Raw genomic sequence first — 57,671 nt, 5'->3', positions numbered from 1 at the left:
TGCCGCACGTCGTGGAGGAAGAGAGCGTGGTGACGGCGAACGCGTTCTCCACGACGCTCGGCTCGGTGGTCGCGGTCATCGGTGGTGGCTGCGCGATCGGCCTGCGGGCACTGCTCGGCAGCAACGACGTCGGATCGGCGGAGACCACGGTGTTCGCCGTGCTCGGCACCCTGGTCGCGGCGTTCCTCGCGCGCGGCTTCGCCCGCGGCGTGCTCGGACCGTCGGTGGTCGACGAGCCGCCGAACGCCTTCCTGGCCGTCGCGCGCGGGCTGGCCGACGGCGCGAAGCACGCGTGGCGCGCGCCGAGTGTCACGGCCGGGTTCCTCGCGCTGTTCGCGCACCGGGCGTCGTTCGGGGTGTCGCTGCTGGTCACCGTGCTGTTGATGCGGAACTACTTCACCGACCACGGCATGTTCCGCGCCGGCCTGCCCGGTCTGGGGCAGATGGCCGCGCTCGCCGGGGCCGGGCTGCTGCTGGCCGGGCTGCTGACCGCGCGGATCATCCGTGTCTTCGGCCGGTTGCGTGCCGTGCTCGGCGCGTTGCTGCTGGCGGCGATCGCGCAGTCCGCGCTGGGCCTGCCGATGGTGCTGCCGCTGGCGCTGCTCGCGTCGTTCGTCATCACCGGCGCCGGGCAGGTGCTCAAGCTGTGTGTCGATTCATCGATCCAGCTCGACGTCGCCGACGAAGCCCGCGGCCGGGTGTTCGCGCTCTACGACACGCTCTTCAACATCACGCAGGTGGCGGCGGTTTCGCTGGGCGCGCTCGTCGTGCCGGACGACGGCCGCGCGCCGGGCCTGCTCATCGCCGCCACGGTCTGCTACCTGGTCGGCGGAGCCGGGTACCTGGTGGCCCGGCGCCGCACGATTCGCTGAGGCAAACACCCGAACCGGTCACGGCCACTGCTCCATTGGCATTAGGGTGACGGGCAGTCATTAGTAGGTTCGAGGGACACCGGGGGCACCTGTGACCACCGCGGGCGACGACCGTGCACGGCTCGAAGCACGCAACGCCGCGATGAAGGACCGGATGGACACCCTCCTGGAGAACTTCGAGCGGCAGACCGCGCAGCTGCGCGACGCCCAGGCGGCGGCCGCCGAAACCACCGCGCAGGTGAGTTCCCCCGATGGCCTGGTCCGCGCCACCATCGACGCCGGCGGCAGCCTCGTCAAGCTCGAGTTCGCCCCGAACACGTTCGAGCGCACCACTCCGGCGCAGCTCGCGAACACCGTCCAGACGCTGGTGCGGCAGGGGTCGTTGCAGGTCAAGCAGAAGATCGCGGACCTGATGGCGCCCATCACCGAGGGCCTGCCCGACCTCGCCGACCTGGTCGAAGGCGCACCGTCGCTGGCCGGGCTGGTGCCGCCGATCCCCGACTTCACCGAGGACGAAGAGGCACCGGCGCCGCGTCCCGAGTCGTTCGAAGACGCCGGTTCGATCCTGCGCAACGAGCAGGCGCCGATCCCGGCACCCAAGCCCACTCCCAAGCGCGTCCGCCCGCCGCGTGACGAGGACGAGGAGCCGCCGTCGTCCTGGATGACGAGGGGCGACTGATGCCGGACGGGACCGGCTTCACCGCCGAACCGGACGCGGTACTGCGTGCGTCGAACGGCCTGGTCACCGCGGCGGACGGGCTGGAGAACGCGCTGAAGGCGTTGCAGGGTGCGCTCGACGCCCAGGGCGAGTGCTGGGGAAACGACGACTCCGGCAAGGAGTTCGCCAAGGACTACGTGCCCGGGGCACAGGGCGCCACCGAAGGGTTCGCCAACCTCGTGCAGGGACTGCGCGGCATGCAGCAGAACGTCGCGAAGTCGATGAAGGCGCTCTCGGGCGCCGACGAAGACGTGACGTCGCAGCTCAGCAAGGGGCAATGACGCGTGGGGATGGAAATGCCCGACGCGGTCAAGTGGCTGCTGCCGATCGTCGTCGGGGAGAGCTGGCCGGAGGGCGACGAGACCAAGCTGCGTGCCCTGCGCGACGCGTGGCACACGGCGTCTTCGGCGATCGGGCCGGCCTCCGACGCGGGCAACCAGGCCGCTCAGGGCATCCACGACAACTGGACCGGAGACGGCGCGGACGCGTTCGCCGAGCAGTGGAAGAAGTTCGTCGAAGGCGACGAGGCGTACTTCAAGCAGCTGGCGGACGCGACGAAGGCGCTGGGCGATTCGTGCGACCAGACGGCGCTGGACGTCGAGTACACGAAGTACATGATCATCATTTCGCTGATCATCCTGGCGGCCCAGATAGCGGCGATGATCGCGGCGGCCGCGGTGACGTTCGGCGGCTCGACGGCGGGCATCGCACCGGCCCAGATCGCCACCCGGATGACCGTGCAGATGCTGTTCCGGCAGCTGCTCGAGAAGCTCGCCCAGCAGGGGTTCAAGCAGGTCGCGAAGGAGCTGCTGGAGCAGTTGCTCAAGCAGGGCCTCAAGAAGATCGGCATGGAGGTCCTCAAGAACGAGGCCATCAACCTCGGCATGGACGCGGGCATCCAGGGTCTGCAGATGGCCAAGGGCGACCGCAAGAGCTGGGACTGGTCCAAGACCTCCGACGCGGCGATTTCGGGCGCGGTCGGCGGGGTCGTCGGGGCGGCTTCCGGATCGATCGGGCGAGGCGCCACCGAGGGGCTGTCCCACAGCGCCGGCGGCCAGATCGCGGACGCGGCCATGCGCGCGGGGGCGCGCGGTGCGGTCGAAGGGGTCGCGCAGACGGTCGGACAGGCGGCCGTCACGGGGGACTTGGGCTCGCTGACGCCGGAGCAGCTGCTGATGGGCGCTTCGAGCGGGGCGGTCGGGGGTGCCGCCGGGGGCGCCAAGGAGCAGCTGCACTCGATCCACGAGGCGAACATCCCGCGGACCGAACCAGGTGACGCGGGGGGCTCGTCCTCGGAGGCTGGGTCTCGGGGTGAGGGGTCCTCGGAGCCGGAGTCTCGCGGGGAAGGGGCTGGTCGGGAGCCTTCTTCGGAGCCGGAGTCGCGGGGTGAGGCGGCCTCGGAGCCCGAATCGCGAGCCGCGGCTTCGCCTGAGCCCGAGTCACGGGGTGAAGAACCCCGGCACGAGGCGTCGTCCGAGCCCGAATCTCGCCGGGAACCTGAAGCGCGGCGGGAATCCCCGTCTTCGTCGGACTCACGGGTGGAGTCCGAGCCGGAGGCCCGGCAGGAGCAGCGTGCGGACAACGCGCCGAGCCACGGGCAGCCGGGCCCGGAACGGCAGTCGGTCGAGCCACGGCAAGCGCCGGAGCAACCCGGCTCCGAGCCCGCAGCTGTGCGCGCGATGGCGGAGCAGCCGGCTTCGGCGACGGGCACCGGTTCGCCGAGTGGCGGATACGGCATGGCACCGCCGCCGGGATCCGGCCCGGAGCCGGGACGGCAGACCGTCGGACGCCCGCAGGACAACGTCGGAGCGGCCGGGTTCACGGGCGGTGCGAGCCAGCCGTTCGCGGCGGATGGCGGGACGGCGGCGTTCCAGAACGGACCGTCGCCGCAGCAGGCACCGCCGCCTCCCGGCGGGTTCACGCCACCACCACCCGCGGGAATGCCGAACGGCGGTGGCCCGGGCCCGCGACCGGCCGGGCCGTCGCCGCAGCAGCCGATGCCGCCGCATGGTGGAGAACAGCCGCGACGGGTCCCGCCGCAGGATCCCCGCTGGATGCTGCAGGGTGGTCAGCCACCCCAGCCCGGCCGGCGGCAGGGAACGCCACCGCCAGGTCAACCCCACGGCGGTCCCTCGCCGCTTCAGCCAGGTGGGCATCGACCACAGCCGAGCACGGGAGGGCAATCGCCCCACGGCGCCCAAGCGCAGCCCGGCGGGCAACTACCGCACGGTGGGCAGCCGCCGGCACATCCGGGCGCACAGCCACCGCACCCCACGCAACCACTTCCCGGCGGCCAACCGCCCCCCGGGCAACCGCCGCTGCGGCCCGGCGGGCAGGCGCCGCAGGGCAGCCAGCCGCCGGTACAGCAGGGCGGGCAGCCACCACACGGTGGGCAACCGCCGCATGGTGGGCAGCCTCCGATGCGGCCGGGTGCACAGCCGCCGCATGGGGCGCAGCCATCCGTTCAGCCCGGCGGGCAGCCGCCGCAGGGTGGGCCGCAACCTCTGGGTGGGCAGCCGCACCAGCGGGGGCACTATCCGTCGGCCGGGCAGCCGCCGATGGGGGGCCAGCCGCCGCAGGGTGGGGTGCACCCGCACGATCCGCGCCGGGTGCCGCCGATGGGGGCGCCGGGTGGGCAGCGTCCGCCGATGCCCGGGTCGCAGCGTCCCGCGGGATATCCGAACCAGCCGCGTGGTCCCCAAGGGCCCGGCGGACGGCCGCCGATGCCGCCCCCGCCGGGCGGACGCCCTCCCATGTCACCGCACGACCCGCGGGTGCCCCCGCCTCGGTTCGGTCCGCCGTCGGAGCACCTGCCGCGCGGGCCGCAGAGCCCGTTCGACCCGCCGCGGCCGGTGGACCGTGCGCCGGAACAGCCACGACCTGCCGAGCAGGCACCCACCGCCCCCACGCCTGCGCAGGAACGCCCGGCGCCGCACAACGAGCAGCAGGCCGAGCACGCCCCCGCCCAAGAACACCCGGCCGAGCAGCCCGCCGCCGAGCACGCGGCCCCAGAACACGCCGCTGACCAGGAACCCGCTGCTCACGACGGCGAACCTGCTCACCTCCGGCCCGACGAGCCCTACCTCGCCGACCACGCCTTCCACACCGACGATCCCGCCGGGGTCCGGCGGATCGAGGACACCTTCATGGACTCCGGGCGGCACAGCCCGGAGTCCGGCGAGTGGCGTCACGAGCAGGTCCGGCGCGAGGCGCTCGCCAGGCGCGACGAGTTCCACCCCGGCATGTCCGACGCCGGCGCGTTCGCCGTGCACGCCTACACGCGGTACGAGATGGTCGGGCCGCTCAACCGGGCGCTGCGGATGGGTGGGCCCGAGCTCGTCGATCTCGCTCCGCAGGCCGGGGCTCTCGCTTCCGGGCTGAACGAGCTGCCGCCGCACCTCGGGACCGTTTCGCGGCGGGTCGACTTCCACGGCGATCCCGCGCGGCTGCAGGCCTTCCTCGGGCGGTTCCACGAGGGTGCGCACATCACCGAACCGTCGTTCCTCAGCTCGTCGAAGGTCGACGCGGAGCACCCGCGCAGCACCTTCCCCGGCGAGGTCGAGATGCGGATCCGGTCCAGGACCGGCCGGGACGTCGAAGCGCTGGCGAGCATCGGGCACGAACGCGAAGTCCTCTTCAAGGCCGGGACGCAGTTCCAGGTCACCGGGGTCGAGATGGGGCCGGGGCACCCCGAGCACCCGAACCACAAGCGCGGCGAGCCGCAGTGGGTGGTGCACGCCGAAGAGGTCACGCCCGGTGATCCGGGGCATCTCGGCGAGGCCGACGCCCGGACCGCCGTCGAAGAACGCCGGGCCCAGGAGCGCGCCGACGAGGAGCGCTTCCAGCGCGAGGCCGACGCCGAGCTGGAACAGTTCTACGCCGAGCACCCCCACCTCAAGCCGACCGGTGACATGTCCAAGCTGCTCGGCTTCGACCCCGTGGACGCTCCGCCGCCGCCTGTGCGGCGCGTGCCGGCCACCGGCGAACCCGAAGGTGGCTGGTCCCGGCTCGCCGAGCCGCTCACCCCGGGCGGCGTGCCCGTGCTGCACGCCGGGTCCGTCGAGACGCCGCAGCAGCACGCGCGTCTCGTCCGCGACGCCGTTCCCGAACTCGGTGCGGTCAACACCCGCAACCACTACGGCCCGGACGCCCTCGAGAACGGCTTCCGCACCAACGCCGCCGATTCGATGGTCGCCTTCGAGCGACGGATGAACGGCGAGGACGTCGTCGCCGGGCCGTCGCGGGGCGAGCGGCTCGACGGGCCGTGGAGCCACCGGGGCAGCTTCGACGACGTCGCCCGCGACCTCGGCGAACGTCCCGTCGGCGCGCGGTCCGCGGTCGCCTTCGAGCACGCCGGCGCGGAACGGCTGGTCGCCGCCGTGCACACCGAGCACGGGGTGCTGTTCGCCGATCCCGTCAGCGGACGGCTGGCCGAACTGCCGCACGACGCCGCCGGGATCCGCGAACTGCCCCTGGGCCCCCACGAAACCGGCCCCCACGAAACGCCGGCGATCGGCGACCGCCTCAGCCCGGCGCCCGAGCGGCTGCCGCACGACGAGCGTTACCTCTTCGACGGCGAGCACCGCGGCACCCCCGCCGACCACGACAGCATCCGCCGCGCGGTCGGCGACGAGGGCATCTACCAGCAGATCCACGACCGCGCCCTGGCCCGCCGGGACGCCGCCGGACTGCCCCTGACCGACGAGGGCGCTGTCGCGGTCCACGGTTACACCCGCGGCGAGTACGCCTACGACGTCAACGAGGCCCTGCGCCGTGGCCCCGGCCACCCCGGCTTCGACCTGGCGCAGGCGAACGCGCGCGCCATCACCGACGGCCTCAACCAGGTCCCGCGCACGTCCGGCAAGAGCATCCGCGCCTTCGACGTCGGCGGCGACCCGCGGCTGGCCGAGCTGGTCGCCGGGCCGTACGAGCCGGGCGCCGTCGTCGTCGAGCCGGCGTTCTCCAGCGCGTCGATCAAGACCGGCGAGTTCTCGACCAGCAAGTTCGGTGACGACGTCGAACTGCACGTCCGGTCCGACAACCTCCGCGACATCTCGAAGCTCGCCGAGAACCCGTCCGAGCGCGAGACGCTCTCGCCGCCCGGCACTCAGCTGCTGGTGCACGAGCGGCGGCTGGAGATCACGCCCGAGGGCCGCCGCAAGTGGGTGATCGAGGCCGAGGAGATCGGGCCCGGCCACCCGCGTTACCTCGACCCCGAGGCCGCGCAGCGGAAGATGGCCGAGCGGCGTGCCGAGAACGAGCACAACACGGCCGAGTTCGAACGGCGCCGGCAGGCCGCGCTGATGGAACGCCTCGGCGGCTTCGGCGAGCCGGAGCAGCTTCACCAGCCTGAGCACCCGTCGATCAGCGACGCCCTCGACGGCTCGGAACCGTCCGTGGTCCCCGAGCCGCAGCCGGACTACTCGACACTGGCGCGCGCGACGAACCCGCCGTCAGAACCGGCCATCCACGCCGACACGGCGACGCCGGCGGAGCGCGCGGCCTACGTCCAGGACCGGCACCCGCACCTGCGCGACGTCAACCCGGGCTTCCACCAGCCCGGCGCGCTGGAGAACGGGTACATGTCCAACTGCACCCGCGGGCCCGAGGCGTACATGGACCGGCTGCGCGGCGGCGACATGACGGCCGAGCCGGCCCTCTTCCACGAGATGGGCACCCGCGGCACGCTCGAGCACCTCGAGGGCCGGTTCGGCGAGACGTTCTCGGCACGCGGCAGCTACGACGACGTCATCCGCGAGATGCGGGACCGGCCGCTCGACCACCACGCTGTGGTCGCGGTGAAGTACGAAGGCCCGAACGGCGTCGTGTACGGGCACGTCGCGATGGTCGTGCACACCCGCGACGGCGTCGCGTTCATCGACCCGCAGTCCGGTGACCTCATGCACCTGCCGCAGCCGCCGAAGGGCATCAAGCTGATGCACATCGGCACGCCGGACGAGGTCCACGTCCAGCCGGAGCACGCCCCGAACGAGACGCACGGCGGCTATGGCAATGCCCCGCAGTCGCGGCTCGACGAACTGCTCGCCCAGCCTCGCGTCGCCGAGGCGCTCGCCGGTGCCACCACCGACCTCGTCGTCAAGGACCACGAAGGCAACCCGCAGAACCTCGGCCCGGTCGGCGAGTTCGTCCGGACGCGGCTTGCGGAGCACCCGGAGCTGGTCAACCTGCTCCACGACCCGGCCAACGAGTTCCTGACGCGGTCGCTGCTGCGCAAGCCGGAGACGATCGCGAGCCTGCTGGTGCACGACGAGGCCATCCCGATCCTGGCCGACGCCGTGCACGAGGTGCACCACCCGGCCCCGGACGCCGAACCGGTGAGCCCCGACGCCGAGCCGACCCCCCTGACGCCCGAACAGCACGAGGTCGCCGACCGGGTCACCGAAGAGGCCCGGCAGCACCGGCCGTCGGATCGGCTGCAGGCGCCGTTCGACCCCGCCATGCGGGGCGACGAGGCTTACACGCGCGAGTACCTCGGGCACCGCTACGAAGAGGCGGCACGCGCGCAGGAAGTGCTCAAGCGGACCTTGCCGCCACTGGCGGAGGAAACCAACGGGACCCCGGGATTCCGCCCCGGTCCCAAGTCGCTCGGCCGGGCGATGGACAAGATCGCCGACTACGGCGGAGATGCCTCGAGGCTGATCGACCTGGCCGGCGCGATGATCCAGTTCGAGCGGGTGCAGGACGCCTACGCGGCGCTCGAACGCGTTGCCGCGCACCCGGAGCTGGACATCGTGAAGTTCGAGGACCGATTCGCGAACCCCGCGGAAGCCGGTTATCGCGACTTGCAGATGAGCGTGCGCATCGACGGCCACGTCGCCGAGCTGCGCCTCCACGTCAAGGCACTCGACGACGTGGCCGCTTACGAGCACGCGCTCTACGAAGTTCGCCGGGATCTCAAGGCACTCCGGAAGGCCGAAGGCCGAGCGAACTACACGACCGAGGAACAGGCCCTGATCGACGGGCTGATCAAGCGCGAACGCGACCTGTTCTGGGACGCGCTGCAGGGGAGTCTCTAATGGTTCAGACGCCGTCCTACTTCGAGTACTACGACCACACGTACGTGGTCGAGAGCACGCCCGACGGCGGGCTGACCGGTCGCATCCTGAACTGGGAGACCGGGGCGTTCGAAGAGAAGCCGGACCACGTTCCGGACGTGCTCCTCGGCCACGAAGCCGAGATCGTGAAGCTCGACTGGGAGCGGTTCGTCATCCGGACCGAGGAGGAGCGGCACCACTACCTCCGTGGCGACGGGCCGATCTTCGCGCTCTACCAGACCATCGACGCGATCTGGGCCGGAACCGAAGAGGAGAACCGCCGGATCACCAAGGAGGAGCGCGCGTTGATCGACTCGATCTACCGGCGGACCTTCAAGATGTGGGAGGACGAGTTCGCGCGCCGCGACGCCGGCGACCCCCCGACCTTCCGCTACACCTCGACGTTGGCGCGATGATTCACGTGGAACATCGACTTTCGCCCGAAGAGCAGCGCGCCGTCCTGGTACGGTTGGGAAAGCTCGTCCGGCAGCACCGGGCCGACGCCGCCGCGCCGGCCGTCGTCGACTTCCGGCAGCTCGGGAAGCACACGGAGATCGCCGGCCACAACACGGCGACGCCCGATGAACTGGCCGACGTCTTCACCGAGCTGAGGGCCGGGATGTACGCCGAGGGCCACGGCACGTGGCTGCAGGCGCGGTTCACCCTCGACCCCGGCGGCACCTTCGACTTCGACTTCGCCCTCGACGATGATCCTTTGTGGACAGATTCGCCGGAGCCGGCGGCCTACCCGGAGGAGCTCGGGGAGTACCCGCGCGCCGACGAGCACATCCCCGACTGGTGGCGGCTGCGCGCACAGCTACCGCTGGGTGTGGTGTTCCGGCACGCCGACGTCGGGGGACCGGACGCCGACCGGCCGCCGCTGACCGACACCGAGGTGCCGCTCGTGCTGCAGTACCTCGAGCGCGAAGCCGTCGTCCACGAGGACGGCGACGAGCGCTTCCACACCGACGGCACCTGGATCTGGCACGCGGCGGTGCCGCACCTCCTGGCGGAGTACGGCGTACCGCCCGAACCGGACCTCGTCGCGCACATCCGGCGTCACCACTACCAGCCGCCGTACGTCGAGCCGCTGGTCCGCCGGACCGCCGAGGCGGACCTGCTGGGCAAGCCGCGGCCGAAGCCGGGCCGCGGCGACGTGAAGAAGACCGTCGGCGACGTCGTCGCCGAGCTGGAGACCACGCCGGATCCGAAGCTCGCCGACGACGAACTGCTGATCGTCCTGGTCCAGCGGCTCGGCGAGCACGGGGTGTGGCCGGAGGCGTACCGCGTCGGCGAGCGGGTGGACGGCACGTGGTGCCTCAACTACACGTCCGACGGCTGGGAGGTCGCCGCGTACGCCGGCGGAGAACCCCGCGAGCCGAAGTACTTCGGCCGGCTCGAGGACGCCGCGCAGCAGCTGCTCGGCGCGCTCCTGCTGCACCCCGCCCGGATGACCGCCGGGCACGAAACCCCGCTGGAAACCGCGAAGGAACTCGACGACTGGCCGGTGCACCCGGCGCCGGGTGAGCCTCCCCTCACCCTGCTCCGCAACAAGCGCATCACCAGGCTGGTGGCGGGTACGGTCGTCCTGCGCTTCGGCGAGGAACCCGGCAACCTCGTCCACCACGGGGAGGTACGGTTCGCCACGACGTCGCTGCCGCTCGAACGCGAGCGGGTGCGGCGGAGCTACCGGCTGAGACGCCCGCTGCACGTGATCACCGGCATCACGGTCCCCTGGGCGAACCTGCCGGGTGGCGCGGTGGCCTTCGTGCTGCCGAAGACGATCGCCGAGCACGAGTCCGACGGAAGCCTGGAGAGGATCGAGTAGGTGGAAGCGGCGGAAGCGATTGCCAAGGTCGGTCAGTGGCTGCGCGCGGTGCACGGCCCGGACGTCTCCGGTCCCGCCGGGCTCCGGGTGGACACCGAGAGGGTCCTGCGCATCCCCGAGGGCTGGTCGGTGCCCTACAACACCATCGCGTTCCTCGACGAGGGTCGGCCGGAGAAGGAGATCTTCCCGCCGCCGTCGGTGGTGGTCCGCGAGCCGGACGGCGAGCTGCGGCAGGCGCACCCGCACCCGGGCGGGCTGTCGGTGCCGGTGGCGTTCCCCGGCCAGGAGAACTGGCGCGAGGTCGTCGACCCCGAGTACGTGAAGGCCGGGCTCGGCGAGCTGGGCGTGCCGCTGCAGGCCGTCGCGGGCTGGGTGAAGGTCGACGCCGAGGGCAACCAGACCGGCGAAGAACGGGAGAACCCCGAGTACAAGGCAGGGCCGATCCGCCGTGGCTACCCCAAGCCCGAGAACGCGCTCGAGACGCTGCTGTCGTTCGCCAGCGTCGGCTGGCTGACCCGCGAGCTGCTGCTCATCGGGCTGATCCGCTGCGAGGTGTTCGTCCCGCTCGACCTGGAGACCGGCAAGACCGACCGGTTCTACTTCGCCGAGGAGCGCAACGAGCTCAAGGTCTTCAGCTCGACCCGGAACCTGCCCTCGCGCGAGCACGGCTGGTGGAAGGTCGACGTCGCGACGCTGGCCGAGTTCGAACACCCGCCGAACCTGGTGATCAACGGCGGCCCGACGACCATCGAGGACGTCTCCAGCGGCGAGCTCGCCGAGATCGTCCAGCGGTTCCCGCGGCACGAGCCGCGCATCGACGTGCACGGCCGCTGCCCGGAGGCCGAGGAGGACCTGCTGCGCGTGGCCGCCGAAACGGCGTCCCGGATGGGTCTGCCCGAGCCGGTCAAGCCGCCGCTCCTCGCGGCCGAGAAGGCCCGGCGGCGGGGCTTCGAGCTGACCGCCGAGGAGTGCGCGAAGACCATCCTCGGCGAGTCCTGGCTGAATCGGCTGAACATGCCGGAGCCGCCGCGCAGCAAGCCCAACGACCTGCGCGCGAACGGCTTGGCCCCGTCGTACGACAACACCGGCCGCACGGTGCCGCGGCTGGACACGTTCGGCAAGTACTTCGAGCGGGACCTGGACGGCTTCCGCTACGGCTGGCAGCGCGTGACCGGCGCGTACGTCGGCTTCGCGCTCGGGGAGGCCCTCGGTGCGGCCGTCGACCGGATGCCCCTGCACGACATCCACGCCAAGTACGGCATCGAAGGCGTCACGGACCTCGTCCCGGCGTTCGACCAGCCGGGCCGGATCGGCTCGCTGACGCAGCGGCTGCTGTTCTACACCGAGGCCGTGATCCGCAGCCCGCACCGCGAGCAGCCGGAGTCCCGCGAAGCCGAGCAGCTCTTCCCCGACGTCGTCCGCGGGGCGCTGCAGCGCTGGCTGCGCACCCAGGGCGCGCCGATGGACGCGCTGGACGGCTGGCTCGTGCAGGTCCCGGACCTGCACGCCCGGCGTGACGCCGACGACGCCGAGCTCAACGGCTACCACCAGCTCGCGACCGGCGCCGCCGGCGCGACCCCGATGACCGGGCCGGCCGCGCTGATCTCCGCGTTGCCGGCCGCGCTGACCATGGCCGGGCCCGGCAGCGGGTTCAGCGGCGGGACGCGGCAGGCGGTGCGCGGCCTGGCGGGCGTCACCCACCCCACCGAGCCCGACCTGGCCGCCGCGACCTACCTGACCTGGCTGTTCGAGCACGCGCTGACCAAGGATCCGTTCAGCTTCCCGATCTGGAACCTCAGCCGCGAGGTGCTCAACCCGGACAACCAGTTCCAGCAGGGTCCCGAGTGGACGGAGATCGGGGAGATGGTCGCCGAGTCCGTCCCCTTCTTCGGCGAGCACGGACTGCCTGACCTGCGGATGCCCGAGCTGATCGGCGACGGCAAGACCACGTTGTCGGTGCTCGGACGCGCGTTCGCCGCGTTGTCGGGCTTCGAGAACTACCCGGAGCAGGCGCTGCTTCGCGCCGTCAACCACTCCGGCCGCAGCGCGCTGACCGGCGCGATCGCCGGCGCCCTGCTCGGCGCGCGGACCGGGATCCCCGGGCTGCCGCAGAAGTGGGTCGACCAGCTGGAGCTGCGGTACCTGGTCGAGAACGTCGCGTCCGACGCCTACTGGCACTTCGACCGGCACTCGGCGTTGAGCGCGCTCGGCGACCAGTGGATCGAGCGGTACCCGCGGCATTAGCCCGAGGATGGGGAGAATGACAGAAGAGGACTTCGTCGAGTGGCGCCCAGACGTCGACCCGGAGTTCGACGAAAAGGCGTTCCCCGACCTCGGCATCCCGGTGCGTGCCATCCGCGGCTGGGCTCAGTACACGGCGTTCGGGGAGCCGACGGGCCCGCGCCGCGTCAACGACCAGTACCGTCCGGGCCCGGTGTGGCACGGCTTCCCGGTGCCCACGACCGACGCCGGGAAGCTGCTGAACTACCTGGGCGCGAACTGGATCAGCCGCGCCGAGTTCGCGCGTGCGCTGCTGGACTGCGAAGTGCTTGTTCCCCTGCCCGACGGCGAGCCGTTGCTGCGGCCGGTGCCCGGCACGGGCAGGCGCGAAGTCATCGCGTACAGCTCGTCGGCGAAGGTGCCCGGGCGGTACCCGCGCCGGTGGCGGGTGACCGTCCGCGAGCTGCTGGCCGACCAGCCGGGGACCGGGCTGACGCTCGATCCCGGCACCGGGCTCGTCCGCAGCCTCACGGCGGCCGAACTGGGCGTGGTCGAAGGTGAGCGCCGTCCGAAAGTCGAGGAGCCCGCGCCGGAAGCCGGGCCCGAGGTCGCCGAAGCACTGCCCGCGCTGGTCGCGGAGTTCGGCGTCGAGCCGCCCGACCTGCTGGAACGGCACCTGCGGTACGCGGTGGACCACGCCCGCGACCACCACTTCGAGCTGACGGCCGCCGAGTGCGTCCGGTACCTGCGCGGGTTCGCCTGGCAGTACCGCAACGGCGTCCGGCGCCGCGCGGGCCAGGACCCGGAATGGCCCACCGACCTGGGGGCGAACGGCCTGATCGCGCATGTGGACGAGGACGCGCGCCCGCGTCCGGTGCCGTGGACGTTCGGGAAGTTCTCCGCCTTCGGCACGCTCGCCGGGCGCTTCGCGTGGCACCGGGTCGTCGGCGCGTACGTCGGTTTCGCGATCGGTGACGCGCTGGGCGGCGGCGCGACCGGTCCGCTGCCGATGGGCGGCCTGACGCGGAACCTGCTGTTCCACACCGAGGCGGTCCTGCGCGGCCTGCCGCCGGTGCCGACCGGCGAGGTGCCGGCCACCCTGCCCGGGCCGGACCCGGACGGCTGGCTCGCCGTCGCGACGCGGCACTCGGGTCCCGCGCCCGCCGAGTTCTCCGCGCTGCTGGCCACGGCCTTGGCCGCGGCGCCGGCCGGTGCGGCCGCCATGGCCGACGTCGACGGCGAACAGTACGCGAAGGACGTTGCCCGGGAGCTGACCGGCAGCGCGGCCGGCGCGGAGGTCACCGAGGGCGTCGACCTGCTGGTCGCGCTGTTCCAGGCGCTGCTCACCCGGGACGCGTTCGCGTTGCCGGTGCACCTGCGGCTGCGCGAGGTGGGCGGTGACCTGGCGACGTCGACCCTGGCCTTGCGCGAGGACCGCGACGCCGACGACGTCACGCAGCTCGAAACCATCGGCGACGGCCGGAGCGTCCGGTCGGTGCTCGGCCGGGCGCTGTTCGCCGCGGCCAAGCGCGGCTACGACCCGGAAGCGGCGCTCACGCTCGCCGCGCGGTCCGGTCCGGTGGCCGGCGCGCTCGCCGGAGCCATGGTCGGCGCCCGGCTCGGCGTCCCCGGCCTGCCCGCCGAGTGGGTGGCCGCGCTGCCCGATCTCGGCCTGCTCGACGACGTCGCCAGCGACGTCTTCTGGTACTTCAACCACAACGGCCTCCAGACGGAGACCGCGGAACACGCCCGCTGGGAACGCCGCTACCCGAGCGGCCGCTTCACCCCGAAACCGAAGGGACTCCCCTTGCGATCGCGACTGCGTGGCAGCCTGCTGGCCGGGGCGATCGGCGACGCTCTGGGCGCGAAGACTGAGTTCGACTCGATCGACCGGATCCGCGAGCTCGCCGGGCCGGACGGCATCACCGACTTCATCCCCGCGTACGGCGGCGAAGGCCGGATCACCGACGACACGCAGATGACGCTGTTCACGCTCGAAGCACTGATCCGCGCGCACGCCCAGCGGCGCCGGACCGGCTCCGCCGACGTCGTCCAATCGCTGCAGATGGCCTACCAGCGCTGGCTGCACACCCAGGGCGTCACGTGGGACCGGGCGCGCGGACCGCAGTCGGGCGTCGAGGTGCCGGACGGCTGGCTGATCACGCACCAGGAGCTGTTCAGCCGTCGGGCACCGGGCCTGACCTGCTTCGGCGAGCTGGAGGCGTACGGCCGCTCCGGCGTCCGGGGCACCATCGAACGGCCGGTGAACAACTCGAAGGGCTGTGGCGGCGTCATGCGGGCGGCGCCGATCGCGCTGTGGTCGGACGACCTCGCCGAGGTGTTCCGGCTCGGGGCCGAGAGCGCGGCGCTGACCCACGGTCACCCGAGCGGGTATTTGTCGTCGGGGTGCTTCGCGGTGATCGTGCACGAGCTGCTGCACGGAAAGCCGCTGCTCGACGCGGTCGCGACGGCACGCGCCGAGCTCGTGAAGCACCCGGCGCACGAAGAGCAGAGCGGGGCGCTCGACGCGGCTCTGGCGCTGGCGGAGCAGGGGCCGCCGACGCCGGAGAAGCTGGAATCGCTGGGGCAGGGCAACGTCGGTGAGACGGCGTTGTCGATGTCGGTGTACGTCGCGCTGACCACCGCGGACGCCGGCTCGGCGTTGCTCGCGGCGGTCAACCACAGCGGCGACAGCGACTCGACCGGTTCGGTCTGCGGCAACCTCGTCGGCGCGATGTACGGCGAGGAAGCCCTGCGGAAGAGCTGGCTGGACCGGCTGGAACTCCGCGATGTCATCGTCGGCCTGGCGGACGACGCGCTCACCGAGTTCGGCCCGGATGCACCGGGTGACGACCGGTGGTTCGCTCGGTACCCGGTCGACTAGGTTTCCGGTGTCACTGGGGTCAGGGGAGGACAAACGTGCGTTACCGGGTTGAGGTGGCCGAACGCCCGGACGGCCTGTATGCGGCGTGGGGTGAGGGGACCTTCCGCGCGCAGCGGTCGACCACCGACGGCACCGTGCTGCTGTCCGTGCTGCCGGAGGAAGAGGCGCCGGAGGGCTTCGACAAGGAGTTCGACGGCCGTCCGGCGCGGGTCGTGCCGGCGAGCGAAGTGCCGTCGACGTTCACGCTGCGCACCTTCTGCGAGTACGACGGCGAGTACTTCGAAGTCGCGCCGGGCGACCGGCCCGAGCTGACCCTGCGCTGGGTCCGCGACGACGCCGCCCGCGCGGCGCAGCTGGGGTTGACCGACTTCTCGGTCACGGTGCCCGCCAAGCAGGTCAGCGCGCTCTGGCAGGCGCGGCAGGACTTCACCGAGACGCCGGAGGCGCGGCCGCGGCCGGGCACCGGCGACCAGAACGCGTTGCTGCGCGCGATCGGCCGGACGCTGCTGCACACCGTGCCGGGCGGCTGGGCGCGGGTCGGCGCGCAGTTCCGCCAGGTCGGCGACTACGCCGAGATCGAGGTCCGTGCGGTCGGCGACGAGGACGGCCCGGTGTCGGTGTCGCTGCCCGCGGTGCCCCGCCTCGGCGGCCTCTTCGCGCGGCTGCGGACGGCGATGTACCAGCCCGAAGCCGGCACCTGGTTCCAGGGCACGTTCACCCTCGACGCGCAGTCGCAGTTCGACTTCGACTTCGACGCCGACCGCGAGCCGGACTGGCGGGTGCCACCCAACGACGGGGGCCGCCCGTCGACCGCCGCCTACGAGCTGGAGCTGGCGACCTTCCCGCGGACGCCGAAGCACCTGCCGGCGTGGCTGACCGCGAAGGCCGGACTGCCGCTGGACGTCGTGTTCCGGCACGCGCGGGTCGCCGACTCGCACGTCGAGGGCGAACGCCCGGTGGTCAACCGGCCGCCAGTGCCGCCGGACCAGGTCCGCGGCGTGCTCGACTACCTGTTCCGCGCACCGGTCGCCCTGCACCGGCCCGCGCCGCTGCCGGACATCTTCGGCGCGCCGGGCGCGCCGCCGGACGTGCCGAACGCGTTCCACACCGACGGCACCTGGATCTGGCCCGCCGCCGTGCCGCACTACCTGCGCAAGTACGGGGTGCCGCCGGAACCGGAGCTGGTCGAGCAGGCACGCGCGATGAACTGGCGCCCGCCGTTCGTCGGGGAGCTCGTCCGCGCGACGGCGGAGGCGGAGGTCCTCGGCCAGCCGCGACCGCCGCAGACGACCGCCGACCTGCCGGACGACCGGGCGCTGACCCGCGTGGCCCGGGGCGAGCCGGTGCGGAACCTGCGTGGCGCGGAGACCCTGGAGCTGCTCCAGCAGCGGCTCGCCGAGCACGGCGTGCCGGCCGCGGCGTACCGGATCGGCGCCGGCGAGATCCCCGCCGAAGGCGTCTGGACGCTGCGCCGCGCGGAGAACGGCTGGGAGGTTTCCCGGCCGCCGTCCGACGAGCCGGTGGCGTTCGGCTCGCTCGCCGACGCGGCCGGGTTCCTCCTCGGCGTGCTGCTCATGCTGCCGCCGTGGCCGGCGGAGGAGTCCGACCAGCCCGCCGACTGGCCGGTCCTGCCGCTGCGCGGCGAACCGCCGTTGAACTTCTACCGCGGCAAGCGCCTGGTCGTGCTCTCGCCGGGGACGACGGTCGTCCGGTTCGGCAACGAGACCGGCAACCTGGTCCACGCCGACGGGACGCGGTTCGCCGAGACGTCGCTGGCGTTCGAGCGCGAGCGGGAGAAGCGGCTTTACCGGGTGCAGCGGTCGGTGCGGGTGCTGACCGGCGTGATGGCGCCGTGGAGCACGATGCCGGGCGGCGCGGTCGCCTACCTGCTGCCGCGGCCGCTCGCCCAGCACCTCGAAACGGGCGCCCTCAGCAGGCAGTGATCAGGACGGCGGGCGACCACCAGTAGTCGGCGAGCGGTTCGACGCCGACCTCGGTGAAGCCCGCCGTCTTCAGCTGCTCAACCCAGCCGGCGGCCGGGTGCTCCCAGTTCGTCCGCTGCTGCCCGTCGACGATCCCGAGCAGGACCGGCAGCAGGAATCCCTGCGCGACCAGCGTGGCGTCGTCTCCGTACTCGGCGACACCGCGCTCGTAGCGCTCGACGAGCGAGCGAAGGTGCTCCGGCGAGCCTTCGTCGAATTCGGGGACGTCGAACTCGGCGAGCACCAGCGTCCCGGTCCGCGGCTGAAGCGTGCGAAGCACCTCCGCCCGCTGCTCCGGCTCGATGGACTGCATCGCGAACGTCGACTGGACGAAGTCCCAGCCGAGGTCGTCCCGGGCCAGGAAGTCCTGCGCGGTCGACTGCCAGCACTGCGCCGACGGCACCCGTTCGTGGACGCCCTCGAGCAGCGCGGCCGACGGCTCGACCAGGTCGATCCGCGCGGGCGTGTGCGACGCCTGCTCCAGCGCGGGCACGACGGCGAGGCCGTCACCGCAGCCCAGGTCGAGCAGCGACTCCGGCTTCGCGGCGTCGTAGCGGGAGGCCAGCTCGGCGCTCAGCGCCCGGTACAGCTCGACGTTGCCGCCGCCGCGGATGAACGCCGTGAACGCACTCGGCTGGTCGTACACCGGCGCCGAGCCGTCCCCGGCCAGGTAGGTCCGCAGTTCGACGGCCAGCGAGGAGCCGGCGAGGCCGGCCTGGGCAGCGAGTTCGGCGGCCTGATCGCGGTCACCCACGCGATGGGCGGCGAGAGCGTCGGCGAGCAGCTCGATCGAGGTCATGTTCAGGAGATATCAGAACGGCACCCAGAGCGTCACCCGAGTGCCCCCGCCGGGCAGTCCCGACTCCACCAGCGACGTCCCGCCGACCTCGGCGAGCCGCGCGGTGATCGACTCGCTGATGCCGAACCCGGCCGGGTGCTCGGCCTTGTCGAACCCCGCGCCGTGGTCGCGGGTGATCACGGCGATCCCGCCTTCGCGCTCCTCGACCCGGACCACGACCCGGTCGGTGCCGGAGTGCTTCATCGTGTTCCGCATCGCCTCGCGGACAGCGTCCCGGATCGCGATCTGCCGGACCTCCGACAGCGTGTCGTCGTCCAGTTCCGCCACCACGAGCTGGGCGCGCAGCCCGTCGCGCGCCATCTCGGCGGCGAGCGCGGCGAGCTTCTCGCCCAGCGGCCGGGCACCGGCCTCGGCCCGCTCGGACGCCGCCGACTCGATCGTCTGCCGGATCTCCATCGCCTGCGCCCGCGCGAGCCGCTGCATCTCGACCAGCCGTTGCTCGGCGTTCGTGGTGTCGGTGAGCGCCATCGCCTCCAGCGTCTGCAGCACGGTGTCGTGCAGCATCCGGTGCTGCTGGGCGCGCTCGGCGAGCCGTCCGTTGCGGGTGCCGTAGGCCAGGGCCAGGCGCGTCCCGAGCCCGGTCAGCAGCAGGGCGGCGGTCGCCAGGAACATCTCCACGAGCAACGCGGAGAACATCGACAGCGCCGGACCGACGTGGAACCGCCCGGTGTTCAGCCAGTTCGCCAGCATCCGCAGCGGGAAGGCGGCCACCCCGAACATCAGGCCGGTCGGGACGCCCAGCGCGAGCGTCAGCAGCCCGACCTCGCCGAACAGGTGCGCGCTGCTCACCGCGAGCGCGTCGAAGTACGCCTCAGCCGGCACGGTCAGCGCGAGGACCAGCGGCGACAGGACCGTGAAGACCAGGTCGACGGCCAGGAGCTTCCCGGCGTCCCGCCCGCGGAACGGCGCCGAGCGGAGCATCCAGCGGAAGCCGACCAGGTTCAGCAGCACCGACAGCAGGGTGAACACCCCGACCGGCACCAGCCCGGTCACCCCGTGCTGGAAGACGTAGACGCCGAACTGGCCGGGCACCGCGAGCAGCCGGAAGCCCAGCGGGATGAGCACGACGTACCGGGTCGCGCGCAGGAGCAGCGTGTCGCGCTCGGTGGGATCGATCGGACCCGACATCCGTGAAATCCGCCGGAGCGCGTGCATCGGCGCGGGGTCGGCGATCTCGTCGGGCAGCTCACTCGTGGCGGTGGCGATCGCGGGGGCGCCGCGCCTCAGCAGCGCCACCAGGAAGCTGCCCCCGCTCGCCACGGCTCACGCGTCCCCGACGCCGTTTTCCGTGGCCCACTTCTTCAGCTCGGCGACGGCCTCGTCGTGCTCCAGCGGCCCGCGGTCCAGGCGCAGCTCCTTGAGGAACTTCCACGCCTTCCCGACGTCCGGCCCCGGCTTGAGGCCGAGCAGCTCCATGATCTGCTCGCCGTTGAGGTCCGGCCGCACGCGGTCGAGGTCCTCCTTGGCCTTGAGCGCGGCGATGCGGGCCTCGAGGTCGTCGTAGGTCGCCCGCAGCGCGGCCGCCCGGCGGCGGTTGCGCGTGGTGCAGTCGGCGCGGACGAGCTTGTGCAGCCGGGTCAGCAGGGGACCGGCGTCGGTCACGTACCGGCGCACCGCCGAGTCCGTCCACTCGCCCTTGCCGTAGCCGTGGAACCGCAGGTGGAGGAAGACGAGCTGGGAGACGTCGTCGATGATCTCCTTCGAGAACTTCAGCGCCCGCAAACGTTTGCGGGCCATCCGCGCGCCGACCACCTCGTGGTGGTGGAAGCTCACGCCGCCACCTGGCTGGAACTCCCGCGTCGCCGGCTTGCCGACGTCGTGCAGCAGCGCCGCCAGCCGCAGGATCAGGTCGGGTTCCGACGTCGGCTCGTGCGTCTTCTCCAGGTCGATGGCCTGGGCCAACACGGTCAGCGAGTGCTCGTAGACGTCCTTGTGCTGGTGGTGCTCGTCGATGGCCAGCCGCATCCCGGGCACCTCGGGCAGCACCCGGTCGGCCAGCCCGGTGTCGACCAGCAGCTCCAGGCCCGGCCGCGGGTCGGGCGCGAGCAGCAGCTTCGACAGCTCGGCCTGGACGCGCTCGGCGGTGATCCGGTCGATCTCGCCCGCCATCGACGTCATCGCGTCGACCACCCGCGGCGCGGCGGTGAAGTCCAGCTGCGCGGCGAAGCGGGCGGCGCGCAACATCCGCAGCGGGTCGTCGGCGAACGACTCCTGCGGCGTCGCCGGCGTGTCCAGGACCTTCTCCCGCAGCGCGCTCAGCCCGTCGTGCGGGTCGATGAACGTCTTCGACGCCAGCTCGACGGCCATCGCGTTGACCGTGAAGTCGCGACGCAGCAGATCGCCCTCGATGCTGTCGCCGAAGGTGACCTCGGGGTTGCGGCCGACGCGGTCGTAGCTGTCCGCGCGGAACGTCGTGATCTCGAGCTGCATGCCCTTCTTCGTCACGCCGACCGTGCCGAACGCGATCCCGACGTCCCAGACCGCGTCACCCCACTCGCTGACGATCTTCAGCACGCGGTCGGGACGCGCGTCCGTGGTGAAGTCGAGGTCACCGGACCGGCGGCCGAGCAGCGCGTCGCGCACGCTGCCGCCCACCAGGTACAGGCGGTGCCCCGCACTGGCGAACCGTTCCGCCAGCTCCTCGGCCAGTGGGGAGACCCGCATGAGCTCCACCACCTGCTTGTCGACCACGTCGTTCACGAAAATCCCACTACGTTCGAGGTGCGATTACCTCAGGCACCGCCGGACACGGACACGGAGAGCCAGCCTACCGGGGCAACCGTTTGCTCTAGCATCGCAGCATGTCTGGATCAGCCGGCCGCCCCGGCGCCTCGAAGCCGCGCAGGCGGCGGAGGCGTCAACGCGGCAGGCGCCTGACCACGGTCGACGAGACGTCGGCCGGTGGCCTCGTGGTGGACCCCGGCCGCGAACGGGCGGTGCTGATCGGCCGGCTCGACCGGCACGGCAGACTGCTGTGGTCGCTGCCCAAGGGCCACATCGAGGACGGTGAGACGGTGGAACAGACTGCCGTGCGCGAGGTGAAGGAGGAAACCGGCATCTCCGCGCGCGTCCTGCGGCCACTGGGCACCATCGACTACTGGTTCGTGGCCGAGAAGCGGCGCATCCACAAGACCGTGCACCACTTCCTGCTCGAAGCGCTCGGCGGTGAGCTGTCCGACGAAGACGTCGAGGTCACCGAGGTGGCCTGGGTCCCGCTGGCCGAGCTGGAGTCCAAACTCGCCTACTCCGACGAACGCAAGCTCGTCCGGAGGGCCAGTCAGATGATCGAGGAACTTTTCGCGCGCCCGGACGTCCACGGACGAGATGAGCACGCCCCTGAGGGAGCCCCCGAGTGAAGCGGTTCGCCGCAGCCTTCCTGTCCGTCCTCTTCCTGGCCGTCCCCGCCCTCGCCGGAGCCCCGGTGGCCCAGGCGGCCGAGGGCGCCCGCCTGCGGGTCGACCTGACCGAGCTGAGCCCGCGCGTGATCACCGGCTCGACGACGACGCTGACCGTCGCGGGCACGGTGACCAACACCGGTGACCGGAAGGTCACCCGGCCGCAGGTGCGGCTGCAGGTCGGTGAGCGGGCGACGGGCGAACGCGGGATCGGCGACGTGCTGTCCGGCGCGGTCGTCAAGGACAGCCCGCTGACCGACTTCACGCCGGTCGCGGACGCGCTGGCGCCCGGGCAGAGCGCCCCGCTGAACATCACCGTGAACCTGACCGGGACCCGCGCGGCCCAGCTCAGCCGGGCCGGCGTCTACCCGCTGCTGGTCAACGTCAACGGCACGCCGGAGTTCGGCGGGCCCGCCCGGCTGGGCGCGGTCAGCATGCTGATGCCGGTGCTGGCCGGGCCGGGCCGGGCGTCCGGCGGCCATCCGGGCGCCCCGAGCATGACGCTGCTCTGGCCGCTGACCGGCAACGTCCCGCACGTCTACGCGGCGCCATACGGAAGCCCGCTGGTGCTGGCCGACGACCGGCTGGCCGCCGAGATCAGCGGCGACGGCAGGCTGAACGCGCTGGTCACGGCGGCCGCCACCGCGTTGCCGGGCAACTCGGGCCTCGCCAAGTCGATGTGCTTCGCGCTCGACCCCGACCTGCTCGCCACCGTCGCCGCGATGAGCCGCGGCTACCTCGTCCACACCGACACGGGGAACGTCGACGGCAAGGGTGCCGACGCCGCGAAGACGTGGCTGTCCGCGCTCCGCTCGCTGGTCGGCGGCCGGTGCGTGGTGGCGCTGCCGTTCGCCGACGCCGACCTCGACGCGCTCACCCGGATCCGGCCGGGCGACGCCGGCCTCGTCACCCGCGCCGCCGCCGGTGCGGCGACCATCCAGCAGGTCACCGGGGTCGCCCCGCAGACCGGCGTGCTCTGGCCGGCCGGCACGCCCAGCGCGTCGGTGCTCTCGGCGCTCGCCGGGGCCGGCGTCCGCACCGTGCTCACCGACGCGGGCAAGCTGGCCCCCGCCGCGACCGGCGGCGGCGTCACCGTGCAGGGCAGCACCGTCCGCGTGCAGCCGACCGACTCGCTGATCGCCGCCGCGATGACGGGTGTCCCGACCGTGCCGGACTCCGTCACGGTGCCCGCCACGACCGAGCCGGCCGTCGCGAGCCAGAACGGTCTCGGCGCCCTCGCCTTCCGCGCCGGGCTGGGCCAGGCCGCCGGGCAGCAGCGGCCGGACCACCTGCTGGTCGCGCCGCCGCGGCGCTGGGACGCCCCGGCCGAGGAGTTCACCACCTACCTCCGGCAGGTCGGCGGTTTCCTCGAGGCGGGCCTGGTGACCGCGACCGGGCTGCCGTCGCTGCTCGCCGACGACGCGGCGCCCTCCGGCGCGGCCGGCGACAGCGGGCAGGACGCGGCCGGCATCGACGCCGGCGTCGTCTCGACCCTGTCGGACATCGACGACCAGGCCACCGGCCTGGCGGCCGCGATGCGGATCGACCCGACCAAACGGGTGAAACCGGACGACGTCGTCGAGCCGGTCCGGCTGGCCGAGCTGCGCGGCGCCTCCACGGCGTGGCGGGGGCTGCCCGCCGCGGCGGCGACCACGAACGCGCAGGCGGAGCTCGCGGCGATCAGTGGGCGGGTGAGCGTCACGCAGCCGAAGCAGACCATCGCGCTGGCGTCCGGCAATTCGCCGCTGCCGGTGTACGTCAGCAACGACCTGCCGGTCGGGATCAACGCCCGGTTCGCCCTCAACAACAACACCGGCCTGCGCTCGGAGGAGGCCAAGGACTGGTACTTCCCGGCCAGCGGCGGCAAGAACTACTTCCTCCCGGTGGAGGCGCTGCGGGCCGGCCGGTTCAGCGTCGATGTGTCGTTGCGCACGCCCACCGGTACCCCACTCGGGTCGTCCGCGCGGTTCGAACTGACGTCCACCGAGTACGGCGCGATCACCATCATCGCGACCGTCGCCGCAGGTGTGGCCCTGCTTCTGCTCGCCTCCCGGAGGATCTACCGGAGGGTGAAGGACGCCCGCGCCGGCCGCGACGTCGTGAGCTGATCGCTCGGCCTTTGAGTGTTCCGGGCCGTTCCCGATTACCCTTGGTCCGCACGTGCGCGGCACCGGGCCGCGGCACGGGGGAAGAGCACCGAGGATTGGGCGCGCGTTGGAGAGAGAGCCGGGCTTGCCACCCGAGCGTGCGAGTCGTCCTCGGCGCGAAGGCGCCCCACCCCCGCAAAGGGGCGACGGGCCTCCCCGAGCGTCGCAGCCGGTCCGCCGCCAGCCACCACCCCAGCAGCCGCCTCCGCCCCCGGAGCGCGGCCGCCGCCAGCCGCCCCGCAACGGCCACACGCGCCACCTGCCGACGCCCGAGGACGTGCCGGCGCGCGACCCGCGACCGGCGCGCGGCAAGCCCCCGGTCCGCGACGAAGCCCCCGTCCGCGACGGCAGGCCCGCCCGGGACGACGTGCCGCCCCGGCGGCCGATCCGCGAGGACGGACCACCCCGCGACGGCCGGCCGGTCCCGGACGACGGCCCGCGCCCCGTCCGTGACGAACCCCGCGACGGGCGCCCGCCCCGCCGGGTCCCGCCGCCGCAGGGTCCGCCCCCGCAAGGCCCTCCGCCGCAAGGCCCTCCGCCGCGCGGCGGGCAGCCTCCCCGCGCCGGCGGTCCGGCTCCCACGCGCGTCCAGCCGGTGCCGCCGCCACCGGGCCCGCCGGGTCCGCAGTCGGTCCAGGGCCGGCTGCCCCAGCCCGCCCCGCCGGTGGCGCCCCCGCCGTCGACCCCGCCGCCGGGCAACCCGGTCCCCGGCACGCCGCCGCCCGGCACCCCCGTGCCGCCCCGCGGCCGCGGGGCCCGCCGCCCGGCTCCGGTCCGGCCGTGGCAGGAGGAGGCCCAGCAGCCCCCGCGCGACCCTGAGGCGACGCGGTTCATCCCGCGCACCGCCGGCGTCCCGATGAACTCGCGCTGGCCGGTCGCCGACCCGGACGTCATGCGCCCGTACGACGCGCTGGCGACCCAGGTCATGCCGGCGCTCAAGGGGCCGCTCGTCAAGCCCCGGCCGGACGGGGAAGCGCCGGAGGCCCCGGCGAAGGCGCCGTCGCTGGCGAAGGCGTCCGGGCGGATGGCGATCGCGTCGCTGATCAGCCGCATCACCGGCTTCCTGTGGAAGCTGCTGCTGGTCGGCGCCATCGGCCAGGGCGTCGCGAACGACTCGTTCAACGTCGCCAACACGATGCCGAACATCATCTTCGAGCTGCTGATGGGTGGCGTGCTCGCCAGCGTGGTCGTGCCGCTGCTGGTGCGCTCGCAGGACGATCCCGACGGCGGCACGGCGTACACCCAGCGGCTCATCACCGTGGCGTTCGTGCTGCTGCTGGTCGGCACGGTCGTCGCGGTGCTCGCGGCACCGGCGTTCACGAGCCTCTACGTCGACTCGTCCGGCCGGGCCAGTCCGCAGCTGACCACGGCGTTCGCCTACCTGCTGCTGCCGGAGATCTTCTTCTACGGCGTCTTCGCGCTGCTCTCGGCGGTGCTGAACGCCAAGCAGATCTTCGGCCCCACCGCGTGGGCGCCGGTGATCAACAACCTGGTCGTCATCTTCACGATCCTGGTCGTCTGGATCATGCCGGGCGACATCGACACCGGCCACGTCTCGATCACCGACCCCAAGGTGCTGACGCTGGGCATCGGCGTCACCGGCGGCATCGTCGCCCAGGCGTTGCTGCTGATACCCCCGCTGCTGCGCTCCGGCTTCCGCTTCAAGTGGCGCTGGGGCATCGACCGGCAGATGAAGGAGTTCGGCGGCCTCGCGCTGTGGATCCTCGGTTACGTCGCGGTGAGCCAGGTCGGCTACACGATCAACACCCGCGTGCTGACGAGCGGTTCCCCCGGCGGTGTGACGGCGTACAGCAACGCTTGGCTGCTCTTCCAGCTGCCGTACGGCGTCATCGGCGTCTCCCTGCTGACGGCGATCATGCCGCGGATGAGCCGCGCGGCCGCCGACGGCGACCACAAGAAGCTGATCGGCGACCTGTCGTACGCGTCCCGGATGTCGACGGTGCTGCTGGTGCCGATCTCCGCGGTGATGACCGTGGTCGGCGGCTCGATCGGCATCGCGCTGTTCACCTTCGGCAAGGGCACGATCGACACCGCGGAGCGGCTCGGCGACGCGCTCGCCATCTCGGCGTTCGCGTTGCTGCCGTACGCGCTGGTCATGCTCCAGATGCGCGTGTTCTACGCGATGAAGGACGCCCGCACGCCGACGTTGATCATGATCGTGATGACGCTGGTCAAGGTGCCGCTGCTGTACCTGTGCCCGGTGCTGCTGTCGCCGGACAACGTCGTGCTCGGCGTCATGATGGTCAACGCGCTGACGTTCGTGGTCGGCGCGATCCTCGGGCAGGTTTGGCTCTGGGTGACGCTGGGCAACTTGCGCAGCAAACGGGTGATCGGCGTGATTCTCTTCACGGTGGTGGCGAGCGCTCTCGGCGTCGGCGCGGCGTGGCTGGCCGGCCAGATCGTGCCGGACGGGTTCGGCCCGAAACTGGGGGCCTGGGCGAAGCTTCTCCTGCAGAGCATCGTGGGCATCGTCGTCTCGTTCGGCGTGCTGATGGCGCTGAAGGTCGAAGAGCTGAAGCCGGCCACTTCGAGGTTCACCCGGTTGATCAAGCGCGGGTAACGATTGCGGTACGGAAGGCGACGACTCCCGCGTCGTATTCTGGGTAACCTTGGGGCGGGGAGCTAACGGGAGAGTGCGGGTGGACACGAGGCGGAGCGAACAGGCGGGGGGTGCGAACCACGTGGGCAAGGCCCAGGTCGGATCGCTGGCCCCCGGGCGTGTGGTCGGCGACGGCCGCTACCGCCTCCTCGCGCAGTTCGGCGTGGACGAGCGGGGCGACGCGCACCTTTGGCGTGCGCGCGACGGGCAGCTGAAGCGGGACGTCGCGCTGACCCTGCTGGTCGGCGACCCGGCGGACCCCGAAGCCGCTCGCCTGGCCCGGCGGACGCTCGAACGCGCCACGCACGCGTCCAAGTTCGGCCACGGCGGCGTCGCCCGCGTGCTGGACGTGCTCGCGCTCGGCAGCGGCATCACCTCGAGCGAAGGCCTGCTCGGTGTCGTCGTCGCGGAGTGGACCAAGGGCAGCGACCTGGTCGACCTCGTCGCGCAGCGGCCGGTGGCCCCCGCCGCGGCCGCGCGGATGGTGCAGGCGCTGGCCGAAGCCGTCGAACAGGCGCACCAGAACGGGCTCGTCCTCGGCCTCGACCACCCCCAGCGCCTGCGGCTGACGCCGAACGGCGCGCTGAAGCTCGCGTTCCCCGGCCCGCTGCCGGAGGCGACGCTGCGCGACGACGTCAAGGCGCTCGGCGCGGTCCTGTACCTGCTGCTGACCGGCCGCTGGGCGCTGCCCGGCGGGCCGCCCGCGATCCCGGCGGCGCCGATGACGCCGCAGGGCCGGATCGTCCCGCCGCGCCAGCTGGTCCCGACGGTCCCCGCGGACCTGTCGTCGCTGGCCGTGCGCACGATCGAGGACGGCGGCAACGGCGGCATCCGCACCAGCGCGGCCATCCTCCGCGTCCTCGACCAAGTGGCCGAAGAAGAGGAACGCACCCAGCTGATCAAGGCCGTCGGCGGTGATCCGGCCGAGCCCGACGGCACGGTGTGGACGACGAAGAAGCCGGTCAAGGACGTCGCCCGGCGGCGCAAGCTCGCCCTCGGCGTCACGGTGCTGGTGGTCGCGACCGTCGTCATCCTCGCCTGGGGCGGGCTGATGCTGATCAACACCTTCCAGGGCGAATCGAAGGTGAGCGGGCCGACGATCAACGTCGCCGAACCGCCGGCGTCGAGCCAGCAGGCCGGGAAGCCCCCCGCGTCCCCGCCTGCGCCGCCTCCCTCGCAGCCGCCGGCCGTGGGCGCCCCGGTGGCGCCGCAGTCGGTGGCCGTCTACAACCCGGAGGGCAAGGGCGACAACACCGGACGGGCGAAGTACGCGATCGACGGCAAGCCGGACACGGTCTGGCGGACGGAGAAGTACCGGCAGCAGCTGCCCGCCGTGAAGCCGGGCGTGGGGCTGATCGTCGCCTTCCAGGACCCGATCAACCTCAGCCAGGTGAAGATCACCGGTACCGCGGGCACGAAGGTCGAGATCCGGTCGGCGACCGGGAAGAACCCCGACCTGGCCGACACGAAGGTGATCGGCAACGGCGACCTGAAGGACGGCGAGACGACGATCCCGCTGGCCCAGCCGGCGCAGGGCGAATTCTTCATCGTCTGGATCACTCAGCTGGGCGACGCCGACGGGCAGTTCATGACCGAAATCGGTGACTTGACCTTCCTGCCTGCGGGGTGACGCACCCGACAGGGTCAGTAGGCTCTCGCGGGTGACAGCTGCAGCTCCCACGGATGCGGATCTGATAGCGGCTCACGCCGCGGGGGACCCTCATGCGTTCAGCGAACTCGTCCAGCGACATCGCGACCGCATGTGGGCAGTCGCCCTGCGCACGGTCCGCGACCCGGAAGAGGCCGCCGACGCGTTGCAGGACGCGTTCATCTCGGCGTTCCGCGCGGCCGGGAACTTCCGGGCCGAGTCGCAGGTCACGACGTGGCTGCACCGGATCGTGGTGAACGCCTGCCTCGACCGGATCCGCCGCCGCCAGGCGCGGCCGACCGTGCCGCTGCCGGAGACCGGCTTCAACGAGCCGGCGACGCCCCGCGACTCGATGGCCGAGCGGGAGACCAGCCTGCTGGTGCGCCAAGCCCTCGACCAGCTGCCCGAGGAGCAGCGTGCCCCGATCGTGTTGGTCGACGTCGAGGGATACTCCGTCGCCGAGACGGCGAAGATGCTCGGCATCGCCGAAGGCACCGTGAAGAGCCGGTGCGCCCGGGGCCGCGGGAAGCTCGCGAAGGTTCTCGGGCACCTGCGGAACCCCGATGCGATTGCGAACGTCCCAACTCACGAAAGCAAACGGGCCGGGCGTCAGCCGGGTAGCGGGGAGGGACGATGACGGACGAAAGCCGGGGGATCGGGGGGACCGTCGGTCCCCCCTGGTCTGTCGACGTGCTCGCCGACCTCCACGCCGGCGTCCTGGACGACGCGCGGGCGGCGGAGCTGTGGCCGCTGGTCAACGCCGACCCGGAGGCCAGGGCGGTCCTGGACGCCCTCGACGCCACGCAGGCCGACCTGGCCTCGCTCGCCGCCGCACCCGCCCCGCGGATGCCCGCGGAGTTCGCGGCCCGGCTCGACGCGGCGCTGGCCGCCGAAGCAGCGGCCGCCTTTCCTGGACAAGCACAGCCTGCGCCGCGCACGGCACCGGAGCAGGCCGGGCCCGGGAACGCCCCGGTGGTGGACCTCGCGGCGGCCCGGCGGCGCCGGAACAAGCGGCTCGGCTGGGCCGCCGGTGTCTTGACCGCGGCCGCGGCGGCGATCGTCGCCGTGACCGTCGCGATCCCGAACACGTCGCCGCAGAGCGGCACCCCCAACGTCGCGGCACCGCCCCCGTCCGGCCCGTCGGTGGGCAGCGACGGCAGCGGCGTCCAGGCCCTGGTCGGCAAGGCGGTCGGCGTCCGCGACTTCGGCCCGCTGCAGAACGAGGACCGCCTCGACGCGTGCATCGCGGCCGCCGGTCTCGACCCGAAGGTGCGCCCGGAAGGCATCCGGCCGGTGAACGTCGGCGGCAAGGCGGGCGTGATGATCATCCTGACCACCGGCAAGCTCGCCCAGTTCCGGCTCGTGGCCTTCGGCGCGGACTGCGGACCGGGAAATCCGGCTGTGTTGTTCGACAAGGTCGTCGGGGAGAAGTAGCGGCTGTGCCATCCGGGGCTTCGCCCCGGGCCGGGGGCTCCGCCACCCGGAACCCCCATGAGCGCTGTCACGCCCGGGAACACGGCCACCTACGATCGTGTTGAGCCTGGTACACGGGTCACTACGAGCGGAGGTCACGGGTGGCTGCCGAGGAAATCAGGAACCTGATCATCGTCGGGTCGGGTCCTGCCGGATACACCGCTGCCGTCTATGCGGCGCGGGCCCAGCTGGAACCGCTGGTGTTCGAGGGCACGCAGTTCGGCGGCGCGCTGATGACGACGACGGAGGTCGAGAACTTCCCCGGCTTCCGCGACGGCATCATGGGTCCGGACCTGATGGAGGAGATGCGCAAGCAGGCAGAGCGTTTCGGCGCCGAGCTGCGCGCGGAGGACGTCGAGTCGCTGGAGCTGACCGGGAACGTCAAGTACGTCCACGCGAACGGCAAGCGCTACGCCGCCCGCGCGGTCGTCCTCGCCATGGGCGCGGCGGCGCGGTACCTGAACGTGCCGGGCGAGCAGGAGCTGCTCGGCCGCGGTGTGTCGGCCTGTGCGACCTGTGACGGCTTCTTCTTCCGCGACCACGACATCGTGGTGGCCGGCGGTGGCGACTCGGCGATGGAGGAGGCGACCTTCCTGACGAAGTTCGCGAAGTCCGTCACGGTCGTCCACCGGCGCGACGAGTTCCGCGCGTCCAAGATCATGCTCGAGCGCGCCCGCGCGAACGAGAAGATCAAGTGGAAGCTGAACTCGCGGATCACCGGCGTGCTCGGCGACGGCAAGGTCGAGGGCCTGCGGCTGAAGGACACCCGGGACGGCTCCGAGTCGACCCTGGACGTGTCCGGCTTCTTCGTGGCGATCGGCCACGACCCCCGCAGCCAGCTGGTGAAGGGGCAGGTCGAGCTGGACGAAGACGGCTACGTGGTCACGAAGGGCAAGACGTCCTTCACGAACCTCGACGGCGTCTTCGCGGCCGGCGACCTCGTGGACCGCACCTACCGGCAGGCGATCACCGCCGCCGGTTCGGGATGCAGTGCCGCGATCGACGCGGAACGATGGCTGGCGGAGCACGGCGAGTCGGACGCCCATGAGGCGGCCGAGCTGGTCGGCGGCGGCTACGGCGCGGGCACCAACTGACTTCCGGCTTTCGACCACTTGAAGGAGAAACCATGTCCAACACCGTGAAGGTGACCGACGCGACGTTCGTCGACGAGGTCCTGACCAGCGAGAAGCCGGTCCTCGTCGACTTCTGGGCCACCTGGTGCGGCCCGTGCAAGATGGTCGCCCCGGTGCTCGAGGAGATCGCGGCCGAGAAGGGCGACAAGCTGACGATCGCCAAGATCGACATCGACGAGAACCCGAACACGCCGCGTGACTACCAGGTGATGTCCATCCCGACGCTGATCCTCTTCCAGGGCGGCAAGCCGGTGAAGCAGATCGTGGGCGCGAAGCCGAAGGCCGCGCTGCTGTCGGATCTCGCCGACGTCCTCTGAACCGAACCAGCCCGGCGAACCCGGGGCCTGCGGGAATCCCCCGCGGACCCCGGGTTTGTCCGTCCTTCGGGGGAATCTGTCCGATGTGGGTGAATGCAGCGTGACGACGGCCACCGGGGGTACTCCACGATCGGGCCCTTGACCTACCTACTGGGCCTGCGCTGTCACCGAGAGTTGGCAAGGCACAATAGAGGACCTGGGTGCGTCCCAGCGAAGGTTTTCCCGAAGTCCTGCCACGCATCGAGCCCCCGAATCGGTGCCTGAGGAAGAGCGAGGAGTGCATGCGGGTACTCCGCCGCGGTGACGCCGGTCCGGACGTCGCCGAGATCAGGTCCATCCTGGCCGGGATGGACCTGCTCCCGCCGGTCACCGACACCGGCGACTACGACACGTTCGACGTCGCCGTCGAGCACGCCGTCCGTGCCTTCCAGCAGCGCCGTGGGCTGATCACCGACGGCATCGTGGGTCCGGCCACGTTCCAGGCGCTCAAGGGCGCCAGCTACCACCTTGGCAGCCGCCCGCTGTCGTACACGATCGCGGCGCCGATCCAGGGTGACGACGTCTTCACGCTGCAGGAGCGGCTGACCGAGCTCGGCTTCGACGCCGGCCGCCCCGACGGGTACTTCGGCGCCCAGACCGAGCGCGCCCTCAAGACGTTCCAGCGCGACATGCGCCTGACGCCGGACGGCATGTGCGGCCCGGCGACCATCCGTGAGCTGCACCGCCTGTCGTCGCCGCGGGCCCGGGGCGGGCGCCCCGTGTTCCTGCGCGAGCAGGAGCAGGTGCGCCAGGCCGGGCCGCGGCTGCGCGGCAAGCGCATCGTGATCGACCCCGGCCACGGCGGCGACGACCTCGGCGTGGTCGCCGGCGAGCTGCGTGAAGCCGACATCGCGTGGGACCTGGCCCGCCGCCTGGAGGGCCGGATGAAGGCCACCGGCATGGAGGCGCTGATCTCCCGCGGCCCGAACCACAGCCCCACCGAGCTGGAGCGTGCCCGCTTCGCGAACGACGCGGGTGCCGACCTGTTCCTGTCCCTGCACAGCGACAGCAACCCCTCGCCGCGTGCGCAGGGCATCGCGAGCTTCCACTTCGGCACCGGCAACGGCACGACGTCGACGGTGGGCGAGCTGCTGGCGGGCTTCATCCAGCGCGAGGTCGCGGCCCGCACGGGCATGCTGGACTGCCGCACGCACTACAAGACGTGGGAGATCTTCACCCGCACCCGCTGCCCGGCGGTCCGGGTCGAGATCGGCTACCTGACGAACCCGGACGACGCCCGCAAGCTCGGCGACCCGGCGTTCCGGGACATCGTCGCGGAGGGCATCCTCATCGCCGTCAAGCGGCTGTACCTCCTCGGCGAGGGCGACCAGCCGACGGGAACGTTCACGTTCGCCGACGTCCTGGCGCACGAGCTCGCGAAGGCCGAATAAGCCCGACCACAACCCCTAGCGGCTCTCCTTCACCTGCCCCACCATCCCTGGGGACGACGTCGGCTCGTCCCCAGGTTTCGGCGCAGTCATCCACAGCTTTTCCACCGCTCCTATCAGCGCTCTGTGGATAACTCGGCACTTCTTCCACAGTTGTGCACACGCGCGTTACAGGCACGCCGGAGCAGGGGCGCAAACGTTTGCGGGAAGGTCAGGCGCGACCGAGGCTCGGCTCGGCGGTGGTAATCGTCACCTGGCCGAGCAGCCGTTCCAGCGCTGCCTCGACGTCTTCCTTCCAGGTGATCGCCGAGCGCAGTTCGAGGCGCAGCCGCGGCCACTTCTGGTGCGGGCGGACGGTCTTGAAGCCGACGCTCTGCAGGAACGCGGCCGGCAGCACACAGCTGTGGCCGCCATCGGGATCCGACTCCTCGGGCCGGGCGTCGCCGAACGCCTCGATCGCGCGCACACCGCGCTTGGTCAGGTCCTTGGCGACCGCCTGAACCAGCATCCGGCCGAGGCCGCCGCCGCGGAACTCCGGGAGGACCTGGAACGCCGTCAGCAGCACGGCGTCGGCACTCGGCGGCGACGTCGGGAAGGCCAGCGCGCGCGGGACGGCGTTCGGCGGGGCGTACAGCACGAACCCGACCGGCAGCGTGTCGCTGTAGACGATGCGGCCGCAGGAACCCCACTCGAGCAGCACGCTCGAGACCCAGGCTTCCTTCTCGACCTCGGTGGCGCCGAACTCCTCCGCCTGGTTCTTCAGGTGCGGGGCGAGTTCCCAGTACACGCACTGGCGGCAGCTCTTCGGCAGATGCTCGAGGTTGTCCAGTGTGACGCCCACGACGCGACGCGACACCCGCGACCTCCCTGACCTGCGCTCCCGACCGGCTGCCCGTTCGTCAAGCCGCGCAAGAGCCACAGCACGAACACGGGAGCCACGGTCGAGGATAGGCCGATGTGACAAGCACCGAAAGGCCAGGGGTCCCGGATGGGTGCCCGGTTACACTCGATGGGATCTCCACCGCTCCCGCGGGAGTGACCGTGTCCACCGAGCCCCGGGTGAATCGTCGATGACCGAGAACCGCCCCAGCAAGCCGCAGAGCGGCCGCCACAGCCTCGACCCGCATCTCGAGCGGTACGCCGCGCGCACCGCCGGGATGACCGCCTCCGAGATCCGGGCGCTGTTCGCGGTGGCCAGCCGGCCCGAGGTGGTCTCGCTGGCCGGCGGCATGCCGAACCTGGCGGCGCTCCCGCTCGACACGCTGTCGGCGCAGGTGGCGGAGATCATCGCGGAAGACGGTTTGGTGGCGCTGCAGTACGGCTCGGCGCACGGCGTCCCGGTGCTACGCGAGCAGATCTGCGAAATCATGGCCCTGGAGGGCATCAAGGCGCACCCGGACGACGTCGTGGTGACCGTCGGCTCGCAGATGGGCCTGGACATGGTCACGCGGCTGTTCTGCGACCCCGGTGACGTCGTGATCGCCGAAGGCCCCTCGTACGTCGGCGCGCTGGGCTCGTTCGCCGCGTACCAGGCTCAGGTCGTGCACGTGGCGATGGACGACCACGGCCTGGTGCCCGAACTGCTGCGCGAGGCGCTCGACCGGACCGAGAAGGCCGGCCGCCGGGTCAAGTTCCTCTACACGATCCCGAACTTCCACAACCCCGCCGGCGTCACGCTGGCGGTGGAGCGCCGCGCGGAGATCCTGGAGATCTGCCGCGACCACGGCGTCCTGGTCGTCGAAGACAACCCGTACGGGTTGCTTGGCTTCGACGGGCAGACCTATCCGGCGCTGCGGTCGACCGACCCCGAGAACGTCGTGTACCTCGGCTCGTTCTCCAAGACCTTCGCTTCCGGCCTGCGCGTCGGCTGGGTGCTCGCGCCGCACGCGGTGCGCGAGAAGCTCGTGCTCGCCGCGGAGTCCGCGACGCTGTGCCCGCCGACGTTCAACCAGATGATCGTGTCGCGCTACCTGGCCACGCACGACTGGAAGGGCCAGATCAAGAAGTTCCGCGAGAACTACCGCGAACGGCGTGACGCGATCCTGACCGCGCTCGACGAACACCTGCCGCCGGGCTGCACCTGGACCAAGCCGGACGGCGGCTTCTACGTCTGGGTGACGGTGCCGGAAGGCGTCGACACGAAGGCGATGCTGCCGCGCGCGGTGACGGCGCGGGTGGCGTACGCGTCCGGAACCGGCTTCTACGCCGACGGCTTCGGCAGCCGGCAGATGCGGCTGTCCTACTGCTACCCGACGCCGGAACGCATCACCGAGGGCGTGCGGCGGCTGGCCGCCGTGCTCGAGTCCGAAATGGACCTTGCCCGTACCTTCGGTAACGTGGGCACGCGCCGGATCCGCGGCCCGCAGACACCTTCCCCGGACACCGTCTAAAACCGGAAGTCCGTAGTAGCAAAAGGAGTTCCTACGGTGGTCGACCGTACCGTTGCCGTGCTCGCCGGCGGGCTTTCGCACGAACGCGACATTTCCCTGAGGTCCGGCCGGCGGCTCTCGGCGGCGTTGAAGTCGGAAGGCTTCGACACCCACGAATGGGACACCGACGCCGGACTGCTCGAGCGCCTGCGCACCCAGCGCCCGGACGCGGTGGTCATCGCCCTCCACGGCGGCGAGGGTGAGAACGGCTCGGTGCAGACGGTCCTGGAGATGCTGGACGTGCCGTTCGTCGGCACCGGCTCCCACGGCTGCCGCCGAGCGTGGGACAAGCCCACCGCGAAGGCGCTGCTGGCGAACGCCGGGTTCGTGACGCCGGACTGGGTGGTGCTGCCGCACAGCATCTTCCGCGAGCTGGGCGCACAGGCGGTGCTCGACGCGATGGTGGAGCGCCTCGGCCTGCCGCTGATCCTCAAGCCGGACCAGGGCGGCTCGGCGCTCGGCACCCAGGTGGTGCGCGAGGCGGCGGAACTGCCGGCGGCGATGGTCGGCTGCTTCGCCTACGGCGACACGGTGCTCGCGGAGCGGTACGTGGAGGGCGTCGAGGTGGCCGTGACGGTCGTCGAAGGCGAGAACGGGCCCCAGGCCCTCCCCGCGGTCGAGATCGTGCCGGAGAGCGGCGTGTACGACTTCACGGCCCGCTACACCGCCGGCCTGACCGACTTCTTCACCCCGGCCCGGCTCGACGACACCGCGGCCAAGGCGGTGGCCGAGCTGGCCGTCGCCGCGCACCGCGTCATGGGACTGCGCGACATCTCCCGCACCGACGCGATCGTCGCCGCGGACGGCACGGTGAACTTCCTCGCCGTCAACCTGTCGCCGGGTCTGACCGAGACGTCCACGGTGCCGATGTCGATCGAAGCGGCGGGCAAGTCGCTCGGCGGAGTTTTCTCGGAGCTGATCTCCCGGGCGATCGCCCGCTGATCCTCACGCGAAAGGCCACTACGGATCAGTCCGTGGTGGCCTTTTTCGTGTCGCGAACGATCATCACCGAGCGTGCCGTCGATCACCGCGATGCGCAATCATCACCGTGACGAAACGCCCTGGGGTGATCCCTAATCGGAATCCGGTGTCCGATTTGCCGTGTTCGCGTCGATGATCGAGACGATCCGCTCCAAGTCGTCGACCGAGCCGAACTCGAGCACGATCCGGCCCTTGCGCCGGCCGAGGTCGACCTTCACGCGGGTGTCGAACGTGTCCGAGAGCCGGTTCGCGAGCTCCTGCAACCCGGGCGCCTGGATCGGCTTGCGCGGCGCGGGCTTCGGCTTGGCCGGCTTCTCGCTCTTCTTGAGCGTGACGGCTTCCTCCGTCGCCCGGACCGACATGCCTTCCGCGACGATGCGGGCGGCGAGCTCTTCCTGGCTTTCGGCGTCCTCCAGCGACAGCAGCGCACGCGCGTGCCCGGCGGACAGGACGCCCGCGGCGACCCGGCGCTGCACCGGCAGGGGGAGCTTGAGGAGCCGGATCGTGTTGGTGATGACCGGGCGGCTGCGGCCGATCCGGCTCGCCAGCTCCTCGTGGGTGACGGCGAACTCGTCGAGCAGCTGCTGGTACGCCGCCGCCTCTTCCAGGGGGTTCAGCTGGACGCGGTGGATGTTCTCCAGGAGCGCGTCGCGGAGCATCGACTCGTCGGCGGTCTGCCGGACGATCGCCGGGATCGCTTCGAGCTCCGCCTGCTGCGACGCCCGTAGCCGCCGCTCGCCCATGACGAGCTCGTACTCGTCGTTCCCGAGCTCGCGGACCACGATGGGCTGCATGAGCCCGAACTCGCGGATCGAGTGCTCGAGTTCGGCGAGCGCGTCTTCGTCGAAGACCTGGCGCGGCTGCTTCGGGTTCGGCTTGATCGAGCCGACGGGGATCTCGCGGTAGACCGCGCCGGCCACCTCGCCGCTGTGCTGCTTCGCCTGACCGTTGGCCGCGAACCAGCCCTTGTCCTCGGCCGCCTTCTTGTCCGCCGCCGACGGTTCACCGGGCGCGGGCAGCGGGCCGCCACCGGTCGGTCCGGTCGGGATCAGAGCGGCGAGGCCGCGCCCCAGCCCTCCTCGGCGCTCGGTCATGTGGAACTACCTTTCTCCATCTGTGCGCCACGCTCGGCGATCTCCTTGGCCGCGTCGACGTAGCTCATCGCCCCACGCGAACCGGGATCGTAAGCCAGCACCGTCTGGCCGTACCCGGGCGCCTCGGACACCTTCACGCTGCGAGGGATGACGGTCTTCAGCACGGTGTCGCCGAAGTGGTTCCGCACCTCGTTCGTCACCTGGTCGGCCAGCTTGGTCCGGCCGTCGTACATGGTGAGGAGGATCGTCGAGACGCGGAGTTCGCGGTTGAGGTGCTGCTGCACGAGCTCGATGTTGCTCAGCAGCTGCCCGAGACCTTCCAGCGCGTAGTACTCGCACTGGATGGGGATGAGCACCTCCTGCGCGGCGACCATCGCGTTGACCGTCAGCAGTCCCAGCGACGGCGGGCAGTCGATGAGGACGTAGTCGACGCCGATCTCGTCGAGGATCTCCGAGGAGATCGCCTCCTTGAGCCGGGACTCGCGGGACGCCATCGAGACGAGCTCGATCTCGGCACCGGCGAGGTCAATCGTCGCCGGTACGCAGAAGAGGTTGGGGGACTGCTCGGTCGGCTGGGCCGCCTCCGCGAGCGTCACCTCACCGATGAGCACCTCGTAGATGGAGGGCGTCCCGGACCGGTGGTCGACGTCGAGCGCGGTGCTCGCGTTGCCCTGCGGGTCGAGGTCGACGACGAGCGTCTTGAGCCCGTGGACGGCGAGCGCGGCGGCGAGGTTGACCGTGCTGGTGGTCTTGCCGACGCCGCCCTTCTGGTTGGCGACGGTCATCACGCGACGACGGCCGGGACGGGGAAGCGTCCTCTCCGGGTGCAGCAGACGCGCGGCGCGGGCGGCTTCTTCGGCGATCGGCGTCCAGCCCACGTCGTGGCTGGTCTCCGTGGAGTCGGACGGCGGGGGATTCACCGGTCTCGACACCTCCTCCATCTAGACGTCTGGTCGGTGGTCGAGTCGCGTCGTTTCACGTGGAACATCGCGACCCGTTAACGCTTCCTGCTCCGTGCCTTCGGCTTGCCCGGCGCCGTCTTCGACGGCAGGCGACGGATCTTCACGACCGTGCTGGGGACCTCGAGCACAGCCGCACCGCACTCGACGATCAGTGGATCGGCACCGCCGGCCTTGCGGATGGCGGCGCCGTCCCGATCGATCTCGTCCGCCGCGCTGGCCCCTTTGAGGGCGACCAGGAAGCCGTCGGAACGGACGAGTGGCAGGCACCATTCCGCGAGCCGGGCGAGGGGGGCGACCGCGCGAGCGGTGACGATGTCGGCACCACCGAGCTGCTCACGCACAGGCCGCTCCTCCGCGCGTCCACGGATGATGGTAATCGGGAGTTCCAGCTTCTCGGCCACCTCGGCCAGCCAGTCCACCCGGCGGGCCATCGGTTCGAGCAAGACGATATCGAGGTCCGGTCGCGCGATCGCCAGCGGTACTCCCGGAAGCCCCGCCCCCGACCCGACGTCGATGACGCGAGCCCCTTCGGGCAGCTGCTCGCCGATCACCGCCGAGTTGAGCACGTGCCGTTCCCACAGCCGCTCGACTTCCCGGGGTCCGATCAGGCCACGCTCGACGCCGTGTCGCTCCAGGAGTTCGACGTACCCGGCCGCTTGGTCGACGTGCTCACCGAACACTCGCTCCGCCGCGGCCCGCACCGCCGCCGCGGCCTGCTCCAAGCTCACTCCGCCTACTCCTCGTCCGCCGGTTTCACGTGAAACCGCGCTCGCTCGATTGTCCCCGATGTCGAGGCGAAAACGAGCCGACAGACCGCAGATGTGGACAACTCCACTCAGGCGGCCGCCGCCGGGGACGGTTCCACGTGAAACATCACGCGTGTAATTCGCTCGGCCGAGGCCGGGCGTTCCCCAGCCGGATGCCGCTGAAGCCCAGCGAGCTCTCCGCCACCGCGTCGACGAACGGCCACAGGTTCGGCAGCACGCGTAGTTCGATACCGGCCTCCTCGTGCCACGCCAGCAGATCGCCGACGGGCTCCGGAGGTCCGAGCGGACTCACCGGCTCGGTCGCCACGACCGCATGAGCGTGCGCACCGAACGAACGGAAAGAGGTCGCCGCGAACCGGTAGGCGAACAGCCGCACGGTACGCATCGCCTCGAGCCAGCCGTACTCGATCGCGTGCACGCGATCGACGCCCGGGCCGAGGAGGGACCGATCCGCGACGGAGGTTCCGGCCGTCACCCAAGCCATCGCGCGGGGACACTGGCGGGGGAACCAGTAGTCCGGCGCCCGGTCCGCGTCGACCGCCCACACGTACGCCTCCGGCTGTCGCGCGGTCGCGGCGACGTGCGGCTCGAAACGGGTGATCGACGGGTCCTCCGAGAAGTGGAGAACCTCACCGGGCGCCGGTCGCATGAGCAACACCTAGCACACAAAGAAGCGGCCCCACCCGAACCAGTCGGGTGGGGCCGCTTCGGCAACCGGGCCTCAGGACTCCGGGAAGATCACCACGCGGCGCTTCGGGTCCTCGCCCTCGCTCTCGCTGGCGACTCCGGAGACCGTCGCCACCGCGTCGTGGACCACCTTGCGCTCGAACGGGCTCATCGGCTGCAGCCGCACCCGCTCGCCGCTCTTGAGGACCGACTCCGCCGTCGAACGGCCGAGCTCCTTCAGCTCCTCGCGGCGGTCCGCGCGCCAGCCCGCGATGTCCAGCATCAGCCGGCTGCGCGAGCCGGTCTCCTGCTGGACCGCCAGGCGGGTCAGCTCCTGCAGCGCCTCCAGCACCGTGCCGCGCGGACCGACGAGCTTCTCGAGGTCCTCGCCGCCGTCGATGCTCACGATCGCGCGGCCGGCTTCCACGTCCAGGTCGATGTCACCGTCGTAGTCGAGCAGGTCCAGCAGACGCTCGAGGTAGTCGCCGGCGATGTCACCCTCCTGGACGAGGATGTCGTCACCGCCCGGCTTCTGCTCGTCCACTGCCTCCGCGGCCGTCTCCGGGGTCACGTCGTCCTTATCGGCGTCGATCGTGTCGATCGTCTCCGACATCATTCGTCTCCTCTCCGAACCGGTCGCGCTCAGCGGCGCTTCCGGCCCGACTTCCTGGTCGAGTCTTTGAGAAGGCCCGGCACGCCCGTGCCGTTGTCCTTCGAGCCGTTCTGGCCGTTCGTGTCGGCCGGGGTCTTGTCGCCGTCGCTGTCGCCGTCCTTGGCCGGAACGGTCTGGGCGAAGCCGTGCGCCGAGCCCGCCTTCGCGACCTTCTTCGACGTTCCGGTCTGCGCGGCCTGGTTCTTCTTCTGCTGGACCGGCTTCTGGCCGACCTTCGGCGCGGCCGGCTTCTGGCCCGGCTTCGGCCCGAGCGTCGCGCGCTTCTCCGCGGCCTCCGCCTTGCGAGCCGCCTCTTCCTTGTCGATCTTCGTGTAGACGAGGCGCTGCTGCATCAGGGTCCAGCCGTTGTTCGCCAGCCAGTAGAAGAGGAGGCCGAGCGGGAACAGCGCACCGAAGACGAGCACACCGAGCGGGAAGATGTACATCGTCAGCTTGTTCATGATCGCGGTCTGCGGGGTGGCCGACGCGACGTTCTGCCGGGCCACCGAGTGCCGCGCGGTGAGGTGCGTGGCGATCGACGCGACGATCATCAGCGGCAGCGCGACCGGGAGCACGCTCCAGTGGAACCCGACGTTCGTGGCCCCGCCGCTGACGACCCCGACGCCGTTGTAGACGGCCTCACCGAGGTTGACGCCGAACAGCTTCGCGTTGACGTAGGACTCGACGTCGTGCTGGCTGAAGAAGTAGTTCTCGGTCTTCAGGCCGCCACCGGGCGGCGGCATCGTGAAGGCACGGAGGACGTGGTTCAGGCCGATGAAGACCGGGATCTGAAGCAGCATCGGCAGGCAGCTGCCCAGCGGGTTGACGCCGTGCTCCTTCTGGAGCTTCTGCATCTCCGCGGCCTGGCGCTGCCGGTCGTTCGCGTACTTCTTCTGGAGCTTCTTCATCTCCGGCGCGAAGTCCTGCATCTTCTTCATCGACCGGACCTGGTTCACGAACGGCTTGAACATGATGCCGCGGACGGTGAACGTCAGGAAGATGATGCCGAGGATCCAGGCGACCGCGGTCGATTCCCCGAAGACGAACCCGAAGACCTTGTGCCAACACCAGAGGATGAAGGACACGGGGTAGTAGATGAAATCGAGCACTGCTGCTACTCCTCGATCGGTGTTTCAGGTCTGCGGTGACGCCACGAGAACGTCTCTGGCACGGGGTCGCGGCCGGGGGGCGTCCAGGGGCCGCAGCGCAGCAGCCGGCGCAGCGCGAGGTAGGAGCCGCGACCGGCGCCGTGCCGGGTGAGGGCTTCGACTGCGTACGCGCTGCAGCTCGGGTAGAACCGGCAAGCCGGCGGGAGGAAGGGCGAGATCGCCTTGCGGTAGAGCTTGATGGGGAGCAGCAGGACCCAGGCGACCGGGCCGGGCCGCGGGGGCTCGGCGGCGCCGTCATCGAAGTGGTCGTGCGCTGAGTCGTGCTCGGGGTTGGCTCGCATGCCGGTCACACCGCTGATCCGTGGTCGGGGGCCGCGTCCGCGGGACGCGTCGGGCGGGGGACATCCCCGGCCGGACGGTGCGACGACAGAAGCCCCAACCGACGCAACGCGGCGTCGAGATCGGATCCCAGCTCGGCGCTGGACGCGGTCGACGACGGCGGCAATGCCCGTACGACCAACGAAGTGCCGGCGGGCAGTGTTCCGAGTCTGGCCGAAACGAGATGACGCAACCGGCGGGTGACGCGGTGGCGGACCACCGAGTTCCCGACGGCCTTGCTCACCACAAAACCCGCCCTGGCCGCCGACGGTGGATCGGCGGCCATGGACGGGTCCGTGGTGAGCGCGTGGACGACGAGGCGGCGCCTGCCTGCCCTGGAGCCGCGACGGAGAACCACGCGGAAATCCTCACTCCGCCGCAGACGTGCGGCAGCCGGCAGCACGGCGCGCCTCGATCGGGGCGATCAGGCGGACAGCGCGCCGCGGCCCTTGCGACGGCGGGCCGCCAGGATGGCCCGGCCGGCGCGGGTGCGCATGCGCAGGCGGAACCCGTGGGTCTTCGCGCGGCGGCGGTTGTTCGGCTGGAAGGTGCGCTTACCCTTGCTCACTGCTTCTCCTGTGTCTCGCGGTGTCCGTGTTCCCACCAGCCCGGAAGAATCACTTCCCCCGCCTGGCGTGTCGTGCGGGCGCACGGCAGTCTCTGGTGTCTCCTACCAACGTGTGGCCTCGTCACGACGAGCAACGACAACGTGGGCACGCGAAACGCACCCGTCGCATACGGGAGACCTTACGAGGGTACGCACCCCCGTCCGGCGGTCGGTAAGCACCCCCTCGGCCACGGTACGCGACGGGCAAGCGGGCCCGCGATCGTCGACGCGGCGGCACCGAATGGCAACGCGCCGTACACCGTGAAATGCTTGCGGCCCAGGATGCCTTGTGGCCGCGAGCGGGGCTTGTTAGCGTGCCTCTCTCGGGTCACCGGTCGAGGTGCACGAGTATCCGGGTGGTGGAGTGCCCACCGGCGTACGACGAGCCCGCAGGTGGCGGCACCGCGGGTCGCCGTACATTAGTGCACAGCTGTGGACAACTATGTGGATATTCGCTGTGCCGGTGCGCGGACAGGCTTCCTGTGATCGCCGGGTGGAGTGACCAGGGCGTTCCGGGAGCGGATCGGCCGTCCACGCCGACGAGGGGAGGGGAGCCAGACAGGTGTCGGAGCACCAGCACAATCTGGGCGTCATCTGGGAACAGGTGGTACGCGAACTGTCCGACGGGACCCTGTCCCCCCAGCAGCGCGCCTGGATGCGCGTGACCCGTCCGATCGGCCTGCTCGACGGCACCGCCCTCCTGGCCGCCCCCAGCGACTTCGCGAAGGAAGCGATCGAGCGCGGGTTGCGCGGCGCGATCACCGACGCGCTTTCGCGGCGCCTCGGCCGCGCCATCTCCCTCGCGGTGAAGGTCGACAGCGCCGAGGCGGTCGCCCCGGCGCCTTTGGCCCGCTACGCGCCGTCACCCGGCCGAGTGGAAAACGGCGCGGCTCCCGAAGCGGCCCCGCCGCTGCCGGGCAACGGCGCGCCGATGATGCCGCCGCCGCGTCCCGAGCCCGCCCAGCCGATGCCCCCGCGGCTGCCGCACGAGCAAGCCGCGGCGAAGCCGGACGACGGCGACGACACCGACGAGGAAGTCGACGAAGAGGGCGAGGCGCTCGCCGCGGTCCACGAGATCTGGCCGACGTTCTCCGGCCAGCCGATCGCCGGCCAGCCGTACACCGCGCCGGCGCAGCCGCAGACGTCGAAGACGAAGCTGAACGAGAAGTACACCTTCGACACGTTCGTCATCGGCGCGTCCAACCGCTTCGCCCACGCGGCCGCGGTCGCCGTCGCCGAAGCCCCCGCCCGCGCGTACAACCCGCTCTTCATCTGGGGCGAGTCCGGGCTCGGCAAGACACACCTGCTGCACGCGGTCGGGCACTACGCGCAACGGCTGTTCCCCGGCATGCGCGTGCGGTACGTCTCGACCGAAGAGTTCACGAACGACTTCATCAACTCGCTGCGCGACGACCGCAAGGTCGCCTTCCAGCGGCGCTACCGCGACATCGACATCCTGCTCGTCGACGACATCCAGTTCCTGGAGGGCAAGGAAGGGACGCAGGAAGAGTTCTTCCACACCTTCAACACCCTCCACAACGCGAACAAGCAGATCGTCGTCAGCTCCGACCGGCCGCCGAAGCGCCTCGAGACGCTGGAAGACCGGCTGCGGACGCGGTTCGAGTGGGGCCTCATCACCGACATCCAGCCGCCCGAGCTGGAGACGCGCATCGCGATCCTCCGCAAGAAGGCGGCGCAGGACAGGCTCGCGGTGCCGGGCGACGTCCTGGAGTTCATCGCCTCGCGCGTCGAGGCGAACATCCGGGAGCTCGAGGGCGCGCTCATCCGCGTCACCGCGTTCGCGTCGCTGAACCAGCAGCCGGTGGACGCCGCGCTGGCGGAGATCGTGCTGCGGGACCTCATCCCCGACTCCCACGCGCCGGAGATCACCGCGCCGACCATCATGAGCGTCATCTCCGAGTTCTTCGACGTGACGCTCGACGACCTGTGCGGCCCCGGCAAGACGAAGGCGCTCGCCACGTCCCGCCAGATCGCCATGTACCTCTGCCGCGAGCTGACCGACATGTCGCTGCCGAAGATCGGGCAGACGTTCGGCGGCCGCGACCACACGACGGTCATGCACGCGGACAAGAAGATCCGCAAGGAGATGGCCGAGCGCCGGCGGATCTACGACCAGGTGCAGGAGCTGACGTCGCGCATCAAGCAGCGCGCCCGCCAGTAGCACATCCCTTATCCCGCAACGACTTCGGGGCGTCCGCTCAATGTGGACGCCCCTTTGCCGTCTTTGCGCACAGTCGTCATTGGACACCGCCCTCGTTGGAGTGTCTGAAGCACGCGTACGCCCCCGAAGCAGCGAAGCACGTGTACGCGTGCTTCGCAAAGTCGCGAAAATTGTTTGTACACAAGGAAGTTTCCCCATGGTGTGGGCGGATTGCCCACAGTACCAACGGATCTCCCACCAGCGACGACGCCGAATCGGTCCACACCCCGCCCACAGGCCGTCCACAGGAAATCCACACGGTTGTCCACGCGGATTCCCCAGGTTGCCCACAAGCTGTACACAGGACGGCCCGATCACTCGGAAGGGCGATTCGGACGCCTCCGGGCACCCCCAGACCCTGGGTACAGATCACCCCACACCTGGGGACAACAGTGGGGACAACTGGGGCCGGCTGTGGACGAATCGGGGGTCGCCCGAAACCATCCACGGACGCCCCGATCTGCCCACAGGTCTGCCACCATGGTTCTCCACACGCCCGCGAGTGCTCCGACCTGCGCAAACAGGCTCAATCCACACAATCCACAACGCTTACTACTGTTACTGCCTTTAGATCTCTTCTAAGAGAGAACAAAACAAAAACAGGCGATGGACGAAGTTGGGGACAGCCTCGAGATCGTGTCGTCAAGTCGACAAAACGAAGGGCAGCCCGAGGTGACGTGGGCCGCCGCGACGGCCTAACGTGGACTCCTGCACCTGGTCCGTGCTCCGGCCGCTCAAGCGGAGGGCGGACCGGCCGGAGGGGGCAGCCGGTCACTGCCCCGCGAGAACGTGGCCCGGCCGGCCTCGTCGCCCAGCCCGAGCCGAAGAGGGCTCGGTCGTCGAAAGGATGCGCGCATGAAGATCCGCGTCGAGCGTGACGGGCTCGCCGACGCCGTCGCGTGGGTGGCCAGAAGCCTCCCCTCCCGGCCTCCGGTGCCGGTACTGGGCGGTGTCCTCCTCGACGCCGGTTCGGACGGCGACACCGATGCGCTGACGGTCTCGGGCTTCGACTACGAGGTCTCCGCCACGGTCGGGGTCCCCGCGACGATCGCCGACGGCGGCCGCCTGCTGGTCTCCGGGCGTCTCCTGGCCGACATCACCAAGGCGCTGCCCGCGCAGCCGGTCGAGATCTCCGTCGACGGCTCGCGCGCCACCATCACGTGCGGCAGCGCGCGCTTCTCCCTGCCGACCATGCCGGTCGAGGACTACCCGCAGCTGCCGTCCCAGCCCGCCTTCGCGGGTGAGCTCGCCGGCGACGCGTTCGGCCAGGCCGTCACCCAGGTCGTCGTCGCCGCGGGCAAGGACGACACGCTGCCGATGCTGACCGGCATGCGGCTCGAGATCTCCGGCAGCTCGCTGACCCTCGTCGCGACCGACCGGTTCCGGCTCGCCATGCGCGAGTTCACCTGGCAGCCGGCCGAGGGGCTGGCCGACGCCGCGGTGCTCGTCCCGGCGCGCACCCTCGCCGAAGCGGCCAAGACGCTCGGCGCGAGCGGCGCCACGATCCGCCTCGCCCTCGCCAGCGGCGAAGGCCTGCTCGGCCTGTCCGGTTCCGGGCGCTACACGACGACCCGCCTGCTCGACGCGGAGTTCCCGCCGTACCGCCAGTTGCTGCCCGCGTCGCACACGTCGCGCGCGGTCATCGACGTGTCGGCTCTCACGGAGAGCATCAAGCGCGTTTCGCTGGTGGCGGAGCGGGGGACTCAGGTACGACTGGAGTTCGGGGACAACACGCTGCGGTTGTCCGCGGGCGGTGACGACGAGGGAAGCGCCGAAGAGGAGCTTCAGGTCGAGTACGAAGGTGAGCCGGTGACGATCGCGTTCAACCCGGGTTACCTCGTCGACGGCCTCGGCGCGCTCCACAGCGACCGGGCGGAGCTGACGTTCACCACGCCGAACCGGCCCGCGCTGATCAAGCCCGCCGACCCCGAGGGCAACGTCGTCCCCGGCTACCTCTACCTCCTGATGCCGGTCCGCCTGCCGGGCTGACCCGCTTTCTCGTTTGCACGTAAGGGGATCTCATGGTTCAGCTCGGTCTGATCGGCCTGGGCAAGATGGGCTTCAACATGCGTGAGCGGCTGCGTGCGGCCGGTCACGAGGTGGTCGGCTACGACCGCAACCCGGACGTCAGCGACACGACGTCGCTCGAAGACCTGGTGTCCAAACTGGACGCTCCGCGGATCGTCTGGATCATGGTGCCCGCCGGCGAGCCGACCCGGCAGACCATCACCGAGCTCGGCAACCTGCTCGCCGAGGGCGACATGGTGATCGACGGCGGCAACTCGAAGTACACCGACGACAAGCTGAACGCCGACCTGCTCGCGGCGAAGAACATCGGGTACCTCGACTGCGGCGTCTCCGGTGGCGTGTGGGGCAAGGAGAACGGCTACGGCCTGATGGTCGGCGGCGCGGCCGCCGACGTCGAGAAGGCGATGCCGATCTTCGACGCGCTGCGCCCGGACGGCCCGCGCGAAGAGGGCTTCTCGCACGCGGGCGACGTCGGCGCGGGTCACTACGCGAAGATGATTCACAACGGCATCGAGTACGGCATGATGCAGGCCTTCGCGGAGGGTTTCGAACTCCTCGAGGCGGCGAAGGTCGTCAAGGACGTGCCCGCGGTGATCAAGGGCTGGCAGCGCGGCACGGTCGTCCGGTCGTGGCTGCTCGACCTGCTCGTGCGCGCGCTCGACGAGGACCCGGAGCTGGACGACCTCGAAGGCTACGTCGAGGACTCGGGCGAGGGCCGCTGGACGCTGGAAGAGGCGATCAACAACGCGGTGCCGGCGCCGGTCATTTCGGCCGCGCTGTTCGCGCGGTTCGCCTCTCGGCAGGAACACTCGGCCGCGATGCGCGCGGTCGCGGCGCTGCGCAACCAGTTCGGCGGGCACGCCGTGAAGAAGGCCGGCGGATAAGGAGTTCCGGGTGTATCTGCGACACCTGCAGGTCACCGACTTCCGCTCCTGGCCCCAGGCCGATCTCGCCCTCGAACCCGGGCCGACCGTGCTGGTCGGCCAGAACGGCCGCGGCAAGACCAACCTGCTGGAGGCGATCGGGTACGTCGCGACGCTGGGCTCGCACCGCGTCGCGACGGACGCGCCGCTGATCCGGCACGGCTGCGAGCGCGCGCTGGTCCGGGTCGCGGTGGTCAACGACGACCGCGAGCTGACCGTCGAGCTGGAGATCACCGCCGGCCGGGCGAACCGCGCCCGGGTCAACCGCGGTGCGGTCGGCCGTCCGCGTGACGTACTGGGGATCCTGCGCACGGTGCTGTTCTCCCCGGAGGACCTCGCGCTGGTGCGTGGCGACCCGGGTGAGCGACGCCGGTTCCTCGACGAGCTCCTGGTGCTGCGCGCGCCGCGGTACGCGGGGGTCCGTGCGGACTACGAGAAGGTGCTGAAGCAGCGAAACGCCCTGCTCAAGACGGCCGGGAAACGCCGTACGGGTCGCGAGGACCCGTACGCGCTGTCGACGCTCGAGGTCTGGGACGACCACCTCGCGGTGGCGGGCGCGGAGCTGCTGGCCGCGCGCCTGAACCTCGTTGCGGATCTCGCGCCGTACGCGGCTTCGGCGTACATGGGGGTGGCGCCGGACTCTCGTCCGGCGAAGATCTCCTACCGGTCGTCGCTGGGTGCGGCCCTGCCGGAGACGTACGGCGTACCGGACGGCGAACGCGCGCAACCCGAGGTCCTCAAGGACGTCTTACTCAAGGCGCTCGGGGAAGTCAGGAAGGCCGAACTCGAGCGCGGGATCAGCCTGGTCGGCCCGCACCGGGACGAACTGGAGCTGATCCTGGGCGAGGCGCCGGCCAAGGGTTACGCGAGCCACGGCGAGTCGTGGTCGTTCGCGCTCGCCCTCCGGCTCGGCAGCTACGAGCTGCTGCGCGCGGAGGCCGGCGAGCCGGTCCTCCTGCTCGACGACGTGTTCGCCGAGCTGGACCGCAAGCGCCGGGCCCGGCTGGCCGAGGTGGCCGCGAGTGCCGAACAGGTGCTGGTGACCGCCGCGGTCGACGAGGACGTGCCCAGTGAGCTGGCCGGCCGCCGGTTCGTGGTGGCGGATGGTGAGATTTCGGGTGGCTGAACAGCGCGGACGGAGAGCGGCAAGATCGAATCGGGCACCCGGTGTGATCGCCGACACAGCAGTTACCCACCGATCTGGGGACAAACCTGTGGACAGTGTGGATAAACCCGTGCCCGAGTTATCGCCGCGCGTCACCAAAACGCCGAATCGGCCGCTTGACACCCCCCGCGCGGGGGATAACCCGGTCGAGAAGCCCGCGTCGAGTACGCAGAGTGAGAATGGCGCTGCTCCGAATGGGACCACCGGTCGGGACCTCGCGCACGCGGCGCTCGAGGCCGCCAAGGCCAAGGCGAAGGAGCGCGGCACGTCCCCCGGGTACCGGCGTCGCGCTGTCGGTGGCGGGGGCCAGAACCCCCGGCGTCGCCGCTGGTCGGGACCGGGCGCCGACCCGCGCGACCCGCAGCCGCTCGGCCGGCTCGTCTCCCGGCTGCTCAGCGATCGCGGCTGGAACGAGAACGTCACGAGCGCCCGCGTCTTCGCGCAGTGGGCACGCCTGGTCGGCGAAGACGTCGCCGAGCACGCGCAGCCGGTCGCGCTCAAGGACGGCGAGCTGACCGTCCGCGCCAGCTCCACGGCGTGGGCCACCCAGCTCCGGTTGCTGCAGGGAAAGCTGCTGCACAAGATCGCGGCGGGGGTCGGCAACGGCGTCGTCAAGCGCATGCGGATCCAGGGTCCGACCGCCCCGAGCTGGCGGAAAGGCCCACGCCACGTGCCGGGTCGCGGCCCGCGTGACACGTACGGCTGACCCGGGTTGCGCGATGCTCGGTTGAATGCCCCGAGAACGCATCCAGACCTCCCGAGATACGTCAAGACTCGGCTCGCACCGATTTCGTCCGTCTGTGACGCGTTCAGGGGTGTCCTTGCCGCATGTCAGCGGACGCGGCCAAGTACACTGGGAGGGAGCGAGCGTCCGCTCGGGCGAGACGAGGAGAAACAACGCCGGTGACCGAGAACAAGAGCGAGTACAACGCGTCGTCGATCACGGTGCTCGAAGGCCTTGAAGCGGTCCGCAAGCGCCCCGGCATGTACATCGGTTCCACCGGTGAACGCGGGCTGCACCACCTCGTCCAGGAGGTCGTCGACAACTCCGTCGACGAGGCGATGGCCGGGCACGCCACCAAGGTCGAGGTTACCCTCCTCGCCGACGGCGGGGTGCGCGTCGTCGACGACGGCCGCGGCATCCCGGTCGACATGCACCCCAAGGAGAACAAGCCGACCATCGAGGTCGTGCTCACCCAGCTGCACGCGGGCGGCAAGTTCGACAGCGACTCCTACGCGGTGTCCGGCGGCCTGCACGGCGTCGGCATCTCCGTGGTGAACGCGCTCTCGACGAGGCTGCTGGCCGAGGTCAAGTACGGCGGCCGCAGCTGGCGCCAGCTGTACACCGACCAGATCCCCGGCCCGCTCGAGGACCTCGGCCCGGCGACCGAGACCGGCACGACGATGACGTTCTGGGCCGACGACAACATCTTCGAGACCACGACGTACAACTTCGAGACCATCTCGCGCCGGCTGCAGGAGATGGCGTTCCTCAACAAGGGGCTGACGCTGTCCCTGCGCGACGAGCGCGTCGCCGACGAGGAGACCGAAGAGGACGCGGAGGGCAAGGTCGCCCGCGTCAAGGAGAAGGTCTACTGCTACCCGGGCGGGCTCGAGGACTTCGTCAAGCACATCAACGGCAGCAAGGACCCGATCCACCCCAGCGTGATCTCCTTCGACGCCAAGGGCGTCGGCCTCGAGGTCGAGGTCGCGATGCAGTGGAACACCGGGTTCACGCCGTCGGTGTACACGTTCGCCAACACGATCAACACGCACGAGGGCGGTACCCACGAAGAGGGCTTCCGCGCCGCGCTGACCCGCGTCGTCAACGCGTACGCGCGCGACAAGAAGCTGCTCAAGGAGAAGGACGCCAACCTGACCGGCGACGACGTGCGCGAAGGACTCGCGGCGATCGTCTCGATCAAGCTGGGCGAGCCGCAGTTCGAGGGCCAGACCAAGACCAAGCTGGGCAACAGCGAGGCCAAGACGTTCGTGCAGCAGCAGTCGAACGAGTGGCTGGCCGACTGGTTCGAGCGCAACCCCACCGAGGCGAAGACGATCATCAACAAGTCGATCTCCTCGGCGCAGGCCCGGATGGCCGCCCGCAAGGCGCGTGACCTGGTCCGCCGCAAGGGCGCGCTCGACATCGGCGGCCTGCCCGGCAAGCTCAAGGACTGCCGCTCCACCAAGCCGGAGGAGTGCGAGCTCTACATCGTCGAGGGTGACTCGGCCGGCGGCTCGGCCAAGGAGGGCCGGGACTCGATGTACCAGGCGATCCTGCCGATCCGCGGCAAGATCATCAACGTCGAGAAGGCCCGCATCGACCGCGTCCTCAAGAACACCGAGGTCCAGTCGCTGATCACGGCGCTGGGCACCGGCATCCACGACGAGTTCGACCTCTCGAAGCTGCGCTACCACAAGATCGTGCTGATGGCCGACGCCGACGTCGACGGCCAGCACATCACCACGCTGCTGCTCACCCTGCTGTTCCGGTTCATGACGCCGCTGATCGAGCACGGCCACGTCTTCCTTTCGCGGCCGCCGCTGTACAAGATCAAGTGGCCGCGGGCCGAGCCGGAGTACGCGTACTCCGACCGCGAGCGCGACGCCGTCATCAGGGCGGGTGTCGAGGCGGGCAAGAGGCTGCCGAAGGACGACGCGATCCAGCGCTACAAGGGTCTCGGCGAGATGAACGCCGAAGAGCTGTGGGAGACCACCATGGACCCGGCGAACCGGCTACTGGGCCGGGTGACCATGGACGACGCCGCCCAGGCGGACGACCTGTTCTCGGTCCTGATGGGCGAGGACGTCGAGGCCCGCCGCTCGTTCATCACGCGCAACGCGAAGGACGTGCGGTTCCTTGATGTGTGACCGTCTGGACGTGTAGGCGTCCCCCGCTCTTGTCCCGCCTGGACCACCCGCACCCGAGAAGGACCTCATGACGGAAACCCTGCCGCCGGCTCCGGAGAACGACCGGATCGAACCGGTCGACATCCAGCAGGAGATGCAGCGCTCCTACATCGACTACGCGATGAGCGTGATCGTGTCGCGCGCGCTGCCGGACGTGCGCGACGGCCTCAAGCCGGTCGCCCGCCGCATCCTGTACTCGATGTTCGACTCCGGCTTCCGGCCGGAACGCGGGTACAACAAGTGCTCCCGCGTCGTCGGCGACGTCATGGGCAACTACCACCCGCACGGCGACTCGGCGATCTACGACGCGCTGGTGCGGCTCGCCCAGCCGTGGTCGCTGCGCTACCCGCTGATCGACGGCCAGGGCAACTTCGGCTCGTCGGGCAACGACCCCGCGGCCGCCATGCGGTACACGGAGTCCCGGCTCGCGCCGCTGGCCATGCAGATGCTGGCCGACATCGAAGAAGACACCGTCGACTTCTCCGACAACTACGACGGCCGCACGCAGGAGCCCGACGTCCTGCCGTCGCGGTTCCCGAACCTGCTGGTCAACGGCGGTTCCGGGATCGCGGTCGGGATGGCGACCAACATCCCGCCGCACAACCTGCGCGAGGTCTCCGAGGGCGTCGCCTGGGCGCTGGAAAACCCGGAAGCGACCGACGACGAGCTGCTGGCCGCGCTGCTGGTGCGGATCAAGGGCCCGGACTTCCCGACCAAGGCGATGATCCTCGGCACGTCCGGCATCGAGGACGCCTACCGCACCGGCCGCGGCTCGATCCGCATGCGCGCCGTCGTCGAGGTCGAAGAGGACGCGAAGGGCCGCACGATCCTGGTCGTGTCCGAGCTGCCGTACCAGGTCAACCCGGACAACCTGGTCGAGAACATCGCGAACCTGGTCCGCGACGGCAAGCTCACCGGCATCGCCGACATCGCCGACGAGTCCAACAGCCGCTCCGGCATGCGGATCGTCGTCACGATCAAGCGGGACGCGGTCGCGAAGGTCGTGCTGAACAACCTGTTCAAGCACACCCAGCTGCAGCAGAACTTCGGCGTCAACATGCTGGCGCTGGTCGACGGCGTGCCGCGCACCCTGCGGCTCGACCAGATCATCCGTCACTACGTGAAGCACCAGGTCGAGGTCATCGTCCGGCGGACCAGGTTCCGCCTGAAGAAGGCCGAGGAACGGGCCCACATCCTGCGTGGGTACGTCAAGGCACTCGACATGCTCGACGAGGTCATCGCCCTCATCCGGCGGTCGCCCTCGGCGGACGAGGCCCGGCCAGCCCTGATGGAGCTGCTGGACGTCGACGAGATCCAGGCCACCGCGATCCTCGACATGCAGCTGCGACGCCTCGCCGCCCTGGAGCGCCAGCGGATCATCGACCAGCTGGCCGAGATCGAGCTCGAGATCGCCGACCTGAAGGACATCCTCGAGAAGCCGGAGCGGCAGCGCTCGATCATCCGCGACGAGCTGATGGCGATCGTCGAGAAGTACGGCGACGACCGGCGCACGCAGATCGTCGGCTTCGGCGGCGACGTCACGGACGAAGAGCTCATCGCGGTCGAGGACGTCGTCGTCACCATCACCCGCACGGGGTACGCCAAGCGGACGAAAACGGACCTGTACCGCTCGCAGAAGCGCGGCGGCAAGGGCGTGCAGGGCGCGACGCTGAAGCAGGACGACATCGTCCAGCACTTCTTCGTCTGCTCGACGCACGACTGGATCCTGTTCTTCACGAACAAGGGCCGCGTCTACCGGACCAAGGCGTACGAGCTGCCCGAGGCCAACCGCAACGCGCGCGGCCAGCACGTGGCGAACCTGATGGCGTTCCAGCCGGACGAGAAGATCGCCCAGGTCATCCAGATCAAGAACTACGAGGTCGCGCCGTACCTGGTCCTCGCCACCAAGCGCGGCCTGGTGAAGAAGACCAAGCTCACCGACTTCGACTCCAACCGCTCCGGTGGCCTGATCGCCATCAACCTGCGCGAAGGCGACGAGCTGGTCGGCGCGGTGCTGGCCGGCGCCGAGGACGACCTGCTGCTGGTGTCGGCCGAGGGCCAGTCCATCCGGTTCCACGCGACCGACGAGGCGCTCCGGCCGATGGGCCGCCCGACGTCCGGCGTGATGGGCATGCGCTTCAACGACGGCGACGAGCTGCTCGGCATCAGCGTGGTCAAGGAGGGCAAGTTCCTCCTGGTCGCGACGGACGGCGGCTACTCCAAGCGCACGCCGATCGAGGACTACCCGGTCCAGGGCCGCGGCGGCAAGGGCGTGCTCACCATTCAGCACGACCGGAAACGTGGCAGGCTGGTGGGTGCGCTCATCGTCGACGCCGAGGACGAGTTGTATGCGATCACCTCGAGCGGCGGCGTGATCCGCACACCGGCGGGCGACGTCCGCAAGGCAGGGCGGCAGACGAAGGGGGTCCGGCTGATGAATCTCGGTGAAGGCACAACTCTTCTCGCGGTCGCACGCAACGCGGACGAGCCCTCGGACGTCGCCAATGGTGAAGCCCCGGAAACACCTGAAGCGGGTGAAGAAACGACGGCGCCGTCGGAGCAGTAAGTTCACTACGGACAGCGCCCCACGGCACGGGTAAGGACTGACTCTTCGTGACACCATCCGAGAATCCCGAGGCAGCGGGTTCGAACGGGACCGCGGCCAGCCCGCCATGGCAGCGGGTCGACAAGGAAGGCGACGCCGAAGCGACGGTCAAGCTGGCCACGGACGAGGCGCTCTACAAACCCGAGCCGTCGGCCGACGAGACACAGCCGGCCGCCGCCGAGCGCCCGGTGGTGACGGGAAGCGCCGCCCCCCGCCTCTTCGGCGGCCCGGACACGGCCGCCGAGCCGTCAGCGGCGGCCGTCCCATCGGCCTCGACCCAGCGAGCCCGCCCGAGCGCCCTGCGGCGCCCGGGCCGCGGACCCCGCCGGGCTTCGCTGCAGGTGAAGCGGTTCGACCCGTGGTCGGTCCTGAAGCTGTCCCTGGTCCTGGGCGTGGCGATGTTCTTCGTCTGGCTGGTAGCGGTCGGCGTGCTGTACACGGTCCTGGACGGAATGGGCGTCTGGGACAAGCTGAACGGCACGTACTCGTCCCTGGTGGGCGGCGAAGGCGCCAACGCACCAGCAGAACCCCTGATCAGCGCGGGCCGCGTGTTCGGCATCGCGGCCATCTTGGGCGCGATCAACATCGTCCTGGTGTCGGCACTGGCCACGGTCAGCGCGTTCATCTACAACGTGTCGGCGGACCTCGCGGGAGGCCTCGAAGTCACCCTGTCGGAACGAGAGTGACCCGGTTGCAGGGCCCCTTCGGGGGTCCTGTAAGGTTCTTCTCGTTCAAGGGCCTATAGCTCAGGCGGTTAGAGCGCTTCGCTGATAACGAAGAGGTCCCAGGTTCAAGTCCTGGTAGGCCCACAGAACGAACCGGTTCGTGACTCTCACGGGCCGGTTTTTTCGTGCCCCGCCGGCCTGGTCTGTCCCGGATACAGGTCAGCCCTGCCGGGAAGAGAAGTCCGGCAGGGCTGAGTTGTCGCGGTCGGCGTGCGTCACGGTCGCCTCTCGGCGAAACGCTCATCGCGGCTCCAGCCGAGCGGAACTCCGCGATGGCGATGGGTGCGGCCCGGGGGACACGGTGGGCACACCGACCAGTGGGTACAACGAGACACGCGCGCCCGGTATTTCGCCTCCTGTGTGACGTGCGTTACCTGCGAACTCTTGGTTCCACGTGGAACCACCGGCGCCCGACACCGGGCCGGACCGGTGCAGTAACATCGCGGGGTAAGGGAAGCAAGCTGAGAAGGGGGCTTCGGTGAAGAAGCTGCTGGCACTCGCGGTCATCGCGGGCGGCGTTCTGTTCGTCGTCAAGCGCAACAAGGCGGCCAAGGCCGAAGCCGACCTCTGGCGCGAGGCGACCGCGCCCGTCCCCTCCAACAACGGCACGACTCCGGCCAAGCCCGCAGGCGCGTCCCACAACTGATCTTCCGCGGGCGGTGCGCCGCCCGCGTCCGGGGCTGTAGCTCAATTGGTAGAGCACCGCCTTTGCAAGGCGGGGGTCAGGGGTTCGATTCCCCTCAGCTCCACACCGCAGCAGACACGACAAAGGCCAGGTCAGAGGGTATTTCCTCTCACCTGGCCTTCGTCGTGTCAGGCGGCCGTGTCGCCCGCCGTGTCCCCTGCGTGCCCCTCGCCCCGCCGACGACCACGCTTTCGGGCGCGTTTGCCCTGCGGGCGCCGGCGCGCGGACTCGATGTTGCGATTCATCGCGTCGGCGATCGAGTGGTCACGCTCGCGGCGTGCGCGCTGGTACCGCAGCGCGGCCCGCGTGGTCGAGTGACCCAGTCGCCGACCGTGGCCGAACTTGACGACGACGCCCGGCAGGAGCGAGAGGTCCGTCTCACAGCCGAGCGCATCCTGGCCACACACCTCAAACCGGGCATCGACCCGAAACGACCCGCAAAAACCTTCTGGAAAGACATCAACCTCGACCTCACCAGCGCCGCCCTGATCGAACTCGACCTCACTGACTGCCAGATCAACGCGGCCGGTTTTGCCAACACGACTTTCGCCGGCGACGCCCGGTTCGACGGGGCGGCCTTCGCTGGCGCCGCCTGGTTCCACAAGGCGACTTTCGCCGGCGACGCTCGGTTCGACGGGGCGGCCTTCGCCGACGATGCCCGGTTCAACGGAACGGCCTTCACCGGGGAAGCCGTGTTCAACGAGGTGACCTTCGCCGACAACGTCCGGTTCGACGGGGCGGCCTTCGCCGGCGCCGCCTGGTTCTACGAGGCGGACTTCGCCGGCGACGTCCGGTTCGACAAGGCGGCCTTCGCCGGCGCCGCCTGGTTCCACAAGGCGGCCTTCGCCGGCAACGCCCTGTTCAACGTGGCGACCTTCGATACGGCGGCTTGCGCTCGTGAGGCGCGTGTTCGGGTAGACCCTGCGAAGCCGGCCTTCGAGCGTTCATCGTGGCCGCTCGGATGGACCGTTGGGATGCCAGACGTTGTGCCAAACGCTGGGGAACCGATGTGGGTGCGCCTGCTTCCTGTTCCAGTCGTCCTCTCTGAGACGGCTGTAGGCGGCCGAACGCCGCAGGAGTGAGGTGACTTGACCAGGAGGAACAGCACAGGGTGTCCTTAGCGGCGCGTTGGTCGACGGCGTGAGCCCCGATCACGAGGGCAGCTCGGCCCAAAGACAGTTTCGAAGGTGCCCTATTCGTTTGCCGAGGTACGAGCCTTGCGAGCGTGGCGGCGGTGGTCAGGTGGGTTTGCGGACGAGGCCGGTGTAGGCGGCGATGGCGAGGGTGGCCAGGCCCCAGAGGAGGGCTTGGAGTGCCCAGAGGGTGGCGGTGAAGGTTTGGCCCCATCCGGTGGTGGTGTCGAGGTCGCAGTGGGCGCGGATGCCGGTGGTGCCGAGGGGGAGTCCGCGGTCGATGCCGAGGCCGATGAGTTCGACGGGGGAGCAGGGTGTGCCGGGGTCGGCGGTTTTTGCGGTGGCGGGTGGGATGCGTTCGGCGGCGTGGTGGCCGGGGTGGGTGGTGACGTGCCCGGCGAGCAGGCTGAGTGTGGCGGCGAGGGTGAGGACGACGGCGAGGGCGGTGACGAGGCGGTGGGCGCGGTAGCCGTAGCGGCCGAGCCAGCCCCAGAGTGCGTGTCGCCCGCGTGCGAGTCGGTTGCCTAGAGCCCAAGGGGTGCGGCGGCGGAGGTCGTGTTGTTGGGTGATGAGCACTTCGCGGGCGTTGTTGTCGTGGCCGGCGGCGCGCTCGGTGGCGGCGAGTTGCTGGAAGGGTTGGGGCCAGTAGGTCTTGGTGTGGTGGACCAGCAGGTGCAGCCATTGCCGCCACGAGATCCCGGCCAGGCTGGGGTAGGTCAAGCCGTCGGCTGAGATGATGCGCTCGCTGTCAGGGCAGTCACGGCGACTCATCCCCTGCCGGCTGGCCGGGCACACCACCGTCGACGGGAACAGCAACGCCCCGGTGACTTGCGCCTCTTGCATTACCAGGAGCGGACCTGAGCTGTTGTCCAGCTTGGCCACGTGCAGGTCGGCTTGGCTGCCGATGTGGGCGCCGATTAGCCGGATCGCGCCGTCTTCTTTGGTGCCGGTGATTTTGGCGTCGTTCATGTACAGGTTGGTGTCGGTGCGGAGGCGATCGGCGTATAGCGCGGGGCCGGCGGTGTTGGTGATGGTGGCTCGCTCGAGGTCGAG

Annotated in this window: 43 protein-coding genes, 2 tRNA genes and 1 pseudogene (1 of these 46 running past the window's edge); 32 read left to right on the top strand and 14 right to left on the bottom strand. The window is 70.8% G+C overall.

From position 1 onward, the window contains the following. The 9 genes from CF165_RS02755 to CF165_RS02700 all read left to right on the top strand — a co-directional run. A protein-coding gene (locus tag CF165_RS02755; protein ID WP_167441326.1) for an MFS transporter crosses the window boundary here: on the top strand, window positions 1-872 show its 3' portion. 421 nt of this gene lie to the left of the window's left edge; 872 of the gene's 1,293 nt are visible here — the last part of the coding sequence; its start codon lies beyond the left edge, outside the window; the stop codon is at window positions 870-872. A 91-nt stretch (window positions 873-963) separates the two neighbouring features. Continuing rightward, on the top strand, window positions 964-1,551 hold the full coding sequence (locus CF165_RS02750; protein WP_240521431.1) for a YbaB/EbfC family nucleoid-associated protein: 588 nt from the start codon (window positions 964-966) through the stop codon (window positions 1,549-1,551). After that, window positions 1,551-1,871, top strand: coding sequence for a WXG100 family type VII secretion target (locus CF165_RS02745; RefSeq protein WP_093945813.1), 321 nt, complete (start codon window positions 1,551-1,553; stop codon window positions 1,869-1,871). Before CF165_RS02750 ends, CF165_RS02745 begins: the two co-directional genes overlap by 1 nt. Window positions 1,872-1,880: 9 nt before the next feature. Next, the gene (locus CF165_RS52420) at window positions 1,881-8,627 is read left to right on the top strand and encodes a WXG100-like domain-containing protein (protein ID WP_240521433.1); all 6,747 of its coding nucleotides are present in this window, start codon (window positions 1,881-1,883) and stop codon (window positions 8,625-8,627) included. Further along, entirely contained in the window at window positions 8,627-9,061 is a 435-nt protein-coding gene (locus CF165_RS02720) for a hypothetical protein (RefSeq protein WP_093945808.1), read from the top strand. The genes CF165_RS52420 and CF165_RS02720 overlap by 1 nt, the downstream gene beginning before the upstream one ends. After that, on the top strand, window positions 9,058-10,473 hold the full coding sequence (locus tag CF165_RS02715) for a TNT domain-containing protein (RefSeq protein ID WP_240521430.1): 1,416 nt from the start codon (window positions 9,058-9,060) through the stop codon (window positions 10,471-10,473). Before CF165_RS02720 ends, CF165_RS02715 begins: the two co-directional genes overlap by 4 nt. Further along, window positions 10,474-12,717: an ADP-ribosylglycohydrolase family protein gene (locus CF165_RS02710; protein WP_093945806.1), complete on the top strand. Its 2,244-nt coding sequence runs from the start codon at window positions 10,474-10,476 to the stop codon at window positions 12,715-12,717. Between the two features lie 16 nt (window positions 12,718-12,733). Then, window positions 12,734-15,577, top strand: coding sequence for an ADP-ribosylglycohydrolase family protein (locus CF165_RS52415; protein WP_093945805.1), 2,844 nt, complete (start codon window positions 12,734-12,736; stop codon window positions 15,575-15,577). A 35-nt stretch (window positions 15,578-15,612) separates the two neighbouring features. Beyond that, on the top strand, window positions 15,613-17,520 hold the full coding sequence (locus tag CF165_RS02700; RefSeq protein ID WP_093945804.1) for a TNT domain-containing protein: 1,908 nt from the start codon (window positions 15,613-15,615) through the stop codon (window positions 17,518-17,520). Here the strand turns inward: CF165_RS02700 and CF165_RS02695 are convergent. Genes CF165_RS02695 through CF165_RS02685 form a run of 3 tightly spaced genes read right to left on the bottom strand, consistent with a single transcriptional unit; the run spans window position 17,507 to window position 21,118 of the window. Further along, window positions 17,507-18,358, bottom strand: a complete 852-nt coding sequence (locus CF165_RS02695; protein ID WP_093945803.1) for a class I SAM-dependent methyltransferase — start codon at window positions 18,356-18,358, stop codon at window positions 17,507-17,509. The two genes, CF165_RS02700 and CF165_RS02695, sit on opposite strands and share 14 nt — an antisense overlap. Before the next feature lie 12 nt (window positions 18,359-18,370). Then, a complete protein-coding gene (locus CF165_RS02690; RefSeq protein WP_093945802.1) occupies window positions 18,371-19,678 on the bottom strand; it encodes a sensor histidine kinase in 1,308 nt (435 codons plus the stop codon). Window positions 19,679-19,681: 3 nt separating this feature from the next. Continuing rightward, window positions 19,682-21,118, bottom strand: coding sequence for a CCA tRNA nucleotidyltransferase (locus CF165_RS02685; RefSeq protein WP_093945801.1), 1,437 nt, complete (start codon window positions 21,116-21,118; stop codon window positions 19,682-19,684). A 101-nt stretch (window positions 21,119-21,219) separates the two neighbouring features. Between CF165_RS02685 and CF165_RS02680 the strand changes: the two genes are divergently transcribed. The 9 genes from CF165_RS02680 to CF165_RS02640 all read left to right on the top strand — a co-directional run bounded on the left by CF165_RS02680 (window position 21,220) and on the right by CF165_RS02640 (window position 32,581). Then, on the top strand, window positions 21,220-21,774 hold the full coding sequence (locus tag CF165_RS02680; RefSeq protein WP_167441325.1) for an NUDIX hydrolase: 555 nt from the start codon (window positions 21,220-21,222) through the stop codon (window positions 21,772-21,774). Beyond that, window positions 21,771-23,921, top strand: coding sequence for a DUF6049 family protein (locus CF165_RS02675; RefSeq protein WP_093945799.1), 2,151 nt, complete (start codon window positions 21,771-21,773; stop codon window positions 23,919-23,921). Before CF165_RS02680 ends, CF165_RS02675 begins: the two co-directional genes overlap by 4 nt. 703 nt (window positions 23,922-24,624) lie before the next feature. Then, a complete protein-coding gene (murJ, locus tag CF165_RS02670) occupies window positions 24,625-26,541 on the top strand; it encodes a murein biosynthesis integral membrane protein MurJ (RefSeq protein WP_093945818.1) in 1,917 nt (638 codons plus the stop codon). Between the two features lie 79 nt (window positions 26,542-26,620). Next, on the top strand, window positions 26,621-28,210 hold the full coding sequence (locus tag CF165_RS02665) for a protein kinase family protein (protein ID WP_093945798.1): 1,590 nt from the start codon (window positions 26,621-26,623) through the stop codon (window positions 28,208-28,210). Window positions 28,211-28,241: 31 nt separating this feature from the next. After that, window positions 28,242-28,865 (top strand): RNA polymerase sigma factor SigM, encoded by a 624-nt coding sequence (gene sigM / locus CF165_RS02660; RefSeq protein ID WP_093945797.1) that lies wholly within the window; start codon window positions 28,242-28,244, stop codon window positions 28,863-28,865. Beyond that, window positions 28,862-29,662, top strand: coding sequence for an RsmA family anti-sigma factor (locus tag CF165_RS02655; RefSeq protein ID WP_093945796.1), 801 nt, complete (start codon window positions 28,862-28,864; stop codon window positions 29,660-29,662). The genes sigM and CF165_RS02655 overlap by 4 nt, the downstream gene beginning before the upstream one ends. Before the next feature lie 140 nt (window positions 29,663-29,802). After that, window positions 29,803-30,795 (top strand): thioredoxin-disulfide reductase, encoded by a 993-nt coding sequence (gene trxB, locus CF165_RS02650; RefSeq protein ID WP_093945795.1) that lies wholly within the window; start codon window positions 29,803-29,805, stop codon window positions 30,793-30,795. Window positions 30,796-30,827: 32 nt separating this feature from the next. Then, window positions 30,828-31,151: a thioredoxin gene (gene trxA, locus CF165_RS02645; RefSeq protein WP_093945794.1), complete on the top strand. Its 324-nt coding sequence runs from the start codon at window positions 30,828-30,830 to the stop codon at window positions 31,149-31,151. Between the two features lie 281 nt (window positions 31,152-31,432). Continuing rightward, window positions 31,433-32,581 (top strand): N-acetylmuramoyl-L-alanine amidase, encoded by a 1,149-nt coding sequence (locus tag CF165_RS02640; RefSeq protein ID WP_093945793.1) that lies wholly within the window; start codon window positions 31,433-31,435, stop codon window positions 32,579-32,581. Between the two features lie 208 nt (window positions 32,582-32,789). Here CF165_RS02640 and CF165_RS02635 read toward each other — a convergent pair whose 3' ends face one another. Further along, complete coding sequence (locus CF165_RS02635) at window positions 32,790-33,434, bottom strand: GNAT family N-acetyltransferase (protein ID WP_093945792.1); 645 nt, start codon at window positions 33,432-33,434, stop codon at window positions 32,790-32,792. 214 nt (window positions 33,435-33,648) lie between these two features. On the opposite strand from CF165_RS02635, the gene CF165_RS02630 reads away from it, so the two are divergent. Both CF165_RS02630 and CF165_RS02625 read left to right on the top strand, forming a co-directional pair. After that, window positions 33,649-34,968 (top strand): aminotransferase-like domain-containing protein, encoded by a 1,320-nt coding sequence (locus CF165_RS02630; RefSeq protein ID WP_093945791.1) that lies wholly within the window; start codon window positions 33,649-33,651, stop codon window positions 34,966-34,968. 36 nt (window positions 34,969-35,004) lie between these two features. Beyond that, entirely contained in the window at window positions 35,005-35,949 is a 945-nt protein-coding gene (locus CF165_RS02625; protein WP_093945790.1) for a D-alanine--D-alanine ligase family protein, read from the top strand. Window positions 35,950-36,080: 131 nt separating this feature from the next. Here CF165_RS02625 and CF165_RS02620 read toward each other — a convergent pair whose 3' ends face one another. The 9 genes from CF165_RS02620 to rpmH all read right to left on the bottom strand — a co-directional run bounded on the left by CF165_RS02620 (window position 36,081) and on the right by rpmH (window position 42,184). Further along, window positions 36,081-37,082 (bottom strand): ParB/RepB/Spo0J family partition protein, encoded by a 1,002-nt coding sequence (locus CF165_RS02620; protein WP_093945789.1) that lies wholly within the window; start codon window positions 37,080-37,082, stop codon window positions 36,081-36,083. Then, window positions 37,079-38,002: a ParA family protein gene (locus CF165_RS02615; RefSeq protein WP_093945788.1), complete on the bottom strand. Its 924-nt coding sequence runs from the start codon at window positions 38,000-38,002 to the stop codon at window positions 37,079-37,081. The genes CF165_RS02620 and CF165_RS02615 overlap by 4 nt, the downstream gene beginning before the upstream one ends. Window positions 38,003-38,079: 77 nt before the next feature. After that, the gene (gene rsmG, locus CF165_RS02610) at window positions 38,080-38,772 is read right to left on the bottom strand and encodes a 16S rRNA (guanine(527)-N(7))-methyltransferase RsmG (RefSeq protein WP_093945787.1); all 693 of its coding nucleotides are present in this window, start codon (window positions 38,770-38,772) and stop codon (window positions 38,080-38,082) included. A 145-nt stretch (window positions 38,773-38,917) separates the two neighbouring features. After that, the gene (locus CF165_RS02605) at window positions 38,918-39,460 is read right to left on the bottom strand and encodes a DUF6886 family protein (RefSeq protein ID WP_093945786.1); all 543 of its coding nucleotides are present in this window, start codon (window positions 39,458-39,460) and stop codon (window positions 38,918-38,920) included. Window positions 39,461-39,532: 72 nt separating this feature from the next. Then, a complete protein-coding gene (locus CF165_RS02600; protein WP_167441323.1) occupies window positions 39,533-40,090 on the bottom strand; it encodes a Jag family protein in 558 nt (185 codons plus the stop codon). 29 nt (window positions 40,091-40,119) lie between these two features. Further along, entirely contained in the window at window positions 40,120-41,238 is a 1,119-nt protein-coding gene (gene yidC, locus CF165_RS02595) for a membrane protein insertase YidC (RefSeq protein WP_093945784.1), read from the bottom strand. A 5-nt stretch (window positions 41,239-41,243) separates the two neighbouring features. Beyond that, on the bottom strand, window positions 41,244-41,579 hold the full coding sequence (gene yidD / locus CF165_RS02590) for a membrane protein insertion efficiency factor YidD (protein ID WP_093945817.1): 336 nt from the start codon (window positions 41,577-41,579) through the stop codon (window positions 41,244-41,246). Window positions 41,580-41,584: 5 nt separating this feature from the next. Beyond that, window positions 41,585-42,019 (bottom strand): ribonuclease P protein component, encoded by a 435-nt coding sequence (rnpA, locus tag CF165_RS02585; RefSeq protein WP_093945783.1) that lies wholly within the window; start codon window positions 42,017-42,019, stop codon window positions 41,585-41,587. Window positions 42,020-42,040: 21 nt separating this feature from the next. Beyond that, window positions 42,041-42,184, bottom strand: a complete 144-nt coding sequence (gene rpmH, locus CF165_RS02580) for a 50S ribosomal protein L34 (RefSeq protein WP_013231070.1) — start codon at window positions 42,182-42,184, stop codon at window positions 42,041-42,043. Between the two features lie 601 nt (window positions 42,185-42,785). On the opposite strand from rpmH, the gene dnaA reads away from it, so the two are divergent. The 12 genes from dnaA (at window position 42,786) to CF165_RS02520 (ending at window position 56,567) form a co-directional block, all read left to right on the top strand. Continuing rightward, window positions 42,786-44,405 carry a chromosomal replication initiator protein DnaA gene (gene dnaA, locus CF165_RS02575; RefSeq protein WP_093945782.1) on the top strand — a complete coding sequence of 540 codons (1,620 nt, stop codon included), beginning with the start codon at window positions 42,786-42,788 and terminating at the stop codon, window positions 44,403-44,405. Between the two features lie 894 nt (window positions 44,406-45,299). After that, the gene (dnaN, locus tag CF165_RS02570) at window positions 45,300-46,433 is read left to right on the top strand and encodes a DNA polymerase III subunit beta (RefSeq protein ID WP_093945781.1); all 1,134 of its coding nucleotides are present in this window, start codon (window positions 45,300-45,302) and stop codon (window positions 46,431-46,433) included. A gap of 32 nt (window positions 46,434-46,465) precedes the next feature. Next, window positions 46,466-47,356, top strand: coding sequence for a phosphogluconate dehydrogenase (NAD(+)-dependent, decarboxylating) (gene gnd, locus CF165_RS02565; RefSeq protein WP_093945780.1), 891 nt, complete (start codon window positions 46,466-46,468; stop codon window positions 47,354-47,356). A gap of 10 nt (window positions 47,357-47,366) precedes the next feature. After that, on the top strand, window positions 47,367-48,521 hold the full coding sequence (gene recF, locus CF165_RS02560; RefSeq protein ID WP_093945779.1) for a DNA replication/repair protein RecF: 1,155 nt from the start codon (window positions 47,367-47,369) through the stop codon (window positions 48,519-48,521). Between the two features lie 109 nt (window positions 48,522-48,630). Further along, window positions 48,631-49,266: a DciA family protein gene (locus tag CF165_RS02555; RefSeq protein ID WP_093945778.1), complete on the top strand. Its 636-nt coding sequence runs from the start codon at window positions 48,631-48,633 to the stop codon at window positions 49,264-49,266. 197 nt (window positions 49,267-49,463) lie between these two features. Further along, on the top strand, window positions 49,464-51,431 hold the full coding sequence (gene gyrB, locus CF165_RS02550) for a DNA topoisomerase (ATP-hydrolyzing) subunit B (RefSeq protein ID WP_093945777.1): 1,968 nt from the start codon (window positions 49,464-49,466) through the stop codon (window positions 51,429-51,431). 67 nt (window positions 51,432-51,498) lie between these two features. Then, the gene (gene gyrA / locus CF165_RS02545; RefSeq protein WP_093945776.1) at window positions 51,499-54,036 is read left to right on the top strand and encodes a DNA gyrase subunit A; all 2,538 of its coding nucleotides are present in this window, start codon (window positions 51,499-51,501) and stop codon (window positions 54,034-54,036) included. A gap of 47 nt (window positions 54,037-54,083) precedes the next feature. Further along, on the top strand, window positions 54,084-54,761 hold the full coding sequence (locus CF165_RS02540) for a DUF3566 domain-containing protein (RefSeq protein WP_093945775.1): 678 nt from the start codon (window positions 54,084-54,086) through the stop codon (window positions 54,759-54,761). Between the two features lie 49 nt (window positions 54,762-54,810). After that, a tRNA-Ile gene (locus CF165_RS02535) sits at window positions 54,811-54,884 on the top strand. A gap of 394 nt (window positions 54,885-55,278) precedes the next feature. Beyond that, window positions 55,279-55,446 (top strand): DLW-39 family protein, encoded by a 168-nt coding sequence (locus CF165_RS02530; RefSeq protein ID WP_086679331.1) that lies wholly within the window; start codon window positions 55,279-55,281, stop codon window positions 55,444-55,446. A 30-nt stretch (window positions 55,447-55,476) separates the two neighbouring features. After that, window positions 55,477-55,549, top strand: a tRNA-Ala gene (locus CF165_RS02525). Window positions 55,550-55,646: 97 nt separating this feature from the next. Next, complete coding sequence (locus CF165_RS02520; protein ID WP_093945774.1) at window positions 55,647-56,567, top strand: pentapeptide repeat-containing protein; 921 nt, start codon at window positions 55,647-55,649, stop codon at window positions 56,565-56,567. Window positions 56,568-56,723: 156 nt separating this feature from the next. Here the strand turns inward: CF165_RS02520 and CF165_RS02515 are convergent. Then, window positions 56,724-57,671 (bottom strand): annotated as a pseudogene (locus CF165_RS02515) (hypothetical protein); the annotation flags it as partial.

The sequence above is a fragment of the Amycolatopsis vastitatis genome (assembly GCF_002234595.1).
GTDB lineage: Bacteria > Actinomycetota > Actinomycetes > Mycobacteriales > Pseudonocardiaceae > Amycolatopsis > Amycolatopsis vastitatis.
Note: the sequence above shows the minus strand (reverse complement) of the source record. Positions and strands in the feature narration are given on the sequence as shown.

Excerpts from the sequence above, each read along its gene's own strand:
- CF165_RS02630 (WP_093945791.1), top strand. The coding sequence starts at position 33,649 with ATGACCGAGAACCGCCCCAGCAAGCCGCAGAGCGGCCGCCACAGCCTC.
- CF165_RS52415 (WP_093945805.1), top strand. The coding sequence starts at position 12,734 with ATGACAGAAGAGGACTTCGTCGAGTGGCGCCCAGACGTCGACCCGGAG.
- CF165_RS02745 (WP_093945813.1), top strand. The coding sequence starts at position 1,551 with ATGCCGGACGGGACCGGCTTCACCGCCGAACCGGACGCGGTACTGCGT.
- gnd (WP_093945780.1), top strand. The coding sequence starts at position 46,466 with ATGGTTCAGCTCGGTCTGATCGGCCTGGGCAAGATGGGCTTCAACATG.
- dnaN (WP_093945781.1), top strand. The coding sequence starts at position 45,300 with ATGAAGATCCGCGTCGAGCGTGACGGGCTCGCCGACGCCGTCGCGTGG.
- CF165_RS02680 (WP_167441325.1), top strand. The coding sequence starts at position 21,220 with ATGTCTGGATCAGCCGGCCGCCCCGGCGCCTCGAAGCCGCGCAGGCGG.
- CF165_RS02695 (WP_093945803.1), bottom strand. The coding sequence starts at position 18,358 with ATGACCTCGATCGAGCTGCTCGCCGACGCTCTCGCCGCCCATCGCGTG.
- CF165_RS02715 (WP_240521430.1), top strand. The coding sequence starts at position 9,058 with ATGATTCACGTGGAACATCGACTTTCGCCCGAAGAGCAGCGCGCCGTC.
- yidD (WP_093945817.1), bottom strand. The coding sequence starts at position 41,579 with ATGCGAGCCAACCCCGAGCACGACTCAGCGCACGACCACTTCGATGAC.
- CF165_RS02655 (WP_093945796.1), top strand. The coding sequence starts at position 28,862 with ATGACGGACGAAAGCCGGGGGATCGGGGGGACCGTCGGTCCCCCCTGG.
- CF165_RS02605 (WP_093945786.1), bottom strand. The coding sequence starts at position 39,460 with ATGCGACCGGCGCCCGGTGAGGTTCTCCACTTCTCGGAGGACCCGTCG.
- CF165_RS02640 (WP_093945793.1), top strand. The coding sequence starts at position 31,433 with ATGCGGGTACTCCGCCGCGGTGACGCCGGTCCGGACGTCGCCGAGATC.
- CF165_RS02600 (WP_167441323.1), bottom strand. The coding sequence starts at position 40,090 with ATGTCGGAGACGATCGACACGATCGACGCCGATAAGGACGACGTGACC.
- trxA (WP_093945794.1), top strand. The coding sequence starts at position 30,828 with ATGTCCAACACCGTGAAGGTGACCGACGCGACGTTCGTCGACGAGGTC.
- gyrA (WP_093945776.1), top strand. The coding sequence starts at position 51,499 with ATGACGGAAACCCTGCCGCCGGCTCCGGAGAACGACCGGATCGAACCG.
- CF165_RS02620 (WP_093945789.1), bottom strand. The coding sequence starts at position 37,082 with ATGACCGAGCGCCGAGGAGGGCTGGGGCGCGGCCTCGCCGCTCTGATC.
- CF165_RS52420 (WP_240521433.1), top strand. The coding sequence starts at position 1,881 with ATGGAAATGCCCGACGCGGTCAAGTGGCTGCTGCCGATCGTCGTCGGG.
- CF165_RS02720 (WP_093945808.1), top strand. The coding sequence starts at position 8,627 with ATGGTTCAGACGCCGTCCTACTTCGAGTACTACGACCACACGTACGTG.